At 68.9% G+C, this 57,671-nt stretch carries 52 protein-coding genes (2 of these 52 cut by a window edge); 36 read left to right on the forward strand and 16 right to left on the reverse strand.

Translation table 11 applies throughout. The annotated features are described in order from the left end of the window. Window positions 1-946, forward strand: partial view of a GlxA family transcriptional regulator gene (locus IG65_RS0100535; RefSeq protein WP_231508997.1) — the 3' portion only. 77 nt of this gene lie to the left of the window's left edge; the window shows 946 of its 1,023 coding nt (coding positions 78-1,023); the start codon falls outside the window, past its left edge; the stop codon is at window positions 944-946. Between the two features lie 38 nt (window positions 947-984). On the opposite strand, the gene IG65_RS0100540 is transcribed toward IG65_RS0100535, so the two are convergent. The 3 genes from IG65_RS0100540 to IG65_RS0100550 form a co-directional block, all read right to left on the reverse strand. Further along, complete coding sequence (locus IG65_RS0100540) at window positions 985-2,460, reverse strand: FAD-dependent oxidoreductase (RefSeq protein ID WP_030512787.1); 1,476 nt, start codon at window positions 2,458-2,460, stop codon at window positions 985-987. A 73-nt stretch (window positions 2,461-2,533) separates the two neighbouring features. Next, on the reverse strand, window positions 2,534-3,466 hold the full coding sequence (locus IG65_RS0100545; RefSeq protein ID WP_231508998.1) for a tyrosine-protein phosphatase: 933 nt from the start codon (window positions 3,464-3,466) through the stop codon (window positions 2,534-2,536). Window positions 3,467-3,559: 93 nt separating this feature from the next. Beyond that, the gene (locus tag IG65_RS0100550) at window positions 3,560-5,977 is read right to left on the reverse strand and encodes a PEP-utilizing enzyme (protein WP_156055442.1); all 2,418 of its coding nucleotides are present in this window, start codon (window positions 5,975-5,977) and stop codon (window positions 3,560-3,562) included. A 274-nt stretch (window positions 5,978-6,251) separates the two neighbouring features. Between IG65_RS0100550 and hsaA the strand changes: the two genes are divergently transcribed. After that, window positions 6,252-7,415, forward strand: a complete 1,164-nt coding sequence (gene hsaA / locus IG65_RS0100555) for a 3-hydroxy-9,10-secoandrosta-1,3,5(10)-triene-9,17-dione monooxygenase oxygenase subunit (RefSeq protein WP_030512790.1) — start codon at window positions 6,252-6,254, stop codon at window positions 7,413-7,415. Beyond that, entirely contained in the window at window positions 7,415-8,269 is an 855-nt protein-coding gene (locus tag IG65_RS0100560; protein ID WP_030512791.1) for an alpha/beta fold hydrolase, read from the forward strand. Before hsaA ends, IG65_RS0100560 begins: the two co-directional genes overlap by 1 nt. Before the next feature lie 108 nt (window positions 8,270-8,377). Here IG65_RS0100560 and IG65_RS0100565 read toward each other — a convergent pair whose 3' ends face one another. After that, window positions 8,378-10,660, reverse strand: coding sequence for a LuxR C-terminal-related transcriptional regulator (locus IG65_RS0100565; protein WP_036522671.1), 2,283 nt, complete (start codon window positions 10,658-10,660; stop codon window positions 8,378-8,380). A gap of 170 nt (window positions 10,661-10,830) precedes the next feature. Here IG65_RS0100565 and IG65_RS0100570 point away from each other — a divergent pair, with 170 nt between their 5' ends. After that, the gene (locus IG65_RS0100570) at window positions 10,831-11,742 is read left to right on the forward strand and encodes a TIGR03564 family F420-dependent LLM class oxidoreductase (protein ID WP_030512793.1); all 912 of its coding nucleotides are present in this window, start codon (window positions 10,831-10,833) and stop codon (window positions 11,740-11,742) included. A gap of 54 nt (window positions 11,743-11,796) precedes the next feature. Then, window positions 11,797-12,159 (forward strand): MmcQ/YjbR family DNA-binding protein, encoded by a 363-nt coding sequence (locus IG65_RS0100575; protein WP_051755173.1) that lies wholly within the window; start codon window positions 11,797-11,799, stop codon window positions 12,157-12,159. Window positions 12,160-12,191: 32 nt separating this feature from the next. Here IG65_RS0100575 and IG65_RS0100580 read toward each other — a convergent pair whose 3' ends face one another. Next, window positions 12,192-13,433 (reverse strand): bifunctional 3,4-dihydroxy-2-butanone-4-phosphate synthase/GTP cyclohydrolase II, encoded by a 1,242-nt coding sequence (locus IG65_RS0100580; protein WP_030512795.1) that lies wholly within the window; start codon window positions 13,431-13,433, stop codon window positions 12,192-12,194. Between the two features lie 147 nt (window positions 13,434-13,580). Here IG65_RS0100580 and IG65_RS0100585 point away from each other — a divergent pair, with 147 nt between their 5' ends. Then, on the forward strand, window positions 13,581-14,243 hold the full coding sequence (locus IG65_RS0100585) for a class I SAM-dependent methyltransferase (RefSeq protein ID WP_030512796.1): 663 nt from the start codon (window positions 13,581-13,583) through the stop codon (window positions 14,241-14,243). Window positions 14,244-14,281: 38 nt separating this feature from the next. On the opposite strand, the gene IG65_RS0100590 is transcribed toward IG65_RS0100585, so the two are convergent. Beyond that, the gene (locus IG65_RS0100590) at window positions 14,282-14,908 is read right to left on the reverse strand and encodes a PadR family transcriptional regulator (RefSeq protein WP_063015509.1); all 627 of its coding nucleotides are present in this window, start codon (window positions 14,906-14,908) and stop codon (window positions 14,282-14,284) included. Between the two features lie 38 nt (window positions 14,909-14,946). Further along, entirely contained in the window at window positions 14,947-15,789 is an 843-nt protein-coding gene (locus IG65_RS0100595; RefSeq protein WP_036522673.1) for an IclR family transcriptional regulator, read from the reverse strand. A gap of 233 nt (window positions 15,790-16,022) precedes the next feature. Between IG65_RS0100595 and IG65_RS0100600 the strand changes: the two genes are divergently transcribed. The 5 genes from IG65_RS0100600 to IG65_RS0100620 all read left to right on the forward strand — a co-directional run bounded on the left by IG65_RS0100600 (window position 16,023) and on the right by IG65_RS0100620 (window position 20,257). Then, on the forward strand, window positions 16,023-16,523 hold the full coding sequence (locus tag IG65_RS0100600; protein WP_051755175.1) for a flavin reductase family protein: 501 nt from the start codon (window positions 16,023-16,025) through the stop codon (window positions 16,521-16,523). Window positions 16,524-16,752: 229 nt separating this feature from the next. Beyond that, window positions 16,753-17,895, forward strand: a complete 1,143-nt coding sequence (locus IG65_RS0100605) for a Rieske 2Fe-2S domain-containing protein (RefSeq protein WP_030512800.1) — start codon at window positions 16,753-16,755, stop codon at window positions 17,893-17,895. A 47-nt stretch (window positions 17,896-17,942) separates the two neighbouring features. Then, window positions 17,943-18,152, forward strand: coding sequence for a hypothetical protein (locus IG65_RS0100610; protein WP_051755075.1), 210 nt, complete (start codon window positions 17,943-17,945; stop codon window positions 18,150-18,152). 51 nt (window positions 18,153-18,203) lie between these two features. After that, complete coding sequence (locus IG65_RS0100615) at window positions 18,204-19,355, forward strand: ferredoxin--NADP reductase (RefSeq protein WP_081879175.1); 1,152 nt, start codon at window positions 18,204-18,206, stop codon at window positions 19,353-19,355. A 23-nt stretch (window positions 19,356-19,378) separates the two neighbouring features. After that, on the forward strand, window positions 19,379-20,257 hold the full coding sequence (locus IG65_RS0100620) for a VOC family protein (protein WP_030512803.1): 879 nt from the start codon (window positions 19,379-19,381) through the stop codon (window positions 20,255-20,257). 60 nt (window positions 20,258-20,317) lie between these two features. Here the strand turns inward: IG65_RS0100620 and IG65_RS0100625 are convergent, their stop codons facing one another. Continuing rightward, window positions 20,318-22,024 (reverse strand): nitroreductase family deazaflavin-dependent oxidoreductase, encoded by a 1,707-nt coding sequence (locus tag IG65_RS0100625; RefSeq protein WP_030512804.1) that lies wholly within the window; start codon window positions 22,022-22,024, stop codon window positions 20,318-20,320. 129 nt (window positions 22,025-22,153) lie between these two features. On the opposite strand from IG65_RS0100625, the gene IG65_RS0100630 reads away from it, so the two are divergent. Beyond that, window positions 22,154-22,717 carry a TetR/AcrR family transcriptional regulator gene (locus IG65_RS0100630; protein WP_030512805.1) on the forward strand — a complete coding sequence of 188 codons (564 nt, stop codon included), beginning with the start codon at window positions 22,154-22,156 and terminating at the stop codon, window positions 22,715-22,717. On the opposite strand, the gene IG65_RS0100635 is transcribed toward IG65_RS0100630, so the two are convergent. The 3 genes from IG65_RS0100635 to IG65_RS0100645 all read right to left on the reverse strand — a co-directional run bounded on the left by IG65_RS0100635 (window position 22,692) and on the right by IG65_RS0100645 (window position 25,745). Further along, on the reverse strand, window positions 22,692-23,561 hold the full coding sequence (locus IG65_RS0100635) for a ribokinase (RefSeq protein ID WP_030512806.1): 870 nt from the start codon (window positions 23,559-23,561) through the stop codon (window positions 22,692-22,694). The two genes, IG65_RS0100630 and IG65_RS0100635, sit on opposite strands and share 26 nt — an antisense overlap. 50 nt (window positions 23,562-23,611) lie before the next feature. Next, complete coding sequence (locus IG65_RS0100640) at window positions 23,612-24,070, reverse strand: SRPBCC family protein (RefSeq protein WP_030512807.1); 459 nt, start codon at window positions 24,068-24,070, stop codon at window positions 23,612-23,614. 82 nt (window positions 24,071-24,152) lie between these two features. Next, entirely contained in the window at window positions 24,153-25,745 is a 1,593-nt protein-coding gene (locus IG65_RS0100645; protein ID WP_030512808.1) for an MFS transporter, read from the reverse strand. 92 nt (window positions 25,746-25,837) lie between these two features. On the opposite strand from IG65_RS0100645, the gene IG65_RS0100650 reads away from it, so the two are divergent. The 12 genes from IG65_RS0100650 to holA all read left to right on the forward strand — a co-directional run bounded on the left by IG65_RS0100650 (window position 25,838) and on the right by holA (window position 38,599). Continuing rightward, entirely contained in the window at window positions 25,838-27,106 is a 1,269-nt protein-coding gene (locus IG65_RS0100650; RefSeq protein WP_030512809.1) for a glutamate-5-semialdehyde dehydrogenase, read from the forward strand. A gap of 158 nt (window positions 27,107-27,264) precedes the next feature. Beyond that, the gene (locus tag IG65_RS0100655; RefSeq protein WP_030512810.1) at window positions 27,265-28,158 is read left to right on the forward strand and encodes a MoxR family ATPase; all 894 of its coding nucleotides are present in this window, start codon (window positions 27,265-27,267) and stop codon (window positions 28,156-28,158) included. 48 nt (window positions 28,159-28,206) lie between these two features. Then, window positions 28,207-29,652, forward strand: coding sequence for a VWA domain-containing protein (locus IG65_RS0100660; protein ID WP_030512811.1), 1,446 nt, complete (start codon window positions 28,207-28,209; stop codon window positions 29,650-29,652). Window positions 29,653-29,738: 86 nt separating this feature from the next. Beyond that, window positions 29,739-30,536 carry a hypothetical protein gene (locus IG65_RS0100665; protein WP_030512812.1) on the forward strand — a complete coding sequence of 266 codons (798 nt, stop codon included), beginning with the start codon at window positions 29,739-29,741 and terminating at the stop codon, window positions 30,534-30,536. Between the two features lie 66 nt (window positions 30,537-30,602). Then, entirely contained in the window at window positions 30,603-31,244 is a 642-nt protein-coding gene (nadD, locus tag IG65_RS0100670; RefSeq protein WP_030512813.1) for a nicotinate-nucleotide adenylyltransferase, read from the forward strand. After that, window positions 31,241-31,645: a ribosome silencing factor gene (rsfS, locus tag IG65_RS0100675; RefSeq protein ID WP_030512814.1), complete on the forward strand. Its 405-nt coding sequence runs from the start codon at window positions 31,241-31,243 to the stop codon at window positions 31,643-31,645. Before nadD ends, rsfS begins: the two co-directional genes overlap by 4 nt. Before the next feature lie 131 nt (window positions 31,646-31,776). Beyond that, entirely contained in the window at window positions 31,777-32,418 is a 642-nt protein-coding gene (locus IG65_RS0100680; protein ID WP_030512815.1) for a histidine phosphatase family protein, read from the forward strand. A gap of 493 nt (window positions 32,419-32,911) precedes the next feature. Continuing rightward, a complete protein-coding gene (gene octT, locus IG65_RS39710) occupies window positions 32,912-33,667 on the forward strand; it encodes a diglucosylglycerate octanoyltransferase (RefSeq protein WP_036522829.1) in 756 nt (251 codons plus the stop codon). Between the two features lie 17 nt (window positions 33,668-33,684). Further along, entirely contained in the window at window positions 33,685-34,527 is an 843-nt protein-coding gene (locus tag IG65_RS0100690) for a DegV family protein (protein WP_030512817.1), read from the forward strand. A gap of 135 nt (window positions 34,528-34,662) precedes the next feature. Further along, window positions 34,663-35,964: a ComEA family DNA-binding protein gene (locus tag IG65_RS38330; RefSeq protein WP_197039762.1), complete on the forward strand. Its 1,302-nt coding sequence runs from the start codon at window positions 34,663-34,665 to the stop codon at window positions 35,962-35,964. A 77-nt stretch (window positions 35,965-36,041) separates the two neighbouring features. Beyond that, on the forward strand, window positions 36,042-37,628 hold the full coding sequence (locus IG65_RS0100700) for a ComEC/Rec2 family competence protein (RefSeq protein WP_030512819.1): 1,587 nt from the start codon (window positions 36,042-36,044) through the stop codon (window positions 37,626-37,628). After that, window positions 37,625-38,599: a DNA polymerase III subunit delta gene (gene holA / locus IG65_RS0100705; protein ID WP_030512820.1), complete on the forward strand. Its 975-nt coding sequence runs from the start codon at window positions 37,625-37,627 to the stop codon at window positions 38,597-38,599. Before IG65_RS0100700 ends, holA begins: the two co-directional genes overlap by 4 nt. Window positions 38,600-38,638: 39 nt before the next feature. Here the strand turns inward: holA and IG65_RS0100710 are convergent, their stop codons facing one another. Both IG65_RS0100710 and rpsT read right to left on the reverse strand, forming a co-directional pair. Then, window positions 38,639-39,613 (reverse strand): phosphatidylinositol-specific phospholipase C domain-containing protein, encoded by a 975-nt coding sequence (locus IG65_RS0100710; RefSeq protein ID WP_156055444.1) that lies wholly within the window; start codon window positions 39,611-39,613, stop codon window positions 38,639-38,641. A 235-nt stretch (window positions 39,614-39,848) separates the two neighbouring features. Beyond that, window positions 39,849-40,112 (reverse strand): 30S ribosomal protein S20, encoded by a 264-nt coding sequence (gene rpsT, locus IG65_RS0100715; RefSeq protein ID WP_030512822.1) that lies wholly within the window; start codon window positions 40,110-40,112, stop codon window positions 39,849-39,851. Window positions 40,113-40,446: 334 nt separating this feature from the next. Between rpsT and IG65_RS0100720 the strand changes: the two genes are divergently transcribed. Then, entirely contained in the window at window positions 40,447-41,238 is a 792-nt protein-coding gene (locus IG65_RS0100720) for an aquaporin (protein ID WP_030512823.1), read from the forward strand. Between the two features lie 68 nt (window positions 41,239-41,306). Here the strand turns inward: IG65_RS0100720 and IG65_RS0100725 are convergent, their stop codons facing one another. Next, the gene (locus IG65_RS0100725) at window positions 41,307-41,876 is read right to left on the reverse strand and encodes a type II toxin-antitoxin system PemK/MazF family toxin (protein WP_030512824.1); all 570 of its coding nucleotides are present in this window, start codon (window positions 41,874-41,876) and stop codon (window positions 41,307-41,309) included. A 223-nt stretch (window positions 41,877-42,099) separates the two neighbouring features. Between IG65_RS0100725 and lepA the strand changes: the two genes are divergently transcribed. The 3 genes from lepA (at window position 42,100) to IG65_RS0100745 (ending at window position 48,465) form a co-directional block, all read left to right on the forward strand. Next, window positions 42,100-43,941 (forward strand): translation elongation factor 4, encoded by a 1,842-nt coding sequence (lepA, locus tag IG65_RS0100735; protein WP_081879176.1) that lies wholly within the window; start codon window positions 42,100-42,102, stop codon window positions 43,939-43,941. A 244-nt stretch (window positions 43,942-44,185) separates the two neighbouring features. Continuing rightward, on the forward strand, window positions 44,186-46,684 hold the full coding sequence (locus tag IG65_RS0100740) for a hypothetical protein (RefSeq protein WP_030512826.1): 2,499 nt from the start codon (window positions 44,186-44,188) through the stop codon (window positions 46,682-46,684). Next, window positions 46,681-48,465, forward strand: coding sequence for a hypothetical protein (locus IG65_RS0100745; protein ID WP_231508999.1), 1,785 nt, complete (start codon window positions 46,681-46,683; stop codon window positions 48,463-48,465). The genes IG65_RS0100740 and IG65_RS0100745 overlap by 4 nt, the downstream gene beginning before the upstream one ends. A gap of 62 nt (window positions 48,466-48,527) precedes the next feature. Here the strand turns inward: IG65_RS0100745 and IG65_RS0100750 are convergent, their stop codons facing one another. Further along, window positions 48,528-50,576, reverse strand: coding sequence for a glycoside hydrolase family 15 protein (locus IG65_RS0100750; protein ID WP_036522677.1), 2,049 nt, complete (start codon window positions 50,574-50,576; stop codon window positions 48,528-48,530). Window positions 50,577-50,687: 111 nt separating this feature from the next. On the opposite strand from IG65_RS0100750, the gene IG65_RS35635 reads away from it, so the two are divergent. The 8 genes from IG65_RS35635 (at window position 50,688) to IG65_RS0100790 (ending at window position 57,286) form a co-directional block, all read left to right on the forward strand. Next, complete coding sequence (locus IG65_RS35635) at window positions 50,688-51,002, forward strand: hypothetical protein (protein WP_051755078.1); 315 nt, start codon at window positions 50,688-50,690, stop codon at window positions 51,000-51,002. A 114-nt stretch (window positions 51,003-51,116) separates the two neighbouring features. Next, entirely contained in the window at window positions 51,117-51,374 is a 258-nt protein-coding gene (locus IG65_RS0100760; RefSeq protein WP_051755080.1) for a hypothetical protein, read from the forward strand. A 236-nt stretch (window positions 51,375-51,610) separates the two neighbouring features. Continuing rightward, complete coding sequence (locus IG65_RS39715; protein ID WP_310400397.1) at window positions 51,611-51,703, forward strand: Ms4533A family Cys-rich leader peptide; 93 nt, start codon at window positions 51,611-51,613, stop codon at window positions 51,701-51,703. 188 nt (window positions 51,704-51,891) lie between these two features. Beyond that, on the forward strand, window positions 51,892-52,950 hold the full coding sequence (locus tag IG65_RS0100770; protein WP_051755082.1) for a sulfate ABC transporter substrate-binding protein: 1,059 nt from the start codon (window positions 51,892-51,894) through the stop codon (window positions 52,948-52,950). A 174-nt stretch (window positions 52,951-53,124) separates the two neighbouring features. Then, on the forward strand, window positions 53,125-53,892 hold the full coding sequence (gene cysT, locus IG65_RS0100775; RefSeq protein ID WP_036522837.1) for a sulfate ABC transporter permease subunit CysT: 768 nt from the start codon (window positions 53,125-53,127) through the stop codon (window positions 53,890-53,892). Further along, on the forward strand, window positions 53,889-54,698 hold the full coding sequence (gene cysW, locus IG65_RS0100780; protein WP_030512832.1) for a sulfate ABC transporter permease subunit CysW: 810 nt from the start codon (window positions 53,889-53,891) through the stop codon (window positions 54,696-54,698). The genes cysT and cysW overlap by 4 nt, the downstream gene beginning before the upstream one ends. Continuing rightward, window positions 54,695-55,690 carry a sulfate/molybdate ABC transporter ATP-binding protein gene (locus IG65_RS0100785; protein WP_030512833.1) on the forward strand — a complete coding sequence of 332 codons (996 nt, stop codon included), beginning with the start codon at window positions 54,695-54,697 and terminating at the stop codon, window positions 55,688-55,690. The genes cysW and IG65_RS0100785 overlap by 4 nt, the downstream gene beginning before the upstream one ends. Window positions 55,691-56,065: 375 nt before the next feature. Further along, window positions 56,066-57,286, forward strand: coding sequence for an Hsp70 family protein (locus IG65_RS0100790; RefSeq protein WP_156055445.1), 1,221 nt, complete (start codon window positions 56,066-56,068; stop codon window positions 57,284-57,286). Between the two features lie 52 nt (window positions 57,287-57,338). Here IG65_RS0100790 and IG65_RS0100795 read toward each other — a convergent pair whose 3' ends face one another. Next, window positions 57,339-57,671, reverse strand: partial view of an MFS transporter gene (locus tag IG65_RS0100795; protein WP_051755084.1) — the end only. It continues 933 nt past the right edge of the window; the window shows 333 of its 1,266 coding nt (coding positions 934-1,266); its start codon lies beyond the right edge, outside the window; it ends in the stop codon at window positions 57,339-57,341.

Raw genomic sequence — 57,671 nt, forward strand, 5'->3', positions numbered from 1 at the left:
CGAGGTCGCGATCCCGTACCAGGTGTTCTTCGAACCGCCGCCCGGGGTCGACGCCGAGCAGTGGTATCGACTGCGCATGTGCGGCCCCCGCGGCACCCGGCATGCGACGCTGCGCGATCCGTTCGTCACGCTGACCGATTACGACTACGACGATCTGATCGCGGCCGACACCGTCGTCGTCCCGGCGACCCCGAACGTGCGCGAGGAGCCACCCGCCGAATTGGTGGCGGCCGTGCGCGCGGCCTACGAGGCGGGAGCGCGCATCGCCGCATTGTGTTCGGGCGCTTTCGTTCTCGCGGCGGCCGGTCTGCTCGACGGGCGCCGCATGACCACACATTGGAAGCATGTCCCGGCCCTGCTGGAACGGTATCCGCACCTCGATGTCGACGCGAGCGTGCTCTACATCGACGACGGGCAGATTCTCACCAGCGCGGGAACCATGGCCGGGATGGATCTGTGTATCCACCTGATCCGCAAGGACCTCGGCTCCCGCGTCGCCAATGCCGCCGCACGCGGACTGGTGGTGCCGCCGCACCGCGCGGGCGGGCAGGCGCAGTATCTGCGGAATCCGGTGCCGGTCGACGCGGCCGATCCGGGCGTGGCCGCGACCCTGCAGTGGGCGCTCACCCGGCTCGACACCGTACTGACCGTCGGTGACCTGGCCCGGCACAGCGGACTCAGCGAGCGGACCTTGGCCCGGCGATTTCATGCCGAACTGGGCACGACCCCGCTGCGCTGGCTGCTCACCCAGCGCATCATCCGAGCGCGAGAGTTGCTGGAAACCACCGACCTCGCCGTCGACGTGGTGGCCGAGCGCTGCGGCCTGGGCAGTGCGGCGAATCTGCGCGCCCATTTCGGGCGCGAGGTGGGTGTGTCGCCGAGCGAATACCGGCGGTCGCACCGGAGCAATCGGCACGAGGTGGTCGTGGCGGCGCAACACGCGTAGACCCGGTGCGCCGCAGCGCACCGGTCCGATGATCGTGACTAACCCTGCGCCGCGGCAATTCCCGCGCGGCGGCCGAAGAATGTTCCGTCACCGAGCGACGTCCCGCTGATATATCCCTGCCCGTGCAGATTGACCGCCGCGCGGCCGGCGGCGAACAGTCCGGGCATGACGGCGCCGTCGATATCCAGGACCCGGCCGTGCCTGTCGGTGTGCAAACCGCCGAGCGTGAACACCGAGGCGCCGGTGCCTCGGCGGTCGCCGGCTTCGGCGGGCGGGCGAACGCCGGCGCGCACATCGATGGCCGCCAGCGGGGCGCGCAGCGGACGTAGCCACCGCGCCGCCTTGTGCTGGTCGGGATCCGTTCCGGCAGTGGCGAATTCGTTGTAGCGGCACAGTGTGGCCGCCAATGCGCCCGGCGGCAGATCCATCGCGGCGCCGAGTTCGTCGGCGGTTTCGGCCAGATGGGTCGGCTGCACACCCCAGCGTTGTTCTTCCGGCACGGCCTCGAACGCTTCCTCGTCGACCACCACCCACACCCGCATACCCTGCGTGAACAGCGCCGCCTGGCCGATGCGGCCCGGATAGGTGTCCTCGTTGACGAAGCGCTGTCCCTTGTCGTTCACCACAATTCCGCGCGCGGCCAATGCGGGAATCAGGGAAATCCCCACCTGCCCCGTCGACATGTGCCGCACCGCCGCACCCGCGGCCTGCGCCATGCGGATGCCGCTGCCGTCGTCGGTACCGGCGCTGACCTTGGTGTGGCCGAGCAGCAGCGGGGCGTGCGCGGCGAGCATCTCGTCGTTGTCGACGAATCCGCCGGTGGTGAGGACACATCCGCGCCGGACTCGAATCGTCAGTTCGCGGCCGTACTGCCGGGCGACCACGCCGGTGACCGTGCCGTCGCCTGCGAGAATCAGCGCGGTGGCGGCGGTGTCGAAAAGGGATGTCACACCGGCCGATTCGGTCGCCGCGCTGAGGCATTGCATCAGCAGGCGACCGCCGAAGTCGTTGGCGGTGGGCCGATGCCCGCGCGGGGCGGGACGGGCGATCTCGGTGAAGGGCCAGCTGTTCTCGCCGAGCCACATCAGGCCGTCGTCGGTGGGCGGCACCCACGCCGGGGCATCCCAGAGCGACGGTGCGAACGGCACGCCGCGGTCGACCAGCCAGTGGAAATGCTCGACACTGTGCTCGCAGTAGTCGGCGATCTTCGCGGTGTCGGCGCCGGGGCCGAGGGCGGCGGTCAGGTAGGCGGCCATATCGGCCGGGGTGTCGTCGAAGCCGCAGGCGGTTTGGATCGGGGTGCCCCCGCCGAGATAGATCTCACCGCCCGACATCGCAGACGAGCCGCCCGGACCGCCCGCGCGATCGAGCACCAGGACCCGCGCTCCCGTGCGCGCGGCTTCGAATGCCGCTGCGGCACCGGCGCATCCGTATCCGACGACCAGCACGTCGGTGTCCAGGTCGTAACGGGTGATCTCGGTCGACGATCGTGGCGTCACCGCGTGAACCGGCATGGTCTGCCTCTCCTCGGCGGCACGCCGCGCTCGACGGTGAGCGCGGCGTGCCGATGGTCGGGTGCGAGTGGGCTCAGCGGCCCGGCTTGTCCAGCAACTTGGCCTTCAGGGCGTCGACCGTCGCCGAATCCACGCCCAAGCCGTCGGACAGAAACCGATCGAAGGATCCGTAGGACTGCTGGACCTGGTCGAAGGAGGCGTCCAGATAATCGGCCTGGACACCCAGAATCGGTTCGAACAGCGACGGATCGGTGACCAGACCCCGCTGCACCAGCGCATCCATCTGTGCCTTGTTGCTCGCGGCCAGATAGTCGTTGGACGCCAGGTAGTCCTTGTAGATCTGGCCCTTGGGCACATCCAGCGCCGACATCAGGATCGCGGTCATCCAGCCGGTGCGGTCCTTACCGGAGGTGCAGTGGTAGAGCACCGCATTCGGGGAGTTCGCGATCTCCTTCAGCGCCGAAGCGAACTGCGCCCGCGCCGATCCGTCGGTGACCAGCCAGCGGTAGTAGTCGCGCATGATCTGCGCGGCCTTCCCGTCGCCGAGCTTGTCCTGTTGCACCTGCGGTCCGCCGGCGATGATGCTCGACACCATGAGATAGAAATCGTTGTTCGGATCCCAGATCGACTGCGCGCTGTAGGGGATCGACGACGGCAGCTGATCCGGGGCGGCCTTCATCTCGTTCGGGCTGCGGAAGTCGATGGCCTTGCCGATCTGCAGCGAGGCCAGCTTCTGCTGATCCGCCGGTGTCAGCCGGTTGAGCGCATCGGAGCGGTAGACCAGGCCGAACCGAATCTTCCCGCCTCCGTGCTGCGTCGGATAGCCACCGATATCGCGGGCGTTGGGTGCGGAAATGCCCAGGGACTGTTGCTGATCCGAGGTGGCCGGCGCGGTGTGGACCAGTGGCGGCGCGGCGAACGCCGGGGTGGTCGCGGCGGGGAGGACGGCGATGAGCGCGGCGGCCAAACCGGCCACCGACCCCCGCAGGACATGCGAAATCGGCACGGGTGGTGTTCCTTTCCTCGAGGTCCGCCGGATCGACGACGGACCACGTCCTGAGCCGCGGGATTCGTTCGCGCGGCGTCGTTTCGGCGAGCCTCAGGCGTCGGCGTCGGCCAGTAGCGTCACGGTTCCGGTGGCACCGTCGACCCGAACCCGCTGACCGTCGGACAGACCCGTGCTGGCGGTCTTGGTGTCCACCACGCACGGAATGCCGAACTCGCGGGCCACGATCGCCGCATGCGAGGCCGAGCCGCCGATATCGGTGACCACCGCGGCGGCGTAGGCGAACATCGCGGTATGGCCGGTATCGGTGACCGAGGCGACCAGGATGTCGCCGGGCTCGATATCGTCGTCGGAGCTCAGCACCAGTTTCACCGTGCCCTCCACGACACCGGCGCTCACTCCGGTGCCGGTGAGGCTCTCGCCGACGGCGAGCGCACCCGAGACCGGCTGCGGTTCCCAGCGGCCGACCACCAGATCCGGCATCCGCACCGCCTGCAGCCGCACCCGCTCTTCGCGTCGGCGTGCCACGCGATCCTTCAGATCCGCCGGGGCCCACAGCAATTCGTCGAGCGTGAGGAACCAGGCGTCGTCGACATTGTTGAGTTCGTGCCGGTCGACCAGGCGCGCCGCCAGCTCGCGGGCCGCCATGCGCAGGCAGTTCGTGTACCGCACCACCGCATCGCGGACACGTTCCCGCGAGACCGTGGCGCCGACGGCCATCCGCGCGGTGCGGGCGGTCGGCTCGGCGACCGCGTCGCGCTTCGGCGCCGGGAGTTCCGCGGCCCGGGCCGCGGCGGTGACCAGCAGCTCGGGGCGGTCGCCGAAGGTCGGGTTGAGGAATTCGCATTCTCCCGGTCCGCGATGGCCGACCACCGCCAGTTCGGCGTCCAAGGCATGCGCGAAGCGCGGCGAGCGGCTGCGGGCCAGGGCGACGTCGCCGGCCCGGGCGGCCTCGTGAACGGCGGGTTCCGCGCGGCAGACCGCGGCCAGCCGTTCCACCGCCAGCATCGGTCGCGCCGATTCGAGGCGGTTCACGTCGATCGGAACGTCCGGGTCGTCTTTGCCGCGTGCGTGCATGGCGGTCGCGGCGCCGACCAGCATGACGCCGATGGAGGCCGCCGCCCACGACTGATTGAGCCGGTCCCGCCACAGCAGTGCCCGCGCATGCAGCTGCGCATCGGTCAGCTTCTCGATGTCGTTGCGGGACAGTGCCTCGCGATGTGAGGCGGCGTTGATCGTTTCGGTGGTGGTACCGAAGCGCAGTGCCGTCGCCAGCACCCGGCCGGTGGCCTTGGCCGTCCCCCAGGTGCTGCCCACTCCGGTCGGCATCGGCGGACGGCCCTGGGGCTGCAACGGGACCTCGGGCGGGATGGCGCCGTACACGTCGCGGCGGATGCTGTCCTCGTCCCAGCCCGGCATATTGTCCGCGGCGAGGACGCCGATCGAGGCGTTGATGAAAATGTGGTGGCCGAGCACCGAGGTGACGCGGCTGGTCCAATGCTCGAGGGCGATGCCCTCGAGGGCGATCATGTGGCCCATCGCGGCATTGGCGAGCCGGATCGCCCCCGCCTGCAGGTCGATGGTGAGTGGGCTCATCGGGCCGGGCAGCGCCTCGGAGGTGTTGGTGGCCGTGTGCACGGGAATGCGCGGGTCGACGCGGTCGTCGAATTCGCCCTCCAGCCCCTGCGGCGCGGCCACCTCCAGCGGATGCCCGTCGGAAGTCTTCGCGCGGGCGGGAATCACATAGTCGGTCAGCGGGATCGCGCCGCGGCGGGCGCGGAAGCCGGTGCCGTGCGCGCGGCGGCCGACCAGGCCACGCACCATGTCCTCGACAACTTCGGTGCCGGTCCAGCCGTAACGGAAGTCCCAATCATGCTGTGCGGCAGAAGGATCGAAATCGGGAAGGCGACTGCCGCCGGCGCCCGGGACGCGAGGCGGAATCCGCAGACCGGCTTCCCGCAGCATGGTCCGCGCCTGTGAACCGGAAACAAGCTCGGGCGCAACAAGGTCCACCGCGCCGATGCGATCGGAGATCGCAGCCAGTACCAGGAAGCGTTCCACGTCGTCGGTGTGCACCAGCGGAATCCGCTGAGAGCCGCTCGCGTTCAGCAGTGTCCGGACCACCGCGCGGCTTCCCTCCGTGGTGCGCCGACCGGCCACCAAGGCGGGACGAACCAGCAGCGCCCGCGCGCCGGTGGCCGCAATGGCTTTGCGCGCCAGGCTCTCCCGCTCCGGTGAGGCGAGCACAACCAGCCGGGTGCCCGCCTCCTGCGCCGCGGCGGCAACCGCCGCGACCGGTCCGTCCGAAACGTCCAGCACCACGTCGCAGCCGTCCACGATGCCGCGATAGGCGCCGGCACTGCCGGGATCGGCGATATGCACCTCGATCCGCGGATCCACATACCGGTGCAGAACCCGGTCCGCTCCGGCGACGTCGTGCCCGGCGGCCGCCAGCATGCGCGCCACCGCGCGACCGGTGGGTGTGGTGACTCCGGTGATCAGGACCCGCATCGACTCTTCCTCCTCGCGTGCGCCACCCACGAACGTGACGCCGTTCACACACCATGACGAGTGGATCGCGAGGTGCCCGCGCAAAGTCCCGGTCACCGGGCGCCCCGGCTCGCTGAGTGGGGTTGTGTTGTCGGCCTCCGCTTCGCTCCGGCGGGGTCTCGGTCCCCTGCATTCCGATGATCGGGACTTCTCGGTCCCACCACCCGCACCCGCCCCTACCGTCGAGGCATCGACCCAGTGCGTGGCAGCGCAGAGGCAGGGAGGAACACCGGCAATGACGAACAAGGTGCTCGATCGGGTGCGGGACCTGCTCCCGGCGATCGGGGAACGGGCGGTGACGGCCGAGCAGGAGCGGCGGGTGCCTGCCGAGACGATCCGCGAGCTGACCGAGGCGGGCGTGTTCCGGATGTTGCAGCCGAGCCGCTTCGGCGGTGCGGAGGAGTCGCCGGTCGCCTTCTACGAGGTGATTCGCGCGATCGCGACCGTCTGCCCGTCGACCGCGTGGGTGGCCTCGGTGCTGGGTGCGCATCCGTGGCAGCTGGCGTTGTTCGACCCGCGCGCCCAGCAGGATGTGTGGGGTGAGGATTCCGACACGCTGGTCTCCTCGTCGTATGCGCCCACCGGCAAGCTGACTCCGGTCGACGGCGGCTTCGAGATGAGTGGCCGGTGGAGCTTCTCCTCCGGTTGCGATCACGCCGACTGGGCGTTCCTGGGCGCGGTGGTGCCGAACGGTCAGGGCGGAGCCGATTACCTGACGGTGCTGGTGCCGCGCACCGACTACCGCATCGAGGACGTCTGGCATGTGTCGGGCCTGTCGGGCACCGGGAGTAACGACATCATCGTCGAGAAGGCGTTCATTCCGGCGTATCGCGCGTACAGCGCCGCCGATCAGTCAGCGCTGGTGGGCCCCGGGCAGGAGGCGAACACCGCTGCGCTGTACCGGATTTCGTTCGCCAGCGTGTTCTCCAACACCATCACCGCACCGATCATCGGCGCCGCGCAGGGCGCCTACGAGTCACATCTGCGGCGTCAGCGCGAGCGGGTCCGGCTGTCCTACGGCGGGCAGAAGGTGGCCGAGGATCCGTTCGCTCAGGTGCGGATCGCACGTGCCGCTTCGGAGATCGACGCGGCCATCCTGCAGCAGGAACGCAATATCACCGAGCAGTTGCGCTATGCCGAAGCGGGCGAGGAGATTCCGTACGAGCTGCGGTTGCGCAGCCGCCGCGATCAGGTGCGCGGCACCGAACGCGCGATCTACGCGATCGATCTGCTGTTCGAGAACTCCGGCGGCCACTCGATCCGCAAACCCAATGTGATCGAACGCAACTGGCGCGATGCCCACGCCGGCAACGCGCACGTGATCAACGATGTCGAGCGAGCGCTGGCGATGTACGGTCAGGGTGAGATGGGTGTCGAGGTCACGGAGCGGATGGTCTGATGGGTTTCACTGCCGAGGACACCACCCGCTGGGTCACCGTCGACGGCGTGAGACTGCGGTATCACGAGGCGGGCTCCGGTGCGCCGCTGGTGCTGTTGCACGGTTCCGGCGCCGGTGTGTCGGGCTGGGCCAATTTCGGCGCCAATCTCGAGGCGCTGGCTCCGCACTTCCGCTGCCTGGTGCTGGATCAGCCGGGATTCGGCGCCAGTGAACGGCCCGAAACCTACGACCGCAACTATCTGCGGATCGCCGTCGACGCGGTCCTGGGCCTGCTGGACGAACTCGGCATCGACACCGCGCACCTGCTCGGCAATTCGATGGGCGGGGCGGTGGCGACCTTGCTGGCCGCCGAACATCCCGGTCGCGCCGACCGGTTGGTGCTGATGGCCCCGGGCGGTGTCGGCGTCAACATCCTGGGACCCGAACCGTCGGAGGGGATTCGGCGACTGCTGGACTTCAACGCCGACCCGACCCCGGAGCGGGCGGTCGACTGGCTGAAGACGATGGTCTTCGATCAGGCCGTGCTCACCGAGGAGCTGATCGCGGCCCGCACGGCCGCGGCCTCGGATCCGGGCCAGACCAAGGCGCTCGCCGACGCCTACGCCACCTTCTACAACCCGGCCTTCGCCGATCCGGTCCCGCTGTGGGCACGGCTGCGGGCGATCCAGCACGAAGTGCTGATGCTGTGGGGCCGCGACGACCGGGTCACGCCCGTGGAGGGCGCCCTGCTGCCCGCCCGCCAGCTGCCGCGCGCCGATCTGCGGATCTTCTCGCGCTGTGGGCATTGGGTTCAGGTCGAGCGCAAGGACGCGTTCGAACGCGCCGTGATCGATTTTCTGCGGAACGGATTGTGAACGCGCGCTGATCCTTTCGCGCCGACGCCGCAGTGGCCGCCACACCTCACGAGGGTGCGGCGGCCACCGTCGTCTCCGGGCCGCGCCGGCCGCACGTCGTGCGCCGGGCTACAACCCGTGATCGCGCGCCCACCCCGCGATCTGGGTCCGTGAGGTGAAGCCGAGTTTGGTCAGGATGTGCTCGACATGGGTCTCGGCCGTGCGCACCGAGATCACCAGATCGGCCGCGATGCGTTTGTTGCTGTGCCCGGCGGCGACGAGCCGCGCCACATCCTTCTCCCGGCGGGTGAGCAGCGACAGTGCCGCGGTGTCGACGGGCGTGGGGCGCGCCGGCGCGGCCGGTGGTTCCTCGGCGGCGGGCCCGCGACCCAGGGCGAAATCGATCGCCGCCGGTAGCGTCATCGCCGCCCCCGCGTCATAGGCGGCGCGGAAACCGCTGTCGCCCAGTGAGTTCCGCACTTCGTCGCGCACCTTTTCACCCACCGCGCTGGTGATCGTATGGGCCAGGCGCACCGTGCTGCGCTGCAGCGTCTCGGCCGCGCCCATCAGCCGCGCCGACCGTTCCATATCGCCGCGGGCGGCGGCCGACCATGCCATGCCGTCGAAACCCGAAGCCAGCCAGACGCATCGGTCGAACAGCGCGAATTCCTCGATCGCGCGTCCGAGGTAGTCGTCGGCGGCGTCCTGATCGCCGAGCCGCCACTGATCGATGCCCAGCGTCCACAACGCCAGCCCACCCAACATATGCGGGCCGTAGCGCTGCGTGAGCACCTGGAACTCGCGGGCCATCTCGGTCGATCGGGGCTCCTCCAGCAGGGTCGCACACATGAAACCGAAAGCGAGACTGTCCATTTCGGTGGCGTGATGCTCGGTGGCGCGGGCCAGCCGGACCGCCTCCTCGGAGCGGCGCAGCGCACCGGCGGTATCGGCGTCGGTGAAATCGATCAGTGCCGCGTCCAGTTCCGCCTCGGCGAGGATGTCGGTGGCGCCCAGATCGGTGGCGACGGTGACGCATTCGTTCGCCAGCCGCGCCGCCGACTCCCGATCCGACAGCAGTGCCGCCAACGACGCCGCCGACGACAGCGCGCGCGCTCGTTCCCAGCTCGGTTCCGGATTCCGGGCCAGGGCGTCGGTCAGCCACCGATACCCCTCGGAGAGGAACCGGTAGTGCTCCCAGAACGGGCGCAGCACGGTCGCGGTCTCCATCGCCAGCTGCGGTGCGTCGAGCATCGAGAATTGCAGGGCCGAGCGCAGATTGGCGTGTTCGCGTGCCAATTCGCGGAACCACGCCAGATCGTCGGAACTCCAGTACGCGGTCTGCCCGCGCAGGGCCAGCCCGCGGTAGTGGTCGCGGTGGCGGGCCCGCACCCGGCGCTCGTCACCGTGTGCGACGAGGCGGTCCTGGCCGAACTGCCGGATCGGTTCCAGCATCGAATAGCGCGGCGCGGCAGCGTCGTAGCGCAATCGCAGCACCGACTTGTCGACCAGACCGGTCAGCGCGTCGAGCAGTCCCTGTGGCCCCGGTGGCAGCAGACACACGGCCTCGGCGGCCTCGATGTCGAAACCACCGGCGAAGACCGACAACTGTTGCCACAGCTGCTGTTCCGCGGGTGTGCACAGTTCGTAGCTCCAGCGGATCGCGCCCTCGATGGTCTGCTGACGCTGCGGTGCGGTGCGTGGTCCGGCGCTGAGCAGGTCCATGGTGTCGTCGAGCCGGTCGCGAATCTGCTCGGGTGTGAACACCCGGAACCGCAATGCCGCCAGTTCCAGTGCCAGCGGGATGCCGTCGAGGCGCTGGCAGATCGCGGCGAGGGTGTCGCGGTTGGCTGGGGTGAAGGTGAAATCCGGATTCGCGGCGGTCGCCCGCTCCACCAGCAGCCGCATCGCATCGCTGTCGACGTCGGTGACCGACAGCGGCGGAATCGGCATCACCTGCTCGCCGGGTATGCCCAGCACCTCGCGACTGGTGGCCAGCACCCGCACCTCGGGGGTGGCGGCGACAAGATGGGCGACCAGGGTCGCGCACGCGTCGATGAGATGTTCGCAGTTGTCCAGGACCAGCAGGAGTCGTTTGCTGGCGAGGAATTCGGTGAGCCGGTCCAGCGGCGCCGTGGTGTCGTCGCGCAGATCCAACGCCTCGGCGACGCTGAGGGTGACCAGATCGGGATCGTGCACATCGGCCAGTTCGACCAGCCACACCCCGTCCGGGAAGGCGCGCGCCATCGCCGCGCCGACCTGTCGCGACAGCCGCGTCTTGCCCACGCCGCCCGGGCCGAGCAGAGTCAGCACCCGGGTCGCGGGCAGCAGCCGTTTCGCGGTGGCCAGTTCGTCGCGGCGGCCGACGAAACTGGTGACCTCGGCGGGAAGATTCCCGGTGACACGCCGCGCCATGATCGCCAACCCTATCGTGATCGAAACGCGTGCGGACCACATCGGCGATGTCGGTCCCACGTGCCCGCGGACGGCGGAAACGGGAATAGGCTGAGACGGCGAACCGATATTCGACCCGCGGTCCGTCGGGGCCGCGGACCCACAGACCCCTCGTCCCCAGGAGGCCCGCAGTGCGGATCGGCATCATGCTCAGCGAACAGACCGGACCGGATGCGCTCGTGCGCCTGACCGACGAACTGCAGCAGGTGGCCGACGAGGGTTTCGAATCGGCGTGGCTGTCGCACATCTTCGGTCTCGACGCCCTGACCGCGCTCGCCGTCGCCGGCAGCAAGGTGCCGAATATCGAACTCGGCACGGCCGTGGTGCCGACCTATCCGCGGCACCCGGGCGCCCTGGCCCAGCAGGCCGCCACCACCGCGCTCGCCGTCGGTCGCGGACGGCTCACCCTGGGGATCGGGCTGTCGCATCAGATCGTCATCGAGAACATGTTCGGCTACGACTTCGGCCGCCCGGCCCGGCACATGAAGGAGTACCTGTCGATTCTCGGGCCGCTGCTCGAGGGACAACCGGTGTCGTACAAAGGCGAGACCCTGAGCGCGAACCTCGGCCTCACCGCGGGGGAGACCGGCCGGATCCCGGTGCTCGTGGCCGCGATGGGAACCCAGATGCTGAAATTGGCCGCGCGCCGCACCGACGGCACCGTGCTGTGGATGACCGGCCCCGCGACCATCGCCGACCACATCGCACCGACCATCACCGCGGCTGCCGCCGAGGCCGGCCGGCCCGCGCCGCGGGTGGTCTGCTCGCTGCCGGTGCTGGTCACCGACGATATCGATCGCGGCCGGGAGAAGGCCGCGACCGTCTTCGCCGCCTACGGTTCGCTGCCCTCGTATCGGGCCATGATGGATCGCGAGGGCGCCGAGGGGCCGGCCGATCTGGCGATCATCGGCACCGAGGAGCAGGTTGCCGCCCGTATCGAGAAGGTGTTCGCCGCCGGTGCCACGGAATTCGTGGCCGCGCCCTTCGTCGGCGGCCAGGCCGCCGAACGCACCCGCAAGTTGCTCACCCAGCTGGCGGACTGAGCGACGGTGGCACGCCGGGCGCGGATCGAGGACGTGGAAGCACTCGCCCTGGCGATGCCGCACGTCACCGTGGTGCGGGGGTCCAGCGGCAATCCGGTCTTCCAGGTCGGTGGCAAGTCGTTCATCTTCTTCCGCACCCCGCGCCCGGACGCCGTCGATCAGGACACCGGCGAGCGGTACCCGGACGTGATCGTCTTCTGGGTGCCGTCGGAGTCGGACAAGCGTGCGCTCGTTCAGGATCCGGATTCGCCGTTCTTCACCACCGCTCATTTCGACGGGCATCTGTCGGTGCTGCTGCGCGGGGCCCGCATCGGTGAACTCGACCTCGACGAACTGCGCGAAATCGTCCAGGACGCCTGGCTGTCGCGGGCCTCAGCGGCGCGCGGCCGGCGCTGGCTCGCCGAACATCGGCTCTGATCTCGACGACAACCGTTGCGGCACAAGATATTTCAGTTCGCCGCGGCGGAGGCGATGTCGAGCCCGGCCAGCTGGTGGCGCATGCGCTCGCGTTTGGTGCGCAGGTAGCGGACGTTGTGTTCGGTCGGGTCGGTCTGCAGCGGAATCCGGTGCGTGACCGCGATGCCGTGTGCTTGCAGGCCCTCCTGCTTGTCCGGATTGTTGCTGAGCAACCGCACCGATTCGACACCCAGATCGCTCAGGATCTGCGCGCCCGCGCCGTAGCGGCGGGCATCGATCGGCAGGCCGAGACGCAGGTTCGCGTCCACGGTGTCGGCGCCCGCGTCCTGCAGTTCGTAGGCGCGCAACTTGTTCAGCAGGCCGATGCCGCGGCCCTCCTGGCCCCGCAGATACACCAGGACACCGCGTCCCTCGGCGGCCACCGCGCGCAGGGCGGCGTCGAGCTGTTCACCGCAATCGCAGCGCAGCGAGCCGAACGCGTCGCCGGTCAGGCATTCCGAGTGCAGCCGGACCAGGACGTCGGTTCCGGACGGATCGCCGAAGACCAGGGCGAGATGTTCGACCGGTTGCGCGCCGGAGTCGGCGTCGCGGTAGCCGAAGACCTGGAAATCGCCGTAGCGGGTGGGCAGCCGGGTCTGCGCGAGCCGGGTGACGGTGTGCTCGCGGTGCTTTCGGTACTCGATGAGGTCGGCGATGGAGATGATCGGCAGCTCGTGCTCGCGCGCGAAGGTCAGCAGCTGCGGCAGCCGGGCCATCGATCCGTCGTCGTCGACGACCTCCGCGATCACGCCCGCGGGCCGTAACCCGGCCGCGCGCAACAGGTCGACGGTCGCCTCGGTGTGCCCGGCGCGGCCCAGCACGCCGCGCGGATGCGCCCGCAGCGGGAAGACGTGCCCGGGCCGGGTGAGGTCGGCGGGGGTGGTGCGCGGATCGGCCAGCAGCCGCATGGTGTGGGCGCGGTCGGCCGCCGAGATACCCGTGCTGACGCCCGCGGCCGCATCGACCGATACGGTGTAGGCGGTGCCCTTGGGATCCTCGTTGACCGCCGTCATCGGGGGGAGCGAGAGCCGGTCGAGATCGGCGCCGGGCATCGGCACGCACAGCACGCCGCTGGTGTGGCGGATCAGGAATCCGATGGTCTGCGCGGTCGCGAATTCCGCGGCCAGTACGAGATCACCTTCGTTCTCCCGATCCTCGTCGTCGACCACCACGACGGGCCGGCCGGCGGCCAGGGCGTCGAGTGCGTTCTGGATGGAATCGAGTTCACCGGTCATCGTGCACCTCCTGTATGCCTAATAGAAATATTCCGAAAGGCCTCCCGCTAGGAAGGGTTCCGCTCAGTGAGATTCTGGGGACGTCGATTTTCCGGAACCCGGCGTCGGCGTTGACCTCGAGTGCGGTTGAGGATGCACGCTGGGGTCATGACACAGGCCGCAGAGTTCTGGAACACCGTCTACGACGACGACACCGCTCCCTGGGTGATCGGTGAGCCGCAGCCGGCGATCGTGGAGGTGGAACGCGAGGGGTTGATTCGGGGGCGGGTGCTCGACGTCGGAACGGGTGCGGGGGAGCACACCATCGCCCTCACCGCCCTGGGCTACGACGTGCTGGGTATCGACCTGTCGCCGAGCGCCGTCGAGTACGCGCGGCGCAACGCCGCCGCGAAGGGGGTGCCCGCGGCGCACTTCCGGGTGGCCGACGCCGTCCGGCTCGGTGCCGATCCCGCCGCGGCCGCCGAACTCGGCGTCTTCGACACGATCGTCGACAGCGCCCTGTTCCACATCTTCCGCGAGGATCCCGGTACCCGCGCCGCCTACGTCCGGTCGCTGCACACCCTGTGCGCTCCGGGCGGTCTGGTGCATGTCCTGGCACTGTCCGACGCCGACCCGGGTTTCGGGCCCCGCATCAGCGATCGGATGCTGCGTGAATCCTTCGGTGCCGGTTGGGAATTGGAGGATCTGCGGCCCACGTCCTATCGCGGCCGGGTCACCCCGGTGGTCGCCGATCAGGTCGCCGGGCTGAATGTCGCCGAGAACGGGACCGTGGATACCGCCGCCTGGCTGGCCCGGATCCGGCGAGTGTAGCGACGGACCCGGTATGTACCGGGCGTCCCGCCGTCCGGCTATCGGGGACGAGACTTCGACTTCGGCGGTGCGAGCGGCGCCTCGCGATTGCGGGGCAGCCGCCCGCGCTTGTTCAACGCCTCCAGGTCGTCGAGCAGATCCTCGGCCAGCTGGCGCTCCGCCTCGTAGTGGCGGATGCACCACCGCAACACGGCACTGGGAAAGGCCCAATCCGGGTTGGCGTCGGACCCTTCGGCGTCGGCGGCGGCGCGGCGGCGCATCTTCTCCGCGTAATCGATATGCGCGGTGAGGATTTCGCGCAGCCGCTCCGGCTCGGCCAGATGACCGAGCCAGGCCCGCAGCAGCACACTGTGTTTCAGCACCGGCGCTTCCACCGGTGAATGATTGACCCAGTGCGCCACGGCATCCCGGCCGCTCGTGGTGATCGCGTACATCCGCTTGCCGCGCACACCGTCCTCGGAGGTCACGGTGCGCGAAGTGACGTACCCGTGCTTCTCGAGGCGTTTGAGTTCGGCGTAGATCTGGCTGAACGAGGGGCTCCAGTAGAAGAACTGCAAACTCCAGTCCGCCCACTTCTTCAGGTCGTAGCCGGACAATTCGTCCGCATGCGAAAGCATCCCGAGCACGGCCCATGAAGTGGTCGGCAGATCGGTGCCAGATGTCATCGCCGAACTATACCGTCCAGTCATATGCGGATCCGAAATCAGCGCCAGCGGGTGCGGTGCGGGAACAGCGCTCGCCCGGCCTCGTGCACGACCTCGAGGACCACCCGGGCCAGCCGGTCGTAACTCATCGCCTCGGCTCGTCCCGACAGCGAGAGTGCGGCCGGTGGGGCGCCGCGGCCACGCAGCGGCGCGGCCACACACGCGATGCCGACCATCGCCTCCTCGCGGTCGATCGCCACGCCCTGGCGCAACCGGATCTGCCCGAGTTCGCGATGCAGCGCATCGGGCTCGGCCAGGGTGCGCGGAGTGAGCCGGGGCAGCCGGCCGCGGAAGGCGGCCTCGGCGATGGTGGGTTCCAGCGCCGCCAGCATCGACTTGCCCAAAGCCGTTGCGTGCGCGGGCATCCGGCCTCCGAGCCGGGTCGGCAGCGCAGCGGCGAACCGGCCGCCGGCCTTGTCCAGGTAGACGACCTCGCGACCGTCGAGCACCGCCAGATGGCCCACCATGCCCGTCCGCTGCGACAGTTCGTGCAGCAGCGGACTCACCGCATCGCGAATCTCGTTGTGGTCCGCGGTGAGTCCGCCCAGTTCGAGCGTGCGCATGCCGAGGCGGTAGCCGCCGGCGGAATGCGCCAGCCAGCGCAGCCGGATCATCTGATCCAGGATGCGGTGGACCGTCGAGCGCGGAAGTCCGGTCCGCTCGACCAGTTCCAGCAGTGTCAGAGTCGGGGTGTTCGCGTCGAAGGCGTCCAGGATCAGCGTCATTCGCTCGATCATCGACACCGGAATCGGCGCGCCGGCTCGATGAGCCCTGGCGCCCGTCGTCGCGTGATGCGCGGCCGTGGTGGTGCGTTCCGCGGAGGGCAGCACGGTGACGGTCATATGTACCTCCGTTGGCTCATATGCAATGTAGAAGTATTTCGACTAGGCATGTTCGGTTTCGGCATTTGTGTCACCTATCACAGTGGCTGCCACCACACCGATCGCGAATCGGTGGAACTACGTAAGTGCTACCGAAATCTCTCCCGTTCACCGGACCTGGCCGTTGACGGGCCCCGGAGCCGACCTGGTGTCATGACTTGCAGCTATATGTCTGTCCGAAACAAGGAGTGGCCGTGGAGCCGGTAGTACAGGTGGACGAGATCTCGGAGGCGAGCTTCAAATCCGTGCTGAGCAGGTTCTGCTCCGGGGTCACGGTGATCACCGCCCTGTCCGGCGACCAGCCGATCGGGTTCAGCTGCCAGTCGTTCTCGTCGCTGTCCCTCGATCCGCCCCGGGTCTGCTTCTTCCCCGCGCGGACCTCGACGTCGTGGCCGCGCATCCGCGAGGTAGGACGATTCTGCGTGAACATCCTCGCCCACGATCAGGCCGACACCTGCCGCGCGCTGTCCCGCAGCGGCACCGACAAATTCGCCGGCGTGGACTGGGAGGTGTCCGGGAACGGGTCGCCGCGGCTGAGCGGTGCGCTGGCCAGTATCGACTGCGAACTGGATCGCGAGGTGGACGGCGGCGACCACACCATCGTGATCGCGCGAGTCACCGCACTGGCCGAACATTCCGAACAGGCGCCGCTGCTGTTCTACCGCTCCTCGTTCGAACGTCTGCACGGGCACTGACGCGGGTCCGCGGGCATGCCGGTGGTGACGAGCCCGGTGCATACCCGCCCGCACCGCCGAGGCGTCCCGTCACTGCCGATGGCCGGAGCGGATCTCCCGGCCAGTGGGACTACGCGTGCCGGGCCCCGTCCCGATGGCGAGCATCGAGTCATCACCCGGGGCGGGTTCGGCCGGCGGGTAGTCGAGGCCGATCGCAATCGAGGCCGATCGCATTCGAGACGGAGGAATCATGAACAGCGACAGCGAAGTGCGGGTCATCGACGCCGGCGCACCGCCGACCCGGTTCGCCCGCGGCTGGCACTGCCTGGGTCTGGCGGACTCCTTCCGCGACGGCAAGCCGCACACCGTCGCCGCCTTCGGTACCGAACTGGTCGTGTTCGCCGGCGAGGACGGCACGCTCAATGTCCTCAACGCCTATTGTCCGCATATGGGCGGCAATCTCGCCGACGGCACCGTCAAGGGCGATTCGCTGGCCTGCCCCTTCCACGACTGGCGGTGGAACGGCAAGGGCAAATGCACCGGAATCCCGTACGCGCGCCGGGTGCCTCCGCTGGCGCGCACCAAGGCGTGGCCGACGCTGGAGCAGAACAAGCAACTGTTCGTCTGGAACGATCCGGAGGGCAAGCAGCCGCCCGCGGACATCACCATCCCGCGCATCGACGCCGCCTTCGACGACGAATGGACCGACTGGACCTGGAACTCGATGATCGTCGATGCCAACTGCCGCGAAGTGGTCGACAACGTGGTCGACATGGCGCACTTCTTCTACGTGCACTACGGCTTCCCGACGTTCTTCAAGAATGTTTTCGAGGGCCACATCGCCAGTCAGTACATGACCTCCATCTCGCGCGAGGACATGATGGGCGAGACGGCGAAGGCATTGGGCGGCAAGAACACTCTGCATTCGGAGGCGTCCTACTACGGGCCCTCCTACATGATCGACTACCTGCGCAGCGACAGCGCGGATCTCTCGGTCGAGGGCTATCTGATCAACTGCCATTATCCGATCACCGAGAACCGGTTCGTGCTGCAGTACGGGGCCATCGCGAAGAAGCCGCAGGGCGTCTCGCCGGAGCGGGCCGAGCAGATCGCGGCCTCCTTCGTCGGCGGTCTCGGCAAGGGGTTCGAACAGGACGCGGCGATCTGGAAGCGCAAGTCGCGCATCAACAATCCGCTGCTGTGCGAGGAGGACGGACCGGTCTATCAGCTGCGCCGCTGGTACGAGCAGTTCTACACCGACGTCGCCGACATCTCGGAGGAGATGACCGCGCGCTTCGAATTCGAAGTCGACACCACCCGCGCGGTCACCGCCTGGGAGGCCGAGGTCGCCGAGAATCTCGCGAAGCGGGCCGAGCAGGCCGTGGCGGGCTGAGAGTTATCGCGATGGACGAGGTTTCGTGCCGATCCTGCGGAACGTGCGTGCTGGTGGAGAAATTCAGCCCGCAGCATACGAGTGTGCAGTGGAGCCGGTCGGCGATGCGTGCGTGCACCGAACTGTCGCTGCCGGGCACGCATGCGCACACCTGCACCGCCCTGCGCGAGAGCATCGACGCGGCGGTGCAGTCGGGCCAGTTGAGCGTGAGTACCCGCGATGTCGATGTGCGCACCCGCGGCCGGACGGTGGCATGACAGGGGCAGGAAGCTGGATGAACGGCACAGGAACGGATGTGGTGGTGCTCGATGGATACCGCGATCGAACTCGACGTGCGTGAGCCGCGCACGTCGCGCGAGGACGCCGGCTCGCGTGACTCGGCAAATGGCGGCGAATCCGCGGACGGCGTCGTGGCGGCCGCCGGGTCGCCGGCCGATCCGGTCGTGGTCGAGATCGTCCGTGTGGTGCGCGAAACCGCGGACGCGGTATCGCTCGAATTGGCGCCGCAGCCCGAACACGCCGAGCGGTTCGGCTATCGGCCCGGGCAATTCCTCACTGTGCGCATCCCCAGCGAACTGACCGGTTCGGTGAGCCGGTGCTACTCGCTGTCGAGCGCACCGCACGAGGGTGGGCCGCTGAAGGTCACCGTCAAACGCACGGCGGCCGGATATGCGTCGAACTGGTTGTGCGACAACGCAGTCGCCGGTGACACCCTGCAGGTGCTGCCGCCCGCCGGACTGTTCACCCCGGCCTCGCTGGACGCCGATCTGCTGCTGTTCGCCGGAGGCAGCGGCATCACCCCGGTGTTGTCGATCCTGAAATCGGTGCTCGCGCAGGGCAGCGGCCACTGCACCCTCGTGTACGCCAATCGCGACGAATCGTCGGTCATCTTCGCCGCGGAACTCGCGGAACTCGCGGGGGGCCATCCGGATCGGCTGCAGGTGCTGCACTGGCTGGAATCGGTGCAGGGTCTGCCGAGTGTGGCGCAATTGTCCGCGCTGGTGCGGCATTGGGCCGATCGCGAGACGTTCGTCTGCGGTCCGGGGCCGTTCATGGACGCCGTCGCCGCCGCGATGGCCGCGCACGGCGCCGACCGGCGGCGCGTGCACATGGAGAAGTTCGTTTCCCTGACCGGCAATCCGTTCGAGGCCGCACCCCCCGCGAGCGACGACGCCGACCCCGCCGACTCGGCGAACGTCGAGGTCGAGCTCGACGGCGAGCATCACCGGATGGCATGGCCGCGACGCCAGGTCCTGTTGGATACCTTGCTGGCAGCGGGACTCGAGGCGCCGTATTCGTGCCGCGAAGGCGCGTGCAGCGCGTGTGTGTGCCGGGTGGTGTCCGGCGAGGTGTCCATGCGCCGCAACGAGGTTCTCGAAGAGGAGGATCTCGCCGAGGGCTACGTGCTCGCCTGTCAGGCGGTACCGGTCACCGACGACGTTTCGATCAGCTATTCCTGAACCCCATTCTTCGAGGAGAGAAAATGGCCGCCGTCAGCTCGCTCGGTTATGTCCGAGCGCGGATCGCCGATGTCGCCGCGTGGCGTGAATTCGCCTTCGACATCATCGGATTCGCCGAAGGGTCGGGCCCGAATCCGGAGTCGGTCTATCTGCGCACCGACGAGCACACCTACCGCCTGGAGTTGGTACCGGGCGATCGGGACGAGGTGATCGCCGTCGGCTGGCAGGTCGCCGACCGGCGCTCGCTGACGCTGGTGCGTGAAACGCTCACCGCGGCCGGTGTCGAGGTCACCGAACTCACCCTGGCCGAATCCGCCGCGCGCCACGTCGAGGAGGCGATCAGCTTCACCGATCCGGCCGGCTTCACCGTCGAGGTCTTCCACGGACCTCTGCTCGATCACAGCCCGGTGGTCGGCAGGTACGGAAACCGTTTCGTCTCCGGCGATCTCGGTCTCGGCCACGTCGTCCTGCCGGTGCCCGATATCGAGGCGGCGCGGCAGTTCTACACCGAGGTACTGGACTTCGCCTCGCGCGGTTCGTTCCGGGTGGGTCCCCCCGAACATCCGATCTGGATCCGGTTCATGGGTGTCAATCCCCGCCACCACAGCCTGGCGCTGATTCCGGGCGGCCGTGGCGACGGTCCGGGGATCGTGCACGTGATGGTCGAGGTCGATGCGCTCGACGATGTCGGCCGGGCTCTCGACCGGGTGACCGAGGCGGGCTATCACCTGTCCTCGACACTCGGCCGCCACACCAACGACAAGATGATCTCCTTCTACGTCCGCACCCCGGGCGGCTGGGACCTCGAATTCGGTTGCGAGGGAGTGCTCGTGGGCGAGGACTATGTCGCGGAGGAGATGACGGCCGACAGCTACTGGGGCCACGAATGGGCGCGCGGCTGAGCGGCCGTCACCACCGTGTGGCGGCCGGCACGCGGTGAGGCGAACCGGCGACCACAGTAGTTACAGGACTGGTTCCTGCACGTCGGTGAACGTGACCCGCACCGAGATCGGATCGGTCTGCAACGCGGCGAATCCGGCGGTGGTCAGCGGTGCGAGCGCTGGGTGCGGGGCGAAGGCGCGGGCCCGGGCGACCACGTCGTCGTCCGGGCGCAACTCCGCCGTGGCCGTACGCCAGGTTCCGTTGTGCCGCAGGCGTACCGAAGGATCGGCGCGCACATTGTTGCCCCAGCCCGACCGCATGCCGTGCTGGCAGATGATCCACGCGCCGTCGTCGTCGAACAGCACCGATACCGGGACCCGGCGCGGCTGACCGGATTTGCGGCCGATGGTCTCCAGTTCGGTCGCGAAGGTGGACCGCACACCCACCCGGTCCAGTGCGGCGAAACCGGGGTTGACCAGATAGCGGCCGACGGCGCGTTCGATCCGGAACTTCGTCGACTTGCGGTCGGTGCCGGCTGTCGTGCGCCGGGATCGGAAAGCGTCGAGTCCGTTGCGGCGCAGCATGGTTATCGCGGTCGACCGCGGTGACCGGGCCGGATCCGGATCCAGCCCGGCGCCGAGGCGATGCAGCTGATCGGTGTGCCATTGCAGATCCAAGGCGCCGTCGACCGCGCGCAACGTACCGATGCGAGCGATCCGGCCACGCAGACCGAGCGAAATCGACGGCGGACGGAGGACTTCGGCCCCGCCGGTGAGCAGGTCGGCGGCGGCAGCCGGGTACACCGTGGTGGGGCGGCCGAGTCCGACCACATCGCAGGCGCCGGAGTCGACCGCCCCGCCCATCGCCGTCCGGCTGCGGAACCCGCCGGTGACCGCCAGCGGCACCGCGGCGGCGACCTGCCGCACGGTCTCCGCGTACTCCAGGAAGTAGGCCTCCCGCGCTCGGGTACTCGCCGCCGCGCTGCGGGACCGGCCCATCATCGCCGGGGATTCGTAGCTGCCGCCGCTGATTTCGATCAGATCCAGCGGCTGCCGGGCCAACTGCCGGACCACCTCCCGCGATTCCTCCTCGGTGAATCCGCCGCGCTGGAAATCCGCCGAGTTCAGCTTGACGGCCACCGCGAAGCCCGGCTGGACCGCCGCGCGAATCGCACCGACCACCTCGAGCAGAAAGCGCGCGCGGCGCAGCCCGTCACCGCCCCAGTCGTCGGTGCGCTGATTGGCCAGCGGGGACAGGAACTGCGACACCAGGTAGCCGTGGGCGCCGTGAATCTGCACCCCGTCGAAGCCGGCCGATTCCGCGATCCGCGCCGCGTCGGCGAAGCGCCGGATCAGGTCGTGGATCTCGGTTTCGGTGAGCGCCCGCGGCGTGGGCAGGCCCGGCACTCCCGACGCGATCGCCGAGGGCGCCACCGGCCGCTGCCGGGTGGCCAGCGGATTGGCTTGGCGGCCGGGATGATTCAGCTGCATCCAGATCGGGGTGCCGCCGTCCTTGGCGGCCTTCGCCCAGCGCGTCAGCGCGGCGAGATCGCGATCGTCGTCGATAACCACATTGCCCGGCTCGCCGAGCTGGGTGCGGTCGATCATCACATTGCCGGTGACGATCAGGCCGTAGCCGCCCGCTCCCCAGCGGCGATACAGCCGGACCAGCCGGTCGTCGGGAGCATGTGCCGCGGTGCCGAGCCCCTCGCTGAGCGCCGATTTCATGATCCGGTTGGGCAGTACCTGGCCACAGGGCAGGGGGAGTGGGTCGTGCAGTCCGGTCATGCCTATCCTCCAGGGCGCGGATCGGAAATGAGGTATACCGATCGGTATAGTCGGCACAGTAGTACACCGATCGGTCTAGGGCAACGGTAGGCTGGACCGTGCAGGGTGCACGAGGAAAGGGGTCGCATCATGGGAGCCCGCGACCGGCTCATCGACAGCGCCGTGGATCTGATGCGCAGCAACGGTGTGGCCGGCACCGGCATCGCGCAGCTGCTCGACCACAGCGGCATCTCGCGCCGCTCGGTGTACCTCAACTTCCCCGGCGGTAAATCGGAACTGATCGCGGAGGCGACCCGCGCGGCCGGTGCCACCTACAGCGCGCTGCTGCGCACGATCACCGCGGGGGCGGACGTGGCATCGTGTGTCGGCGCCTTCCCGGCGCTGTGGCGCGAGAAGCTCGCGGCGAGCGACTTCACCGCCGGCTGCCCGATAGTCGCGGCCGCGCTGGGCCGGTCGGAGGCGCCCGAAGCGGCCGACGCCGCCGGTGCGACCTTCACCGAATGGGAGACCATCCTCGCCGAACGCCTCGAAACCGAGGACGTCGAGCCCGATCTGGCGATATCGCTGGCCACCACGGTGGTCGCGGCGCTCGAGGGGGCGGTGATCCTGTCCCTGGCGACACGTTCGATGGCACCGCTGGAACGGGTGGGTGCCCAGATGTCGGAACTCATCGCTCGCCACACCGCGAAGTGAGTGCACGCTCTATCGCCGCCGCGGTGGGGATCGCCGCCGTGGCGCCGACGACGGTGGTGGCCAGAGCGCCGGCGGTGCAGGCCCACGCCAGAGCGGTCGCGGGGCCCTCGTGCCAGTGTGCGGCCAGCGCGCCGGTGAACGTGTCCCCGGCGCCGGTGGTGTCGACCACCTCGACCCGCACGCCCGGATGAGAGAGCTCGCCCTCGGGTCCGCGATAGCGCGCGCCCTCGCCGCCGCGGGTGGTCAGCACATGCGGGACCGCCCGGAGTTCCGAATCCAATTGCGCCGCTTCGCCCTCGTTGACCACCACGATGTCGACCGCCTCCCACAGCTGCGGTGGCAGTGACCGCGCGGGGGACGGATTGAGCAGAACGAGAGTGCCGTGCTCACGGGCGCAGCGGGCGGCGCCGAGCACGGTCTCCACCGGAATTTCCAGCTGGCACAGCAGAATATCCGCCTCGGCGACGAGGGCGCGATCACCGTCGGTGAGCCCGGACAGCTCCGCATTGGCTCCGCCGACCACGATGATCGTATTCTCGCCGGCGTCGTCGACCACGATGGTGGCGGTCCCGCTGGCCCCCTCGACGGTGCGCAGTCCGGCGGTCCCGATCTCGTTGTCCTCGAGCACTTTTCGCAACTCGACGCCGAAGACGTCGGTTCCGACCGCGCCGACGAAATCGACCGCCGCGCCCGCACGCCGAGCGGCGATCGCCTGGTTCGCGCCCTTCCCGCCGGGCACCGTATCGAAGGCGGTGCCGAGGACGGTCTCACCGGGCCGCGGCCGCCGCGGCGTGCGGGTCACCAGATCCATGTTGATACTGCCGACCACTGCGATCCGTGCCATGCACGCACCGTAACCCGCCGCGGCGTCTGCGGGCTCGAACGTCGCCGCCGTCAGGCGTGGTCGGCCGCCGTCGCCACCGCGGCCAGCCGGTCGAGCGACCCGAGTAGTTTGTCCGAGGTCGTCGCCCGGGCCCTGGGCAGCCGGACCTCGTCGGTCAGCCGCGTCCAGTCGTAGGTGTGCCGCACCAGGGTCCGGCTCTCGCCGACGGGTTCGAGCTCCCAGCGCCACAGATGTCCCGGCGGCCGCTGCCCGGATTCCGCGGGCAGCCAGGCGATTCGGCGGCCCTCCTCGAATTCCACCACGTGGTTCTCGCGCACACTCCCGTTGGTGAGTGTCATCGCGAAGACATCACCCACGCTCCGCACGCGCTGCCCGATCTCCGCCCGGTCGAGATTGTCGTTCCCGTCCCATCGCGGCTGCTGCGCCGGATCGGCGATCAATTCGAAGATGTGCCCGGCCGGCGCGGCGACCTCACGCTCCGCCGACACCACCCTGTCGATATCTGCCATGACACCATCGAATCATCCACGGGAATCGCCGACAACGCGGCCGCGAAGAGTGTTCGGACACAGGCTGTTCCGTGCGTGCGGCTCACTCCTGGTTCTCGACCGGGCCGGACGTGAATTCGGCATGCCGGGGCTCCAGGGGCGGCCCCGCGACCGGGCAGTTGACCTTGCATTGCGGCGCGGCCTCGGGACCAGCGCTCTCGAGCGCGTCGTCGCGGACGGTGACCACGGTCAGTGCCGCGGCCGCGGCCATCACGATCGCGCAGATGAGCATGGCCTGGTGGAACCCGCGCTCGAAGGCGGCGGGGTCGGTGTAGGCGGCACCGGTGAGTCCGGTGAGCGGCGGGACAGCCGCTACCGCAAGCAATCCGGCCGCCCGGGCGACCGCATTGTTGACGCCGCTGGCCACCCCCGCGTGCTGTTCGTCGGCCGTCGCCAGCACGGTCGCGGTCAGCGGTGCGACGGCCAGGGTGAGTCCGAGGCCGAACACCAGGGCGGCGGGCAGCACATCGGTGACGTAGGAGGCGTCGGTGCCGATCCGCATCATCAGCAACATCCCGGCGGCGGCCAGCAGCACACCCGCGGTGATCGGGATGCGCGGTCCGATGCGCTGAGCCAGATCGCCCGAGCGGGCCGAGAACAACAGCATCAGCACGGTGGCGGGCAGCATCGCGGTCCCGGCCGCCATCGGACTGAAACCGGCCACCACCTGCAGGGTCAGCACCAGCAGGAAGAACACCACGCCCATCGCGCCGTACATCACGAAGGTGACCGCGTTGATCGCGCTGAATTGCCGCGAGGCGAAGATCTCGACCGGCAGCATCGGCGGCGGCCCGTGGTGTCCGGGCGCGTCGTGCCCCGCCGAGCGCCGCCGCTCGACGACGACGAAGGCCACCCCGGCGAGCACACCGATCACCGCCGTCGCCACCACGGCCGCCCGGCTGCTCCCGTGTTCGGGCGCCATGGTCAGTGCGTAGGTGATGCCTGCCAGGCACAATGCCGCGAGGAACGCCCCCAGCACATCGAAGCCCTCGTGTGCCCGGCCGCCGGATTCGGGAGCCGGGCGGGTGGCCGCCGAGCCGTCGGACGCGCCGGAACCGTAGGTCTCCGGCACATGCCGCACCGCGACCAGCACCACCACCGCGGCCAGCGGAATGTTCAGCAGGAACACCCAGCGCCACCCGACCGCGCCGACCAGCCATCCGCCCAGGAAGGGGCCGATCGCGCCGGCGACTCCGCCGAGCCCGGACCACGCGCCCACCGCGCGGGCGCGATCCGATTTCGCGAAAGAGGCCTGGATGATCGCCAGTGAGCCGGGCGTGAGCAGCGCGCCACCCACGCCCTGCAGTGCGCGGGCGGCGATGAGCATCGGAATACCCTGTGCCGCACCGCAGATCGCCGAGGCCAGCGCGAACCACACCACGCCGACGACGAAGATCCGCCGCCGTCCGAATCGGTCGCCCAGTGAGCCGCCGAGCAGAATCAGCCCGGCCAGCGTGAGCGTGTAGGCGTTGACCGTCCACTGCAGCCCCGCCATCGAGGCGCCGAATTCCTCGCCGATGCGGGGGAGGGCCACATTGACCACGGTCGCGTCCAGCATCGCCATTCCCGAGCCCAGCACCGTGGCCAGCAGAACCCAGCGACCCGAACCCGACGACAACCGGATGGTGGCGACCATGAGGCCACGGTAGCGGCGGGCACCGACGCACAGCGGACGTTCGGTGGTTATCCGGCGGCGGCGTCCGCGTCCCGGTCAGTAGGCTGTTCACCATGACTGCTGGAACTGTCGGCGAAGTGGATACCGTGCGCGAGGCGGTGCACGAGGCGGCGCGGCGGGCTCGGGTGGCGTCGCGGACGCTGGCACAGCTGACGACCGCGCAGAAGGATGCGGCCCTGCACGCCGCGGCGGATGCGCTGCTCGCGGCGAAGGATGCCGTCCTGGCCGCCAATGCCGAAGACATCGCGACCGCGGAGGCGGGCGGCACCGCGGCCTCGCTGCTCGATCGCCTGCGGCTGACCGAGCCGCGCATCGACGGCATCGCCTCCGGGTTGCGTCAGGTCGCCGGCCTGCCGGATCCGGTCGGCGAGGTGCTGCGCGGTTCGACGCTGGCCAACGGCCTGGAGATCCGGCAGGTGCGCGTGCCGCTGGGCGTGGTCGGCATGGTCTACGAGGCCCGCCCGAACGTCACCGTCGACGCCTTCGGCCTGGCGTTGAAATCCGGTAACGCGGCCCTGCTGCGCGGCTCGTCCTCGGCGGCCCGATCGAATGCCGCCCTGGTCGAGGTCATGCGCGAAGCCCTTGTCGCCCAGGGGCTTCCGGCCGACGCGGTCCAACTGCTGCCGAGTGAGGATCGCTCCAGCGTCACCCATCTGATCCAGGCCCGCGGCCTGGTGGACGTGGTCATCCCGCGCGGTGGCGCCGGGCTGATCAACGCGGTGGTGCGCGACGCCCGGGTCCCGACCATCGAAACCGGCACCGGCAACTGCCACGTCTACGTGCACGCCGCCGCTGATCTCGAAATGGCGGAATCGATTCTGCTGAACTCCAAGACCCGCCGGCCCAGCGTCTGCAATACCGCCGAGACGGTGCTCATCGATCGCGCGATCGCCGAGACCGCGGTCCCGCGCCTGATCGACGCGCTGGAACGGGCACAGGTCACCATCCACGGCGATCTGCCCGGCCTGGTTCCCGCGACGGAGGAGGATTGGGCCGACGAATATCTGTCGCTGGATATCGCGCTCAAGGTCGTCGACGGTCTCGACGCCGCGGTCGACCACATCAACGAGTGGGGCACCGGCCACACCGAGGCCATCGTGACCGCCGATCTGAAGGCGGCCCGCGAGTTCACCTCCCGAGTGGACGCGGCCGCGGTGATGGTCAACGCCTCGACCGCCTTCACCGACGGTGAGCAGTTCGGATTCGGCGCGGAGATCGGTATCTCCACTCAGAAGCTGCACGCCCGCGGTCCGATGGCGCTGCCGGAGCTGACCTCCACCAAGTGGATCGTGTGGGGCGACGGCCAGATTCGGCCGAGCTGAACCCGTCCCCGGCCGTGACCGTCGGTGCCGGTCGGGCCCGTGGTCTCGCCGGCACCGCAGTATCGAACCCGGCCCGCGGGTGTGTACCGTCGTGAGCAGCTGGACTTTACGGTGCATACCTGCAGTGGGCTGCGCTGTTCCCGAAGGAGGGCCCAACTGTGCAGACGACCGTGCACGAGCCGATTTTCGCCTCGGTCGACGATGTGATCGACCGCCTGGCCACCACCGGCTACCTGGCCGACAAGGCCACCGCCACCTCGGTGTTCCTGGCCGACCGGCTCGCCAAGCCGCTGCTGATCGAGGGACCCGCCGGCGTCGGTAAGACCGAACTGTCGCGCGCGGTGGCCCAGGTCGCCGATGCCGAACTGGTCCGCCTGCAGTGCTACGAGGGGATCGACGAGGCGCGGGCCCTCTACGAGTGGAACCACGCCAAGCAGATTCTGCGCATCCAGTCCGCGACCTCCGGTGGGTCGGATTCGGGTAACGCCTGGGCCGACACCAAAGCCGATGTGTTCAGCGAGGAATTCCTGCTGCAGCGCCCGCTGTTGACCGCTATCCGGCGCACCGACCCCACCGTGTTGTTGATCGACGAGGCGGACAAGGCCGATGTCGAGATCGAGGGCCTGATGCTGGAGGTGCTGAGCGACTTCGCCGTCACCGTCCCGGAACTCGGCACGATCACCGCGACCCGCCGCCCGTTCGTGGTGCTCACCTCCAACGCGACCCGCGAACTGTCGGAGGCGCTGAAGCGCCGCTGCCTCTACCTGCACATCGACTTCCCGGACGAGGAACTCGAGCGCCGCATCCTCGCCAGCCGGGTGCCGGAGCTGAAACCGGCGGTGGCCGCACAGCTGGTCCGGGTGGTGCACGTGCTGCGCGGGATGCAGTTGAAGAAGTTGCCGTCGGTCGCCGAATCCATCGACTGGGCCCGCACGCTGCTCGCGCTGGGACTGAAGGATCTCGACGACAAGACCGTGCGCGCGACGCTCGGCGTGGTGCTCAAACACCAGAGCGACCATCAGCGCGCCCTGGCCGAGCTGAAATTGGCCTGAGCCGTGTCCGGTAAGCGCACCACCCCCCGCGCGCTGGTGTCCGCGGCGCTGCGGGGTGGGTCCGCGTCCGCGGCGCAGGGTGCCCCGCAACCCGGCGAGACCGCGCCGCACGGACTGTCCGGGCATGTGGTCGGCTTCGTGGAAGCCTTGCGCGCCAGGGGAATTCCGGTCGGCCCGTCGGAAACGGTAGACGCCGGCCGAGTGCTCACCGTGGTCGATCTGATGGATCGCGAGATGCTGCGCGAGGGCCTGGCCTGTGCGCTGCTGCGCCGGCCCACCCAGCGCGCCACCTTCGACGGCTTGTTCGAGCTGTGGTTCCCCGCCGCACTGGGGGAGCGCGCGGGCGCCGAGGACATCGAGCTCCCGCGGCGCGACGACGGTGAAATCGACCTGTTCGAATTGCGGCGCATGCTGGCCGAGATGCTGGCCGCCGAGCCGACCGGGGACCAGACCCGGCAGCTGCAGAATCTGGCCGCGCAGATGGTCGAGCAGATGGGGCAGTACCAGTCGGCGAACGGGCCGTCGTTCTCGGCGTATCAAACGCTGAAGGATGTGCAGCCCGAGGTGCTGATCAGCAAGATCCTCGCGGGATTGGCCGCCGGGCAGAACAATTCGGAGTTCGACACCGAGGTCGCCCGCCGTGCCGCCCGGGAACGGGTCAAGGCGTTTCGCGGCACGGTCGAGGCCGAGACCCGGCGGCGCGTAGCCGAGCGGCTGGGCCGCGAGCGGGTGGCGACCTACGGTGTTCAGCGCCAGGCCGAGGATGCCGACTTCCTGCGGATCTCGGAGAACGAACTGGCCGAACTGCGGCGCGGTTCGCAGCGGTTGGCCCGGGTGCTGGCCTCCCGGCTCGCCGCCCGGCGCAGACGGTCCCGGCGCGGCGAGATCGACCTGCGCAAGACGCTGCGCAAATCCATGTCCACCGGTGGGGTGCCGATCACGCTGCAGACCCGTAAGCCGCGGCCCGGTCGCCCGGATCTGGTGCTGCTGTGCGATATCTCGGGATCGGTCGCCGGATTCTCCAGTTTCACCATGCTGCTGGTGGATTCGCTGCGTGAGCAGTTCTCGCGGGTGCGGATCTTCGCCTTCGTCGACCAGGTGGACGAGGTGACCCACATCTTCGATCAGGTCACACCGCTGGATCAGGTGACCCGGCGCATCTTCACCGAGACGAAGGTGGTCGGATTCGAGGGGCATTCGGATTACGGTGCGGCGCTGCGCGGTTTCGCGGAGGACTGGCCCGATGTGGTGACCAGCCGCACCTCCCTGCTGATCCTCGGCGACGCCCGCACCAACTATCGCGATCCGGCGCTGAATACGCTGCGGGAACTCGTCCAGGTGGCCAAGCACGCGCACTGGCTGAATCCGGAGGCCGAAAAGATGTGGGGCACCGGCGATTCGGCGGCCAACCGCTACGCCGAGGTCGTCGAGATGCACGAATGCCGGTCGGCGCGCCAGCTGACCGGTGTGGTGAGCAGGCTGCTTCCGGTCTAGGCCGCGAGGAGGGGTAGCGCGCCGTTTGCCCGGGACCATCAGCGGCTGTTAAGCGCTTTCCAAGGCGGGCCGTCGATCATTCGCGCGTGCCGTGCCCATCGGGGGAGTTCGCCGACGAAATCCCCGTCGACCAGCCGAGCGCCCCTGCGGCGCAACGACATCCCCACGACCGGGATGCCGAGCCCCCCGAGTCCGAGTTTCCCGATGCCGGGCGCCCCGATCCTGAGCGATCCGGCTCCGAACCGGCTGCGTCCGAGTGCCCGGCACCCGCATCGGACGAGCCGGCGCCGGGAGATCTCCGGCTGCGGGCACGGGAACTGACCGAGGCCGCGACCGCCCTGCTCGGCACCAGCCCTGCCGTCGCCGAACGAATGTTGTTGCAGGCGCTGAACTGTGGCACGGGCGTTCTCTCCGGGGAACAACGCGCGCGGCTGTACTCGCTGGTGGTGACCGCGGTCGCCAACCAGCCGGGCCGTGAGCACGACCTGGCGGACGCGGCGGCCGCCGCGGCCGCGAGCTGGACCGGTATCTCCGCTGCCGACGTGGCCCATCACACGCTGCTCGCCGCCCGCGTCCACTACCGCAGCGGTCACTACCGCCGCGCGGCCACCCTGTACGCCGAGGCCCTCGGCTGCGATGCGCTGCCCTATCCGCCGGAAGAAATCGCGGTGCTGTACGAGCAGCTCGGACGCTGCTTGGGACAGTGCCACCGCCACCGTGCCGCGGCACTGGCCTACACAGCGGGTGCGGACGCCGTCGCCGGCCGGCCCCAGTGGGACGAACTGCACCGCGACCTGATCGAGGCCGCGACCCGGTCCCGGCGCGCGGCGCGCAACCCGGCCGCGATGGTGCGGGCGTATCTGTCGGCGCGGTGGGCGCGGTGAGCTCATAGCACCCGATCACCGACGAGACCCACCCCCGCCCGGGCCCGCCCAGTAAGCTCGGCATTCGTGCAAAACACAGGCCGGCGCAAACTGGGCGTGATGGGCGGTACGTTCGATCCGATCCATCACGGGCATCTGGTTGCCGCCAGTGAGGTCGCCAACCGGTTCGACCTCGATGAAGTGATCTTCGTACCCACCGGGCAGCCGTGGCAGAAGTCCTCACGCCAGGTCTCCCCGGCGGAGGACCGCTATCTGATGACGGTCATCGCCACCGCATCCAATCCGCGGTTCACGGTCAGCCGGGCCGACATCGACCGGGAGAAGGCCACCTACACCGTCGACACCCTTCGTGACCTGCAGAATCAGCATCCGGACGCCGATCTGTACTTCATCACGGGTGCGGACGCGCTGGCCAGCATCCTGACATGGCAGGATTGGGCGGAACTGTTCGAGCTGGCGAAGTTCGTCGGGGTGAGCCGTCCGGGGTACGAATTGAATGTCGACCACCTCGAGGAACATCTGCGAAATCAGCCGGCCGATGCGGTCACCGTCATCGAGATCCCGGCCCTGGCGATCTCGTCGAGCGAATGCCGTCGCCGCGCCGCCGAGGGGCGTCCGGTGTGGTACCTCGTTCCCGACGGCGTCGTGCAGTACATATCGAAACGGCACCTGTACGTGCCGGGAGGGAACGGGAAGGTGAGCCAATGACGGCATCGGCACAGGCGGTGGAGATGGCGCAGGTCGCCGCGCGGGCCGCCGACGAGAAGCTGGCGACCGACGTCGTCGTACTCGATGTCTCCGATCAGCTGGTGATCACCGACTGCTTCGTCATCGCCTCCGCGCCGAACGAGCGTCAGGTCAACGCGATCGTCGACAACGTCGAGGAGAAGTTGCGTCTCGCCGGGCACAAGCCGGTCCGCCGCGAGGGCACTCGTGAAGGTCGCTGGGTGCTGCTGGACTACGTCGACGTCGTGGTGCACATCCAGCACAGCGACGAGCGCAACTTCTATGCGCTGGAACGGTTGTGGAAGGACTGCCCGCAGGTCGAGGTGCCGGGTCTGGCGGCTCCCGCGCAGGCGCCGGCGAGTGGTAGCGGGGACCCCGCGTGAACCGCAGGCCCGAAGGCGACACCGCGCGTGAACCCGAAGAGGCCGGGGAGCGCGGCATCGAGTCCGGTGGGAGCGACGCGGCCGAAAGTGTTGCGGCGGCGGCCGGCTCGCGGGCGACGAAGTATCCGGGGGTGCGCCGGCTGATCCTGCTGCGACACGGACAGACGGAATGGAACGCCGCCGACCGGATGCAGGGCCAGATCGACACCGAGCTCAGCGAATTGGGCCGGCGCCAGGCGAAAGACGCTGCGCGCGAGCTCGTTTCCCAGGACGCCGTCGCGATCGTCTCCTCGGATCTGCGCCGCGCCTACGACACCGCACTCGCCCTGGCCGAACACAGCGGACTCGAGGTCGTGCGGGATGCGCGGCTGCGGGAGACCAGCCTCGGCGACTGGGAAGGTCTCGACCATCTCGAGGTGGATGCGCGGTATCCGGGTGCGCGCAAGGCGTGGCGGCTGGATCCCACCGTGACCCCGCCGGGCGGGGAGAGCAAACTCGAGGTCGGCGCGCGGGCGCTGCCGGTGGTTCGCGAGCTGTTCGCCGAGCGTGCGGACTGGCCCGGCCGTACCATCATCCTGGTCGCGCACGGCGGGCTGATCGCGGCCCTGACCGCCGCGCTGCTGGAGCTGCCCGAGCACAAATGGCCGATCCTGGGCGGATTGGCCAACACCAGCTGGGTGCAGCTGAGCAGCCACGGTCCGGGCATCGAGCAGCCGGGTTGGCGGCTGGATGTGTGGAATGCGGCGGCGAAGGTAGCTCCTGATGTCCTCTGAACGCTCCTCCGACGACCGGGACGATCCGGTCCGGCAGGTATCCGACGAACTGTTGCGCAAGGCATCCGAAGGGCCCGTCCGGCGGCTGCCGGACGCGCTGTTCGGCGGTCCGGTCGCGCCGGTGGAACCGGCCGGGGAATCCGATGCGGCTTCCGAATCGGACGCGGACGACGACGGCGGATCGACCGGTCCGCCGGCCGTTCTCGCGGATGTGCCCACCGAGGCAGAGGAGAATGCGGAACCGGCCGCGGACGCGCGGGAAGACAGCGTGCCCGGCGGTTCCGAGGCGACGCCGTCCACCGAGGCGGCAACTACGCACGCCGTATCCGGCGACGCGGCGGTAGCCGATGACGCCGACGCGGCGCTCGATGCGCACGGGAAGTCCGACACCGGTTCCGGCGCGGCAACTCCCGGCGAGCGGACCGTGTCGAGCGCGGCCGTCGACGCCGTATCGGGAATCGACGACGCGGTCTCCGCGGATGCGCAGCCGAGCATCGGCGACGCGGCCGGCGCACCCGAGGCTTCGGCGCGACCGGTTCTGGTCGTGATCGCGGATTCGCTGTCGTACTTCGGGCCCAAGGGCGGCCTGCCCGCCGACCATCCGCGCATCTGGCCGAATCTGGTTGCCGCGGAACTCGATTGGGACGTCGAATTGGTGGCGCGGATCGGCTGGACCTGTCGCGACGCCTATTGGGCACTCATCGGCGATCCGCGCGTGTGGGCCGCGGTGCCGCGCGCGGGAGCGGTCGTCCTGGCCACGGGCGGGATGGACACGCTGCCGTCGCCGCTACCGACGGCGCTGCGCGAATTGATCCGGTATCTGCGCCCGCCGGTGCTGCGCCGGCAGGTGCGTACCGGCTACCAGTGGCTGCAACCGCGGCTGTCGAAACTCGGTCGCCCCGTGGCACTTCCGCCGCATGTGAGCATCGACTACCTGGAACAGTCACGGCATGCGCTGGCTCAGTTGCGGCCGGATCTGCCGGTGGTCTCGGTACTGCCCTCGGTGCACGATTGCGAGGCCTACGGCCGCGTGCACACCGGGCGTGCGCCCGCGGTGCGTGCGCTGCGGGAGTGGTCGGCGAAATCCGGTGTGCCGCTGGTGGATCTGGGCGAAGCCGTGCGCGACGACATCTTCTCGGGCGAGGCGAATCCGGACGGGATCCACTGGGGCTGGGAGGGACATGCCGCGGTGGCACAGGCAATGGTGAAGGTGCTGTCGGAGGTGCGTTCGGTCGAGGCCGGTGCATGAATCGGTGCGGATAGCCGATGACCGTCGTGGTGGTCACGGATTCGGCGGCGAGCGTTCCCGCCGAACTGGTAGCGGAGTTGGGCATCGTGGTGGTGCCGCTGCATGTGCTGGTCGACGATCGTGCGATCGCCGAGGGCGTCGACGAATGCGAGATCGACTACGGCGCGTCCACGGTGACGACCTCGTCCGCCTCCCCGGGTGAATTGCGCGCTGCCTATGAGCGTGCCCTGGAGCTCAGCGAGGGTGACGGTGTTGTGGCCGTGCATATTTCGCGGCAGCTCTCGGCGACCTGGGAAGCCGGGCGCCAGGCCGTGCAGGATATGGATGCCGCAGCCCGGGTGCGACTGGTGGATTCGCTGAGCGCGGGCCTGGGCACAGGGCTGCCCGTACTCGCCGCGGCCCGTCGCGCGAAGTCGGGTGCGGCGCTGGATGTCGTCTACGACACCGCGGTCGCCGCCGCCGGGCGATCTCGCACGTTCATCGTCGTCAATCGGACCGAGCAGCTGCGTCGCGGCGGGCGGCTCAGCACCGCGGCCATGTTCTTCGGCACCGAACTGGTGACCAAGCCGATACTGCAGATCGTCGACGGCAAACTGGAGCTGCGGGAGAAGGCACGGACGCGATCCAAGGCCTTCGCGAAACTCGTTGCCGCAGCGGTCGATGCGGCCGGTGACGACGGGGCGGCGGTGGCGGTTCAGCATCTCGGTGCCGCTGCGGCGGCGGCCACGATCGCCGGACAGCTCGGCGAACTCATTCCCGGTATGCGGGAGCTCGTGACCGCCGAATTCGGCCCGACACTCGGAGTGCACGTGGGCACCGGTGCGGTCGGCGTCCTGGTGGTTCCCGGCGGCTGCGGCTGAGCGCCTACCACCGCCGGCCGACGAGTTCCGCCCCCGCACCGGAGGTTGTCCACAGCTCGGACGCTGTCCCCAGACATTCCGAAACCCCAGTTCGCGCACCGAGTCACGGCCCGCCGCGCACATACGGTCACCGTCATGGCGCGACACGAGGATCGGACCCTACTGCGGCAGCGACTGCACGACGTATCACCCAGGCCGGCAACGCTCGGCACCCTGGCCCCCGGCCCGGGTGACCCGACCCACGACGGGCTGTGGGACCTCGCCCGATCACCCGCGGACTCGCCCGAACAGCGCCGTGACCCCTCGGGCGGCGGTCCCTCTGGGAGCCGGGATTTCGGCTCGCGCGGTAGCGAACCGGGTCCGCCCGCCGAACCGGTGATCGGCTCCGACGGCGGCCGAACCATGGTCGCAACGCGACCGGGTGCGGGCGCCGGCCTGGACGAGGACGCCGCCGGTGGGCTGGTCGGCGTACACGGCGGGACTTGGCCGAGGCGGCCGTATTCGCCGAGCCGTATCCGGCAGAGGCGCGACGATGCCGCGGCGCGTCCTGGTAGTGCGGGAGCCCTCGACCGACGCGACGGCGACGGCCGGGACGGGGACGAAGATCCCGCGACGACCGGCGCGGCGGTGACCTTTTCCGAGGCGCCGGAGAGTCCGCGAATTCCGCAGTGGCTCAGCGAACCGGTCGGATCGGTGACGATCTGGCAGCGGCTGGTTCCGGAGCGATTCCGGGGCGTTCGCGTGGATCCCGGGCGCAAAGGAGTGTGGGTGCTGGCCGGTGCCGGCGCGGCGGCGGTAATCGTGGCGGCGGCCGCCGCGCATCGTGACGATCCGGTGGCAGCGCCGGTGGCGCCGCTACCGGCAGTGCGCACGGACGCCGCCGAAACCTCGATGGCCCCCGCGCCGGTGGACGGCCCCGGACTGGCCGTGCGGTCCGATCCGCCCGGCCGGGCGACGCCGTCGCCGGCTCCCGGCGGCGATCTGGTGGTCAGCGTCATCGGTCTGGTCGAACATCCGGGACTGTTGCATCTCGCACCGGGAACGCGGGTCGCCGACGCCGTCGCGGTGGCCGTCGCGCGAGACGGTGCGGACCTCGCGGGGCTGAATCTCGCCCAGCGGCTCGCCGACGGAGACCAGATCGTCGTCGGCGCGCCCGCTCCCGCGAGTGGGCCGCGCCTCGGCAGCATGGTTGTTCCGGGTGGACCGCATCCGGCCTCGACATCGGGCGCCGTCGCGCCACCGGGACACAAGGTCAACCTCAACACGGCGACGGAACAGGATCTCGACTCTCTCACCGGGGTGGGCCCCACCACCGCCGCGGCCATCCTCGGCTGGCGCACTCAGCACGGCCGCTTCACCAGCATCGATCAGCTCGCCGAAGTCACCGGCATCGGTCCCGCCAAGCTCAACCGTCTCCGCGATCAGGTCACCCTGTGAACCGCGGCGGATCGAACGGCGGTCGAATCCGGCCCGAGCGGGCCTCGGACTCCGCCCTCGGCGGTGCCGAACGGGGGATGGCCGGTCCCGGTGGCACTGCAGTGGACGCGCGGCTGCTTCCCGCGGCGCTGGGGTGCTGGGGCGTGACCATTGCGGGCATATCGCTGGGGTGGCGAGCCGGTGTGTGGGTGTGCGCCGGGCTCGCAATCTCGGCGGCCGGAGCCGGAATACTGTTGGCACGTAGTTGTTTTCGGGCACCGCATCGAGCGGTGTGGTGGGTGGTGCTGGCCGCGTTGCTGGCGTCCGCCGGGTTCGGGGTGGCGGCGTCGTGGGACGCGTATCGGGTGAGTGCGCATCCCCTCGGGCGGCTGGCGGCGGGCAGTGTGGTGACGGCCGAGACGGTGGCGGGGGATCCGAAACCCCTCCCGGCCCGTTCCTTCGGTGGACGGCAATGGACGATGCGCGCGACGGTGCGCGAATTCCGTTACGGCGCAACATCGGTGCACGGCGATGCGGCGGTGACGGTGATCATGCCGGAGCGGGTCTGGTCGGATCTGGTGCCGGGGCAGCATGTCACCTTCCGGGCGCGGCTCGATCGCCCGTGGCGGCGGGATCTGACGGTCGCCGTACTGCGGGCCCAGGGTCCGCCGATCCGCGTCGGCCCGTGCCCGTGGTGGCAGTCGGCGGCCGCGACGGTGCGGGAGAATCTGTCCGAGGCGGCCCGGCGTGCACTGCCACCGGATGCGGCCGGAGTGCTGCCGGGGCTGATCGACGGCGATATCTCCCGGCTGCCGGATCACGTGCGAGAGGACTTCCGGGCGGTCGATCTCACCCATCTGGTCGCCGTGTCCGGAACCAATGTGTCGATCGTCTTGGCCGGCGTGCTGCTCGCGACCCGCGCTCTGACACTCGACCCGCGCTGGGGCGCGGTTCTCGCCGGGATGGCGCTCATCGGATTCGTCATTCTGGCGCGCCCGTCGCCGTCGGTATTGCGGGCGGCGGTGATGGGTGCGATCGCGGTGCTGGCAATGGTGACGGGACGCCGGAAACAGGCGCTCCCCGCCCTGTGCGCCGCGGTGATCGTGTTGATCGCGTTCTCGCCGCACCTGGCGGTCGATCTCGGCTTCGCCCTGTCGGTGCTGGCAACCGCGGGTCTGATCCTGCTGGCGCCGGTCTGGTCGGAGTGGCTCGAACAGCGCGGCTGGCCCCCGCTGGTGGCCGAGGCGTTCGGTGTCGCGGCGGCGGCCTTCGCGGTCACCACGCCGATCATCACCGCGCTCACCGGCCATGTCAGCGGTGTGGCGATCGTGGCGAATGTGCTGGTCGAACCCGTCGTCGCGCCGATCACGCTGCTCGGCGTCGGCGCGGCCGCCCTGTCCTGCTGCTGGCAACCGGCGGCGATCGTGGTGCTGAACCTGGCCGAGCCGCCGCTGTGGTGGTTGCTCTTCGTCGCCGAACGCGGGGCGGCGCTGGGGATTTCGCTGCCGATGCCCGCGGGCGCGACGGGCGCGGCACTGGCCGGAGCGCTCATCGGCTGTGGTGTCGCCGTGCTCGCCCGGCTCGGCTCGCGCCGCACTCGCACACATGCGGGCCCGGCGCCGCCACCCGCACCCGGCGACGGGTCGGTGAACCTGTCACCGGCCACCCGTAGGATCGTGCCGTGACCGATCACCTGGCTGCCTTACATCTGGTACTCGGTGAGGAGGAACTGCTCATCGAACGGGCGGTCGCCTCGATCGTGGCGCAGGCGCGGGCCGCGACCAACGAGCCCGACGCGATGCCGGTGGATCGGCTGCGGGCGGGGGATGCGAATGCCGCCGAACTGGCCGAACTGCTGAGCCCCTCGCTGTTCGCCGAGGATCGGGTGATCGTGCTCGAGGCCGCCGCGGAGGCCGGTAAGGACGCGGTGGCGCTGGTCACCGCGGCCGCCGGTGATCTGCCCGAGGGAGTTGTGCTCGTGGTTCTGCATTCCGGCGGCGGCCGGGCCAAGGCGCTGGCGCCGGCTTTGCAGAAACAGGGCGCCGAGGTACACAACTGCGCCAAGATCGGTAAGGCGAACGAGCGAAACGAATTCGTGCGCAACGAGTTTCGCACCGCCGGCGTGCGAGTTTCGGGTGACGTGGTGCAGGCCGTGGTCGAGGCGATCGGATCGGATCTGCGAGAGCTGGCCGCGGCCTGTTCCCAGCTGGCCGCCGATACCGGTGGCAAGGTGGATGTCGACGCGGTGCGCCGGTACTACTCCGGTCGTGCCGAGGTCACCGGGTTCGAGGTCGCCGATCTGGCCGTCGCCGGTGACCGCCCCGCGGCGATGGAGGCATTGCGCTGGGCGACCGACCGAGGCGTTCCCGCCGTTCTGCTCGCCGACGCGCTCGCCGATTCCGTGCACACCATCGCGAGGGTCGGATCCGCCGGACGTGGCGATCCGTTCGCGCTGGCCTCGCAACTCGGCATGCCGCCCTGGAAGGTGAAGAAGGCGCAGACCCAGGCGCGCGGCTGGACCGCCGCCACCATCGGCAGCGCCCTGCACGTGGTGGCCGCCCTCAACGCCGACGTCAAAGGCGGTGCGGCCGATACGGATTACGCGCTCGAACACGCCTTGGCCGCGATCCTGGATCTGCACGCCGCCTCGCACTGAGCCGCGGCCGCTGCGCTCGTGCCGTGCGCTGTCCGGATTCTAGCGGTGGTTGTGCGCGATGATCTCGCCGACCAGTGCGGGCCCCGGGAAGTCGGTCATCACGACGCCGGTCGCCGTGCCGGGACGGGAGCGGAGATAGTCGAGTGCGCGCTGATTCTCGTATTCGGCGTAGCGGTGGGGAAATTTCGCCGGGTCGGGCACTCCGGAGGCCGACAGGAAGTCCATCGACAGGGCGTGGGCGCCGATGGCCGGGGCCTGCGCGAGGTGGGCGGCGACGGCCGCCCATTTGTCCTCCCGCGTGGGTTTGTCCCACAGATCCTGCGCGTCGATCGGCAGACCACGGGCGTCGATTCCGTCGGCCCGGATCACGACGATGGCGCCGCGCACCTCACCCAGCCGGGGAAGCGCGACCGGTCCGGTCGCCGCCGGTCGCCACACCCGCGGCTGCGCGTTCAGGTACCGATCCAGCAGCGGTGGGTCGGGCGGTAGCCCACCCGCGTCCTCGCACTGGAACGTCTTGTCCTCGTTCGTGCATTCGGCCTTCACCCGCATGAGGATCGTCTCGCGCGGATGCCGGTCCAGGAATTGCTCGCCGGCCCGCAGCACGTCGTCGAGACCGGCCTGCTGATAGAAGCTGCCGTGCTGTACGCCGAGATTGCCGGCCTCGTCCCGCCGGACACGGATATCGAGCGCCCGGATGCCGGCCTCGAGCTGGGTGCTCAGGGTTCGTTGCGAGGCGCAGGTCGGCTCGGTGCAACCGATATCGAATTTCTCCTGGGTGACCACGGCCGGTCCGGCCTTACCGCCATGGATCGAGAGCGTGTCGTGGGTGCCGGGAACGGACATCTCGCCGAGCGAGGTGCTGTCGGGCAATGCGCCCATCCAGTCCGGATTGCTCGCCGAGTCGAGGTGATCGATTGCGCCGGCGGTGGCTGCCCGGGGCATCCCGGCGGCCTCGGCGCCCGGCGCGGCCGATGCCGACCGCGTCGCGGCGGCGGATCGTGCGGTCGGCACCGATTGATCACACCCGGTCAGCAGCGCGCTCGACGCCGCCGCCACCGCGAGGAAAAGGCCCGTGCTTCTGCGAATCTCCCCACCCCACACCCGCACCACGCTAGCGGACGCGAATCAACGACAAAAGCCGCCGTGGTCATCTGCGATGCAGATCCTCTGCCACGGCGGCGTTGCGAATGCTGTTGTGCGGCAAGATCAGCCGCGTCGGTTCCGGCCGCGGCCGGAACCCGGGAAATCAGCCCAGCTTGTTGAGGGCCAGCGAGAGGGCCGACTTCTTGTTGGCGGCCTGGTTGGCGTGGATGACGCCCTTCGAGGCGGCCTTGTCCAGGCTGCGGCTCGCCGAACGCATCAGCTCGAGCGCCTTGTCCTTCTCGCCCGCCGCGGCGGCCTCGCGGAACTTGCGGATCGAGGTGCGCAGCGCGGACTTCACCGACTGGTTGCGCACCCGCGCCGCCTCGTTGGTGCGGATCCGCTTCATCTGGGACTTGATGTTGGCCACGCCTGTTCCTCTGATTCCTTCTCGTCAGTTGATGTGCTCTTGATGTTCGTGAAAAGTCTCTGGGCGCACTACACCGAAACGGGTAGCGCCGCGCCGACGATCGAGGTTACCAGTTGAGGCGGTGCGAAGCGAAATCGCCGTGCCTGCGCCCGGTCATCGCACAATCCGGTCCGAGTATCCGCGGTCTGCTCCCGATATGCGAATCGCCGTCATTGTGCACCGTTATCCGGTCCCGTAGCGTCCGACTTGGACGGCCGTACGGGTCGTTCAGCGAGTTTCCTGAATCTCCACGTGGTACCGACTCGAAGCACACGCTCGAAAAGGGAGGTGGCAGATGTCTCCGACTGCTCAGGAAGTGCTCGAAAATGTAGTCGAGCAGCGTGAAGTGCCGTTGGCTCGAAAATTGGTGGCCGAGGTGATCGGCACATTCGTACTGGTCTTCGGCGGCGTGGGTACGGCCGTCTTCGCCGGAAGCCGGGTGGGGGTGCTCGGAATTGCGCTCGCCTTCGGTTTCAGCCTCTCGTTGCTGGTCTACGCGATCGGCCCGATCTCAGGAGCGCACGTCAATCCGGCGGTGACCATCGGTCAGCTGGCGATGGGCAGGATCAGCTGGCTCACCGCCGTCTACTACTGGGTCGCGCAACTGGTCGGCGGGTTCATCGCCGGTGCGGTGATCTTCGGCATCGCCAGGAATCTGCCGTCCTACAACCGCGCCTCCGACGGTCTGGCCGCAAACGGCTGGGGTGCGCACAGCCCATCGGCTGTGCATGTGCGTGGCCCCATGGCAACGCTCACGCAGGACGGTTACGGCTTGGCCGCGGCCGTCACCGTCGAGGTAATCCTGACCGCGCTGCTGGTTTTCGTGGTCTTGGCGTCGACCGACCGGATCTCGCATGTCGGGATGGCCGGGCTCGGTATCGGTATCACTCTCGCGGTGATCAACCTGATCGCTATACCGATCGACAACGCCTCGGCGAATCCGGCACGCAGTCTCGCGGTCGCTCCGTATCAGAACGGGGCACTGCCACAGGTCTGGGTCTTCGTAGTCTTCCCGCTGCTCGGCGGCTTGTTGGGCGCGCTGGTCTACAGCGCCCTGTTCGGCCGCACCCGGCATCTGGCCGACTGATCCGGCGACGCCGATGGTGAATCCGGTCGCGCCACGTGCGGCCGGATTCACTGGTTCGGTCGGCCTGCTCAACCCCAGTTGTATTCCGCACACAGCCGGTGCGCGACGTGATCGAAGGTTTTCCGCGGGAGAATCGCCCCCTCACGCCGGATGCCCGCTTCGGGCACGTCGAGCACCCGGTCCAGCCGGACCCAGCTGTCGCGCCCCTCGTAATCCCAAGGGCCCGAACCGATTCCGATCCAATTGTGCTCGGCGCCGCGGGCCGGATTCGAGGAGAGCATCAGCCCCAGCAGAGTCTTGCGCTCCCGGCCCACGACCAGCACGGGGCGGTCCTTGCCGTTGGCCGGATCCTCCTCGTACGGCACCCAGGTCCACACGATCTCGCCCGGATCGGCGCGGCCGTCGAGCTGGGGGCAGTAGACGATCTGGCGGGCACGTTCCCGGGTGGGCACCGGAGTCGAGGCGGCCGGCCGCACCGCGACCGTGTCCTTGCGGCGGCCGCCGAGAGCGCGGTCCCACATCGAGGAGCGCTGCATCCGGTCGACGAGTTTCGGCGCCTGCTTCTTGACGATCCGGGGGCCCTGCTCCTTGGCAATGGTCCCCAACTGCTTGCCCAGAGAGCTCCATGTGCTGGCCATATCGGCAGAGCTTAACGGCGAACCGCGCTCGGCTCATCCCTGCCGGATCGGCCTGTGCCGGGCGGGGAATCGAGTGTGCCGCCGCTCACATCCGGGTCGCCGGCCCCGGGAACTGCGCCGTTGCCGCCGACGCCGGCCCGCCGGTGCGTGCACGACCACGCGGTATGCGCACGTAGACTGCCGCATGGCGACTTATCGACTTGTTCACGGGTAGGAGTGTCCCATCAGCACGTTTGCCGACACGACGTTCACCGATCCCTCGCGGATCCGGAACTTCTGCATCATCGCGCATATCGACCACGGCAAGTCCACGCTGGCCGACCGCATGCTGCAGTTGACCGGGGTGGTCGAGGAACGGCAGATGCGTGCGCAGTATCTGGACCGGATGGATATCGAGCGCGAGCGCGGGATCACCATCAAGGCCCAGAATGTGCGGCTGCCCTGGAACGTCGATGGCACCGACTACGTCCTGCACCTGATCGACACCCCCGGCCACGTCGACTTCACCTACGAGGTCTCGCGGGCGCTCGAGGCGTGTGAGGGCGCGATTCTGCTGGTCGACGCCGCCCAGGGCATCGAGGCGCAGACGCTGGCCAACCTGTATCTGGCACTGGACAAGGATCTCGAGGTCATCCCGGTGCTGAACAAGATCGACCTGCCCGCGGCCGATCCGGACCGCTACGCCGCCGAGCTGGCCCATATCGTCGGCTGCGAACCGGAGGACGTGCTGCGCGTATCCGGCAAGACCGGCGTCGGCGTGCCCGAACTGCTCAACAAGGTGATCGAGACGGTCCCGCCGCCGGTCGGCGAGGCCGATGCCCCGGCCCGCGCGCTGATCTTCGACTCGGTCTACGACACCTACCGCGGTGTCGTCACCTACGTGCGTGTGGTGGACGGCAAGCTCACCCCGCGCCAGAAGATCAAGATGATGTCCACCGGCGCCACCCACGAACTGCTGGAGATCGGCATCGTCTCGCCCGAGCCCAAGCCCACCCAGGGCCTCGGCGTCGGTGAGGTGGGCTATCTCATCACCGGTGTGAAGGACGTCCGGCAGTCGAAGGTCGGTGACACCGTCACCACCGCGCGCGACGGCGCCACCGAGGCGCTGACCGGCTATCGCGAGCCGCGTCCGATGGTCTACTCCGGTCTCTATCCGGTCGACGGTTCGGACTATCCGGACCTGCGTGACGCGCTGGACAAACTGCAGCTCAACGATGCCGCGCTCACCTACGTGCCGGAGACCTCGGTCGCGCTGGGCTTCGGTTTCCGCTGCGGCTTCCTCGGGCTGCTGCATATGGAGATCACCCGGGAGCGGTTGCAGCGCGAATTCAACCTGGATCTCATCTCCACCGCGCCCAACGTGATCTATCGCGTGGTCATGGAGGACGGCACCGAACAGGTCGTCACCAACCCGTCGTTCTGGCCCGAGGGCAAGGTGCGCCAGATCTTCGAACCGGTGACCAAGTGCACGATCATCGCGCCGAGTGAGTTCGTCGGCACCATCATGGAGCTGTGCCAGTCGCGCCGCGGTGAACTGCTCGGCATGGACTATCTGTCCGAGACGCGCGTGGAGATGCGGTACACCCTGCCGATGGCGGAGATCATCTTCGACTTCTTCGATTCGCTGAAGTCGCGCACGCGCGGTTACGCCTCGCTGGACTACGAGGAGGCGGGCGAGCAGGAGGCCGCGCTGGTCAAGGTCGACATCCTGTTGCAGGGCGAGGCCGTGGACGCCTTCTCGGCCATCGTGCACAAGGACGCCGCCCAGGCCTACGGCCATAAGATGACCACCAAACTGCGCGAGCTCATTCCGCGGCAGCAGTTCGAGGTGCCGATCCAGGCGGCCATCGGCTCGAAGGTCATCGCCCGCGAGAACATTCGCGCGATCCGCAAGGACGTGCTGGCCAAGTGCTACGGCGGCGACATTTCGCGTAAGCGCAAGCTGCTCGAGAAGCAGAAGGAGGGCAAGAAGCGGATGAAGACCATCGGCCGGGTCGACGTTCCACAGGAGGCCTTCGTCGCCGCGCTCTCGACCGATTCGTCATCGGACAAGCCGAAGAGGTAGTCTCCAAGGTTCCGTGAGATCAGTTGGACCGTTGACCGAGTCGACTGCCGGTTGATCTTGGGGCTTTCCGGTCACGACCGCCGGTGGCAAGCTCAGAAAGTACCGCTGTGGCCTGTCATCTGTCCGCCTGAAAGAAACCTGAAGGATGTGACAGGCAAGTTTTCCGGAAATAAGGTGTAAAAAGACCCAAATTCGGTAACACCCCGTTCGGTTTAGCCAGCCGAACGCTGAGAGCGGAGTTTGTATGACGCGTGAGCTGCCCTTCGACGATGATGCGGACGCGGGCGATCATGCGAACGATGCCGCATATCGCGTCGCGACCGGTGTCGCGCGGGTGGCTCGGGCCGGTGCCTACGTCACCGGCGGCGCGCTGATCGCCTCCAACGGGTCGCCCGCACCGGAGAACGAATCGCACAACAGCCACATCACCGGCTGGTCCACCGCCGATCCGCATCCCGATGTGCCGAGTCCGGTGGTGACCTATCCGGATCCGTCACCGGACTCCGTCCCGCCGAACCTCGGGAACTCCGCGCCGCACGCCCCGGCCGCACCCGCGCCGGGACTGGCGCTGCCGGAACAGCACGGCACGGATGCCTATCCGGGGCTGCAAATGCCCTTCGCCGACGGTGGCCAGCCCGCGCCCGGTATCGGCGGTCTGCCCGGCTCGCCCGACGGCGGGTCGACCGCACCGCCCTTCTCGATTCCCGGTTCTCCCTCGCACCCGGGCAACCCGCATTCGGGCCACGGTGGTTTCAGTAATCCGGGATTCGGTGGGGGACAAGGCTTTGCGATTCCCGGGACGCACCATGCCAGTGCCCCGGCCGGTTTCGGCCTACGCGGTGCGCCGGAATCGGAGACCTCGGGAGGCTTCGGATTACCGGGTCAGTCCCACGCGTCGGGGGCCTTCGGGCTGCCCGGTGCCGAGGACGCGGTGGATCAGCGGCAGGCCGATGTCGACACGGCCGGCGCCGATCCCTACCCCACCGCACCGCTGCCCGGGCACGGACTGGGCCTGCCCGGCACCAACGGACTCCATCTGCCCGGGATGAACGGGTTCGGCCCCGGCGGGTTCGGCGGTCTGTCGGATCCGCACGACGGTCTGCCGGATCCGCATCCCGGTGCCTTCGACGGCATCGGTGACGGCGGTAATCCCGGCATCTTCCTCGGCACCGAGATGAAGATCGACGCGCACATCGGATTCGACGGAATCTGGGTGACGACCGAGACCAAGGTCGATTTCGCCGTCGGCGGCGTCGGGCACCAGCTCGACGACTACGGGCAGTGGCTCGGCAGCGGCACCCACCAGATTCCTGCTGGCGCAAGCGAATCGGACGCCTCCGGCTGGGCCGGCCAATTCGGCGGCCCGACCTCGAGCCCGCACGCATCCGGTAGTGCGGCCGACGGTGTGGCCCCGGGTGCGGCGGTGGCGTCCCCCGGTGCGGCCACGGCCGCGGCGACGCATGCCGGAGCCGCGAACGGTCCCGCGGGCGCGGCGGTGAACGGACCCGCCGGCGCCGCCGCGAACGGACCCGGCGCCGCGGTGCCGGGCTCGTCGGCGCTCGCGCCGCAATCCGGGCCGATCGCCACCTCGGCCGCCCCCGGCTCGACGCCGTTCGCTACCGCTCAAGCGTCCGCGCCGGTGACGAATGTCGCGGCGCCGCAACCGGTTTCGACCGCACCGGTCGTGGCCGCGCCGGCGCCGGTCGCACCCGCTCCGGCGCCCGCGCTCGTCCAACCCGTCTCGGCGACGCCGCTGCAGACCACGATTCAGCCCGAGGCCGCTACCCACCCGATCGCGAACGTGATCACCACGCATGCGGGACCGTCCCCGCTGACCGCGCCCGCGGTGGCCGTTCCGGCGCTGTTCGACGATCGGCCCCGCCATGCCGGTACGGACACCGGACTGCCGGGCGGTGCCGATGATCCGTCGGAATCGGGCGCCGGGCGTACCACCACCCACGCACCGACCACCACATCGCACGGCACCACCACGACCCACGACGCCGATGCGACGAAGACGCCGACCGCGCCGAGTACCTCGCATGCGCCGGGGACCACGCCCGGCGGCGAGCACACCACCACCCGTCCGGGTACCTCGACCGATCACGATTCCGTCGACCGGCCCACGCCGACCGTGACGGTGCCTCGCGACACCGATTCCGGCCATCCCACCCGCACTCCCGGTACGACGCCGTCGGATACCGACAGCGACTCCGGGCCGTCGACCTCCGCCGGCGCGGACGCGTCGACGCCGGGCCATACCGCGACGCATACACCGGGCACCTCCTCGGGAGCGGACACCTCCGCCACCGGCAACGCCGACGATCCGACCGCGCCGTCACGAGGTTCCCAGGTGCCGGCCCACGATCCGGATTCCGTACCGACGCAGCAGGTTCCTACCCAGCAGGTACCGACTCAGCATGCGACGCCGCCGAGCCACGACCAGACAGTCCCGACACACGAACCGACCGTGCCGACCGCGCAGCACACCGCACCCGTGGAGCCGCCGACCGTGATCAAACCGCCGACCACCATCGATCCCGCGCCGAATGCGCACGTTCCGGTGAAACCTGTTGCGGCCGTGACCGATTCGTACGACACCTCGCTGTGGACCGACCCCGGCCACGGCCTGACGAGTGTGTCCGCCGCCGGACTGTCCGGCGGTCTGCACGAAACCACCTTTGCCGAGATGCACCATCCGGTGGACCACCCTGTCGTCGATTTCCACGTGCTTCCGCTGTGACGGCGGTGGAGTCGCCGGGTGCCAAACACCCCGACGAGATGGCCCCGCTGCTCGCGCAGCTCGACGAATTGCTCGACCTGACCCGCGCCGCGGGCCGGGCCGATCTCACCGCACGACTGGGGATGTCGCGGGCTCGGGTGGCCGATCCGCGCGTGCGGCTGGTGGTCGTCGGCGAACCCAAGAACGGGATGAGCACGCTGGTCAACGGTCTGGTCGGCAGCGCGGTGAGCGCGACCGGCAGTCCGGTCAGCGTTCCGGTGATCGCCGAATACGGTCCGGAGGCGACCGCCACGCTGGTGCGCTCGCTGCCCGGCGGCCGCACCGAACGCCAGCCCGTCGACCCGCTGAACCCCGGTCCGGCGCTGAGCGCGGCCGGCGTGATCCGAGCCGAATTCACCGACCCGAGCCCGTTGCTGGCCGAGGGATTCGTAGTGATGGACGCGCCCGGCGCATCCGCCGACGCGCCGACCACCTGGTCGCTGATCGCCGCCGCCGACGCCGTGCTCTACGTCAGCGACGCGGCCGCGGAATACACCCCCGAGCAGATCGCCCTGCTGCAGCGCATCCGGCAGGTGTGCCCGACGGTCGTCTGTGTGCTGAACAAGATCGATCGCTACAGCCACTGGAGCCGGGTGCAGCAGCGCAATCGCGAGCTGCTCGACGCCGCTGGCCTGGGTTTCGCGGTGGCCCCGATCTCCGCCGATCTGCATCTGCGTGCCGGTGACGATCACCGCCGCGATATCGAATCCGGTGTGCCGCAACTGATCGACCATCTGCGCGGATACGTCCTCGCCCGCGCCGACGCCGTCGCCCGGGAAGCGGCGCTGCGCGACATCCGCACCATCACCGATCATCTGGGGCTGGCCCTGCGCAGTGAGGCCGAAACCCTGCGCGATCCGCAGCGCTACACCGCGATCACCGATCAACTGCGCATCGCGCGGGCCGAGGCCGACGATCTGCGCCACCGCAGCGCCAACTGGCAGGTCACCCTCGCCGACGGCTGTTCGGAACTGATGGCCGATATCGAACACGATCTGCGGCACCGGCTGCGCGTACTGGTCCGCCACGCCGAATCGGAGATCACCAAGCGCGATCCGGCTCGCAGCTGGGACGAATTCGGCGCCGATCTGGATTCCCGGATCTGCGAGGCGGTCGAGGAGAACTTCGTCGTCGCCCACTATCGGGCGGTGGAACTGGCCGAGCAGGTGACCGCGAAGTTCCCCGCCGACTCGCGCGATGTGCCGCTGCCCGATCTGCGGCTCGAGGATCCGGGCGACGTCCTCGAACCGGTGGCGTCGTTGGAGCCGCTGGATACCGCGAAGGTGAGCTTCACCTCGTCGCTGCTGAACGTGATGCGCGGCTCCTACGGTGGCCTGCTGATGGTCGGGTTGCTCACCAGTTTGCTGAAAATGCCGCTGGTGAACTGGTATTCGGGTGCGGCGGCCGCCCTGCTGGGTATCAACGCCCTGTGGGAGGACCGCAAGCTGCGCCGTGAGCGCCGCCAGTCCGAGGCCAAGGTGGCGGTGGCTCGCCTGATGGACGATGTGATCTTCCAGGTCGGCAAGGAGTCACGGCATCGGCTGCGGGCCATGCAGCGCATGTTGCGCGACCACTTCACCGATCTGGCCGATCAGACGTTGCGATCGGTGGACGAATCGCTGCGCGCGGCCGAGGAGGCGGCGGCGATCAACTCGCCGGAGAGCCGCGAACGGCGTCTCACCGAAATCGAGCGATCGATGGTGCGGTTGCGGGAGATCCGCGAAAACGCCGACGTGCCTTAGCGTTCGTGCTGTGCGCATTCGTGGCGGGTGGTCCGGGACATACCGGACCACCCGCTTCTTCGTCAGCCCGCGGGATGAGCCGGATGGAATTCACCGGCCCCGGTGGAGTGTTCGGCCCGGATCACGTGCATCACCGCGTTGATCAATGCCAGGTGGGTGAACGCCTGCGGGAAGTTGCCGAGATGCCGTCCGGTGTAGGGGTCGATCTCCTCGGCGTAGAGCTTGAGCGGGCTGGCGTATCCGAGCAGCCGTTCCAGCAGATGCCGCGCCCGGCGCACCTCGCCGATCTCCACCAGCGCCGATACCAGCCAGAACGAGCAGATGGTGAATGTGCCCTCCGCGCCGGACAATCCGTCGTCGGTGGTGTCGGTGCGGTAGCGCAGCACCAGACCGTGCTGGGTCAGGTCGGAGGCGATGGCCAGGACCGTGGCGCGCACGCGCGGATCGGTCGGCGGCAGGAAGCGCAGGAGTACGACCAGCAGCAATGAGGCGTCGAGGCTGTCGCCACCGTAGGTCTGGGTGAAGACGCCCTTGTCGTTCACCCCATGGGCGAGTACATCGGCGCGGATCTCTTCGGCCAGCGCGGCCCACTTCTCGGCGTAGTCGGTCTCGCCGTGTAATTCGGCGAGTTTCGCGCCGCGGTCCAGCGCGACCCAGCACATCACCTTGGACGAGGTGAAATGCTGCGGTTCGCCGCGCACCTCCCAGATGCCGCGGTCAGGTTTGCGCCAGTTCTCGATCGCCGCCTCGACCTGCCGCTTCAACATCGGCCACAACGTTTCCGGGACTTGCTGACGTGATTTCACGTGCAGATAGACCGAATCCAGAATGGTGCCCCAGATGTCGTGCTGCTGTTGTTGAAACGCGCCGTTGCCGATGCGGACCGGCTTGGCGCCGTCGTAACCGTGCAGGTGCGGGATCTCGGACTCGTCCAGATCACGTTCCCCGCCGATGCCGTACATCACCTGAAGCGGTTGTGCCTCACCGTCTTTCGCGGTCGCGACATCGTGCAGGAAGGCGAAGAAGTCGTCGGCCTCCCGATTGAGGCCCAGCGTGTAGAGGCCCCACAGGGCGAAGGTCGAGTCGCGCACCCAGCTGTAGCGGTAGTCCCAGTTGCGTTCGCCGCCCGGCGTTTCCGGCAGCGAGGTGGTGGCTGCCGCCATCAGGGCGCCGGTCGGGGAGTAGATCAGGCCCTTGAGCGTGAGCGCGCTGCGCTGCAGATAGCCGCGCCACGGATGATCCGGGAACTTGCCCAGAGTGATCCACTGCCGCCAGCATTCGGTGGTCTGCCACATCTTCTGCGCCGCTTCGGCGAAGGTGCGCGGGGCCGGCAGCGGCGACCAGGACAGGGCCACGAACAATTCGTCGCCCTCGCGCATGCGGGTGCGGGCGCGTGCCTCGCGCCCCTCCAGCCCCAGGCGCATATCCGTGGTGAGAACCAGTTCGCCGCAGGGTAATTCGTCGTGGGCGCAGGTCGCGGTGGCGGTGGCGCGTTCGTAGACCTCGCCGGTGTATTCCCAATTCACGGGCGCCCGGTGATAGTCGAAGGCCGGTTCGCAGCTCATCTCCAGTTCGACCACGCCGCTGACACATTTCACCGTGCGCAGCAGGATGTGCTCGGCGTCCCAGTCCTCCGGGGTGCGGCGGTAGGTCCGGCTGCGCCGGTCGGTGTTGTGCCAGGGGCCCAGGACCAGCGCATCGCGGACGATGATCCAGCCGGTGTCGGTCTGCCAGGTCGTCTCCACGATCATGCCGCCGGGCAGATAGCGCCGCGCCGCGGGCACGTTCACGCCGTAGGGGCCGAGCCGGAAGTGCCCGGCGCTGCGGTCCAGCATGGCGCCGAACACACTGGGCGAATCCGGCCGCGGCAGGCACATCCACTCGACCGCACCGTTGCGCGCGATGAGGCAGCAGGTCTCGCAATCGGAGAGGAAGGCGTAGTCGTCGATCGGCGGATACGACGACTTGTGCACGACGCCCGCCGAAATGGGCAGGTAGTTCGCCGAGATCTCGGCATCGGAGATATCGGCCAGGGCATCGCGCGGCGGGGACATGTCGTCGAGCGTCTCGATGAGGGGTTGTTCGGTGATCGGTTCGTCGTAGGACGCCATACAGCCATCATGGTGGATTCCGGTCCCGTTCGCCGGGACTGTCGACACCTCGCGACAGCCGGTCGGCATGCCCTGCGGCCGGCGCACCCGTGACCTACTAGGCTGGTGGTTGTGCATCATGTCGCGGGCTGGTGGGACGGCTTCGAGTTGTGGGTGGCCGGATTACCGTTCCTCCCGCAGTTCGTCGTGGTTCTGGTCGGGGCGGTGCCGGTCAGTTTCCTGATCGCCTACCTGCTCGATCGTGGATTGCGGATCGTGCTGCGGCTGCTCGGCCGCGACCGCTCGGCCGTCGCCGAGACCGACATCGTCGCCGGCGACGCGGCCTCCGAGATCGCGCCCGATGCGGCGACCATCGCACCGCCCGAACCGGTGCTGGCCGGCGCCTCGATGCATGTTCCGGGTCCGATGCCGAAGGAAGCGATCTGATGCCACGCTCACGGGTCCAGTTGGCGCTGATCGCACTGCTTGTGCTGATCGTCGTCGCCTGGTTGCTGACGCGATAATCCCCCGCTGTCGGAGGTTGCAGGTACTGTGCAGCCCATGCCAACCGATGAGGAATTCGTCGACCTCGAGCAGCTTCTGGAGATCGAGGACGGCCCCCGACTGATCGCGACCCACTACACCACCGCCGACGAGGCGATCGAAATGGTGCGCGCCGCGCAAATGCTCGGCCTGGGCGTGCGGCTGCAGAACCGGCTGCGCGCCGACGAGCCCGACGAGGACGGTGAGGACACCGCCGTCGAGGAGTGGGTGCTCGACCTCTACGAAAGCCCGCCCGAGTCCGCCGACGAGGAGTAGACCGGCCACCGATCGGCTGATGCCGGAACGCACACACCGGGGTCCGGGCGACTGTGGTCTTCACCACGGTTCGCCCGGGCCCCGGCGGTCGTTCCGGTGTCGGCGCGGTGGCGGTCGGGAATCCGAAATATGAATGCTTCCCGCCGGTCATGGGCGGTTTTCTCGAATATCGGATCGTCGGCGGATTCCGCTTCGACCGATTCGCGCGGTTCCGGGTGCTCTGTTAGAGTCTGCCCGTGTCATCGAGCGTTGTTCCGCAGGTCCGCCATGAGTTGGCGTTGATCGCGGTCGGCTGCCTCGTCGTCGCGGACATTCACTGTCGTCGATAGCTGATCGGACACGCTGCGCCCTTTCCATGGGACCGGCGCACATCTCTTCCGCAGCGTCTCCGCCTCTCGCGGCTCGGCCGCACGCGCCTGTCTCCGGTATTCACCGGACAGATCTACCGCTCAATCACAGTTACTTCCGACCCGGCAGCAGTGTGCGCCGGGGGCGGGCGGCAGGAAAGGCCACTTCCATGTCTCGCAGATCGTCCAGCAGATCCTGGTTCTCGGTGCGCCGAGGACGCATCGCCGTCGCGCTCACCGCGCTGGCGGCCGTGGGACTGACCGCCGCCTGCAGTGGTGGCTCGAGCGACACCGTCGGCGGCGACGCCCACAGTGGTGGCGGGCAGTTGACACTGTTCGCCTACTCGGTCGCCAAGCCGGGCTACGACAAGGTGATCGGCGAATTCAACAAGACCGAGGCCGGCAAGGGCGCGCAGATCCAGCAGTCCTACGGCGCCTCCGGTGACCAGTCCCGCAAGGTCAAGGACGGAGCCCAGGCCGACGTCGTCAGCTTCTCGGTCGAACCCGACATCACCCGGCTGGTGGATGCCGGGCTGGTCGACTCGACCTGGAATGCCGACGCCAACAAGGGGGTGCCGTTCGGTTCGGTCGTCGTGATCGCCGTCCGCAAGGGCAACCCGAAGGGCATCCACGACTGGAACGATCTGCTGAAGCCCGGCGTCGAGGTGGTGACGCCGAATCCGTTCAGCTCCGGCTCGGCCAAGTGGAACCTGCTGGCGCCCTACGCCGCGGAGAGCGACGGCGGCAAGAATCCGCAGGCGGGCCTGGACTACCTGGGCAAGCTGATCTCCAAGGACCACATCAAGGTGCAGCCGAAGTCGGGCCGGGAGGCGACCGAGACCTTCCTGCAGGGCACCGGGGACGTACTGCTCAGCTACGAGAACGAGGCGATCTTCTCCGAGCGCAGCGGGGACCCGATCGAGCACGTCATCCCGCCGACCACCTTCAAGATCGAGAATCCGGTGGCGGTGACGAAGAACGCCAAGAATCCCACCACCGCCGTGGCGTTCAAGGACTTCCTGTACTCGCAGGCCGGCCAGAAGGCATGGGCGGAGGCCGGTTTCCGTCCGGTCGATCCGCAGGTCGCCGCGCAGTACACCAAGGATTTCCCGGCGCCGCAGAAGCTGTGGACGATCGCCGATCTGGGTGGGTGGAAGCAGGTCGACAAGGATCTGTTCACCCCCGACACCGGCAGCGTCGCGGTGCTCTACGACAAAGCCACCAAGTAAGCCGGTGGCTCGGAGCGCACGGAATACTGGGCAACTGTGACTGACACCCGTACGAAGGCCGACACCGGCGGGAGTACCGACGCCGGGACCACCACCGGTCCCGGCGTCGTCCGGCAGCGGTCCGCCGGACCGGCTTGGCGGTCGCGCCTCACCGGATCGGCCGGCTCGCTCGGTCTGGCGATCACGGTGCTGTGGCTGAGCATCATCGTCTTGCTGCCGCTGGCCGCATTGACGGTCCATTCCTTCGACGACGGGTGGTCCGGCTTCTGGGATGCGGTCACCGCGCCCGCGGCACTGGACGCGTTGCGGGTGACGGTTCTCGTATCGGTGGTCGTCGCCGTGATCAATGTCGTCATGGGCACCGTGGTGGCGTGGGTGCTGGTGCGCGACGATTTCCCGGGCAAGAGCTTCGTCAACGCCCTGATCGATCTGCCGTTCGCGCTTCCGACGATCGTGGCGAGCATCGTGCTGCTGTCGCTGTACGGGCCGCAGAGCCCGGTCGGTATCCACCTCAACGCCACCCAGCCGGGACTCGTGGTGGCGCTGGCATTCGTGACGCTGCCGTTCGTCGTGCGCTCGGTGCAGCCGGTGCTGATCGAAGCGGATAAAGAGGTCGAGCAGGCCGCGGCCTCACTGGGCGCGAACAACCTGACCATCTTCCGGCGCGTGGTGCTGCCGTCGCTCGCGCCGGCCATCATCTCCGGCGGTGGCCTCGCCTTCGCGCGCGCCATCGGCGAATACGGGTCGGTGGTCCTGATCGGCGGCAACATTCCGCGCCGCACTCAGGTCGCGTCGCAGTACATCCAGCAGCAGATCGAGGTGGACCGTCCGGTGAACGCGGCGGCGGTGTCGGTGGCGCTGCTGGCGATTTCCTTCGCCACCCTGCTGATCCTGCGCATCTTCTCCGAACGCACCGCCCGCAAGGAACAGGCGAGCCGATGAAACTGTCCGCCCCGTCCCGGATTTCGCTGCGCGTGATCGCGCTCGCGTATCTGATCGTGTTGCTGGTGGCTCCGCTGGTGATCATTCTCTGGCGCAGCTTCGAGCACGGGATCGGCGCGTTCCTCGATTCCATCACCACACCCGCCGCGATCTCGGCGTTCAATCTGTCGCTGTTGATCGTCGTGATCGTGGTGCCGCTCAATGTGGTCTTCGGAGTCATCACCGCCATCGCCCTGGTGCGCGGAAACTTCCGGGGGCGCACGCTGATTCAGGGTGTGGTGGACCTGCCGTTCGCGGTCTCGCCGGTGGTGGTCGGCGTATCGCTGATCATGCTGTGGGGTGTCGAGGGCTGGTTCGGTGGCCTCGACAGCTTCGGCCTCCGGGTGATCTTCGGCCTGCCGGGCATGGTGATCGCCACGCTCTTCGTCACGCTGCCCTTCGTGGTCAGCGAGGTCGTCCCGGTCCTGCACGAGATCGGCGACGATCAGGAGCAGGCCGCGGCGACCCTGGGCGCCAGCCGGTGGCAGACCTTCTGGCGCATCACCCTGCCGGCCATCCGATGGGGCCTGACCTACGGCATCGTGCTCACCGTCGCCCGCGCCCTCGGCGAATTCGGCGCCGTGATCATGGTGTCGTCCGGACTGCCCGGCATTTCTCAGACCCTGACGCTGCTGGTGCACGGTCGTTATATCAACGACCACAACACCTTCGGCGCCTACTGCGCGGCGACTCTGCTCATGGCCATGGCGCTCGTCACCCTCGTCCTGATGACCCTTCTCGAACGCAAGCGGGGCACTGCCAAATGATTACCGTCACCGACGCGAACAAGCGTTATGGTTCGTTCGCCGCCCTCGACAACGTCAGCCTGGACATCCCCTCCGGTGAGCTGACCGCGCTGCTGGGGCCCTCCGGTTCCGGGAAATCGACGCTGCTGCGTTCGATCGCCGGCTTGGAATCGTTGGATTCGGGCATCGTGACCATCGCCGACCGCGACGTCACCCGGGTCTCGCCGCAGAAGCGCGATATCGGATTCGTCTTCCAGCACTACGCGGCGTTCAAACATATGACCGTGCGCGACAACGTGGCGTTCGGGCTGAAGATCCGCAAGCGCCCGAAGAACGAAATCCGCAAGCGCGTCGACGAACTGCTCGGCATCGTGGGCTTGGACGGTTTCCAGCATCGCTATCCGGCGCAACTGTCGGGTGGTCAGCGGCAGCGCATGGCCCTGGCCAGGGCGCTGGCCGTCGACCCGCAGGTGCTGTTGCTCGACGAACCCTTCGGCGCCCTCGACGCCAAGGTGCGTCACGACCTGCGCACGTGGTTGCGTCGCCTGCACGAGGAAGTGCACGTGACCACCGTGCTGGTCACCCACGATCAGGAGGAGGCGCTCGACGTCGCCGACCGGATCGCGGTGATGAATGCCGGTCGCATCGAACAGGTCGGAACGCCCGAAGACGTATACGACCGTCCCGCCAACGAATTCGTCATGTCCTTCCTCGGTGCGGTGGCCAAGTTGAACGGACATCTGGTGCGCCCGCACGATATTCGCATCGGTCGCGATCCGGGTATGGCCCTGGCCGAACACGAGGGCACCGCGGAGTCGGCGGGTGTCACCCGCGCGACCGTCGAGCGCGTCGTCCGACTGGGTTTCGAGGTTCGCCTCGAATTGCGCAATGCGGCCACCGGCGATCTGTTCACCGCGCAGGTCACTCGCGGTGATGCGGAGGCTTTGCGGTTGGCGGAGGGTGAGACCGTCTTCGCCCGCGCCACCCGCATCCCGGAACTGCCGGCGGCCTGATCTTCCCTGCCGGCAGGCTGATCTCCCTGCCGGCGGCGCCGGGCGCTCGTGTGGTGTTGGGGGAGTGGGTGTTTCGCCGGATGCGCCACCGTTGCCGGATCGCCGGTATACGGTGTCCGAGGATATTCGGACGATTGCCGGCAAATCCGTACCGGTCGGTCAGTGTCGCGAAATGTCCACTGCGCGTATGAATTGCCTGATTTGTTACCGCAGGTGAAGAGGTATATCTGCGGTATCGGGGGCCTCGTCGCGGAGTGCGGCGGTTGAGCGGACAACCGGTTGTCCGGTGCTTGGCAAGTTCTCAGCACAGTGGTTGCCTGATGCCGGATCGAGACATGTCAGCGAACGTACGCTCGTCGATCGAGGGGAATTGTGATGACGGTTGGGCTCGGAGTGAGTATCGGCACGGTCAACACGGTGTGCGCCATCGATACTGCTGAGAGCGGGAAGAACGCGCGTGGCCGCGGGCGCAGCGTGGCCGGCGAATCCGGTGGGCGCGCGGCGACCGGCCGGCGCAAGCGGGCCTCGGGCCCGAAATCCGCGCTGTCGCAGCAGCGCACCGCGCCGGGAACCTGGCGCACGACACTCACTTTCGACAGCAGCGGCACCGCGCGGGTCGGCCGGATCCCGCGCCACGGCCGCGCCGTGACCGACTTCGCCGATCTGACCGAGCGTGGCCGGACCGCGCGCGTACGTCATCGGTCGCTGTCCGCGGCCGATCTGGTGGCGACCGTCGCGCGCACCGTGGTCGCGGACGTGTCCGCCCACGTGGTGGCCACCGCCGAGGGCCGCAGTCCGGAAACCGCTGTCGCGGTGACACATCCGGTGTGTTACGGCGAGGAGCGGGTGCTCGAACTGCGCGAGGCCCTCGATTCGATCGGACTGTCCCATGCCGCCCTGGTGGCCGAACCGGTGGCGGCCGCGGCGTGGCTGTCGGTGGCGCACGGTCCGCTGCTGCCGGGCTTGGCGCTGGTCTACGACCTCGGCGGATCGGGGCTGACCGTCACCCTGGTGCGCATCGGCCCCGGTACTCCGGACCGGCCGGTGTTCGGGGAACCGTTGCGCTCCACCGCCTTCGGTGGCCGCGCCTTCGGTGCGAAGATGGCCGCGCAGGACAACTGGCGCGCCGGTGCTTCGTCGGCCGCCGACTCCGACGCCGCGATCACGGCTTTGCGGACCGCGCATATCCGCGAGTCGCTCGATGTGGTGTACGAATGCCTCGGACGAGCCCGCGTCACCATGGCCGATGTCGACTGTGTGCTCGTCGTCGGCGGCGCCGCCCGTCCGCCCGAAGTCGCCGCGGTCCTGGCCGCGGCGCTGGCGCGGCCGGTGATCGTCGCCGCGGATCCGGAGCGCACGATCGCCGAGGGTGCGGCCGTCTTCGCGCGCCGCGCCGCCGAATCGGTCCGGGAGAGCGAGGTCGCCGAGGCGCCCGAGCCACCCGAGCCGCCGCGCGTGCTGCGCCGCCGGCTGACCCGGGTCGCGGTCACCGTCGCGGTCGCGGCCGGTGGCGCGCTGTTCGCGGCGACTGCCGTGGTGGGGGACGAAGCGGGAGCGCAATCCATGGGCGCGGGACTCGTGCACGTTCAGCACTGACGGCGTGCCGCCACAGGTGCCGCCGGGCCGACAACGCCCTTCCCGACTCGGCTTATCGGCTGATTCGTCGCTCGACGGCGCTCGGGCTCTCCGGATCGCGATAGTTGTTGAGTACCACCGCGAGACATCCGAGGGCGATGACCGCGCCGGCCGCGAACATCACCGGATAGCCGATGCGCAAGGCGTTGTGCAGCAGCGACAGCAGTGCCGGTGAACCGAATCCGAGGTAGCTCACCGAATAGAACACCGCGGTCAGCCCGGCCAGATCGTCCGGCCGGGCGATCCGCTCGATCTCCTGCAGTCCCGCCACCATCCCGATGCCGAATCCGAAGCCGAGCACGGCCGCGGTCGCGACGACGGCCCACAGCTGTAGCGATGCGGCCGC

This window comes from Nocardia sp. NRRL WC-3656, from assembly GCF_000720265.1.
Classification (GTDB): Bacteria; Actinomycetota; Actinomycetes; order Mycobacteriales; family Mycobacteriaceae; genus Nocardia; species Nocardia nova.

What these genes read in the sequence shown, in the direction of transcription:
- IG65_RS0100740 (WP_030512826.1), top strand. Translation starts at nt 44,186, where the DNA reads ATGACGCGTGAGCTGCCCTTCGACGATGATGCGGACGCGGGCGATCAT.
- IG65_RS0100620 (WP_030512803.1), top strand. Translation starts at nt 19,379, where the DNA reads ATGGCCGCCGTCAGCTCGCTCGGTTATGTCCGAGCGCGGATCGCCGAT.
- IG65_RS0100565 (WP_036522671.1), bottom strand. Translation starts at nt 10,660, where the DNA reads ATGGCGCGGCGTGTCACCGGGAATCTTCCCGCCGAGGTCACCAGTTTC.
- IG65_RS0100790 (WP_156055445.1), top strand. Translation starts at nt 56,066, where the DNA reads ATGACGGTTGGGCTCGGAGTGAGTATCGGCACGGTCAACACGGTGTGC.
- IG65_RS0100770 (WP_051755082.1), top strand. Translation starts at nt 51,892, where the DNA reads ATGTCTCGCAGATCGTCCAGCAGATCCTGGTTCTCGGTGCGCCGAGGA.
- IG65_RS0100725 (WP_030512824.1), bottom strand. Translation starts at nt 41,876, where the DNA reads ATGGCCAGCACATGGAGCTCTCTGGGCAAGCAGTTGGGGACCATTGCC.
- IG65_RS0100590 (WP_063015509.1), bottom strand. Translation starts at nt 14,908, where the DNA reads ATGACATCTGGCACCGATCTGCCGACCACTTCATGGGCCGTGCTCGGG.
- IG65_RS38330 (WP_197039762.1), top strand. Translation starts at nt 34,663, where the DNA reads ATGGCGCGACACGAGGATCGGACCCTACTGCGGCAGCGACTGCACGAC.
- IG65_RS0100615 (WP_081879175.1), top strand. Translation starts at nt 18,204, where the DNA reads ATGGATACCGCGATCGAACTCGACGTGCGTGAGCCGCGCACGTCGCGC.
- IG65_RS0100585 (WP_030512796.1), top strand. Translation starts at nt 13,581, where the DNA reads ATGACACAGGCCGCAGAGTTCTGGAACACCGTCTACGACGACGACACC.
- IG65_RS0100540 (WP_030512787.1), bottom strand. Translation starts at nt 2,460, where the DNA reads ATGCCGGTTCACGCGGTGACGCCACGATCGTCGACCGAGATCACCCGT.
- IG65_RS0100640 (WP_030512807.1), bottom strand. Translation starts at nt 24,070, where the DNA reads ATGGCAGATATCGACAGGGTGGTGTCGGCGGAGCGTGAGGTCGCCGCG.
- IG65_RS0100750 (WP_036522677.1), bottom strand. Translation starts at nt 50,576, where the DNA reads ATGGCGTCCTACGACGAACCGATCACCGAACAACCCCTCATCGAGACG.
- IG65_RS0100630 (WP_030512805.1), top strand. Translation starts at nt 22,154, where the DNA reads ATGGGAGCCCGCGACCGGCTCATCGACAGCGCCGTGGATCTGATGCGC.
- IG65_RS0100645 (WP_030512808.1), bottom strand. Translation starts at nt 25,745, where the DNA reads ATGGTCGCCACCATCCGGTTGTCGTCGGGTTCGGGTCGCTGGGTTCTG.
- IG65_RS0100785 (WP_030512833.1), top strand. Translation starts at nt 54,695, where the DNA reads ATGATTACCGTCACCGACGCGAACAAGCGTTATGGTTCGTTCGCCGCC.
- IG65_RS0100560 (WP_030512791.1), top strand. Translation starts at nt 7,415, where the DNA reads ATGGGTTTCACTGCCGAGGACACCACCCGCTGGGTCACCGTCGACGGC.
- IG65_RS0100595 (WP_036522673.1), bottom strand. Translation starts at nt 15,789, where the DNA reads ATGACCGTCACCGTGCTGCCCTCCGCGGAACGCACCACCACGGCCGCG.
- IG65_RS0100635 (WP_030512806.1), bottom strand. Translation starts at nt 23,561, where the DNA reads ATGGCACGGATCGCAGTGGTCGGCAGTATCAACATGGATCTGGTGACC.
- IG65_RS0100690 (WP_030512817.1), top strand. Translation starts at nt 33,685, where the DNA reads ATGACCGTCGTGGTGGTCACGGATTCGGCGGCGAGCGTTCCCGCCGAA.
- hsaA (WP_030512790.1), top strand. Translation starts at nt 6,252, where the DNA reads ATGACGAACAAGGTGCTCGATCGGGTGCGGGACCTGCTCCCGGCGATC.
- IG65_RS0100760 (WP_051755080.1), top strand. Translation starts at nt 51,117, where the DNA reads ATGCCAACCGATGAGGAATTCGTCGACCTCGAGCAGCTTCTGGAGATC.
- cysW (WP_030512832.1), top strand. Translation starts at nt 53,889, where the DNA reads ATGAAACTGTCCGCCCCGTCCCGGATTTCGCTGCGCGTGATCGCGCTC.
- IG65_RS0100575 (WP_051755173.1), top strand. Translation starts at nt 11,797, where the DNA reads ATGCCGCACGTCACCGTGGTGCGGGGGTCCAGCGGCAATCCGGTCTTC.
- IG65_RS0100650 (WP_030512809.1), top strand. Translation starts at nt 25,838, where the DNA reads ATGACTGCTGGAACTGTCGGCGAAGTGGATACCGTGCGCGAGGCGGTG.
- rsfS (WP_030512814.1), top strand. Translation starts at nt 31,241, where the DNA reads ATGACGGCATCGGCACAGGCGGTGGAGATGGCGCAGGTCGCCGCGCGG.
- IG65_RS0100625 (WP_030512804.1), bottom strand. Translation starts at nt 22,024, where the DNA reads ATGACCGGACTGCACGACCCACTCCCCCTGCCCTGTGGCCAGGTACTG.
- IG65_RS0100550 (WP_156055442.1), bottom strand. Translation starts at nt 5,977, where the DNA reads ATGCGGGTCCTGATCACCGGAGTCACCACACCCACCGGTCGCGCGGTG.
- IG65_RS0100580 (WP_030512795.1), bottom strand. Translation starts at nt 13,433, where the DNA reads ATGACCGGTGAACTCGATTCCATCCAGAACGCACTCGACGCCCTGGCC.
- IG65_RS0100700 (WP_030512819.1), top strand. Translation starts at nt 36,042, where the DNA reads ATGGCCGGTCCCGGTGGCACTGCAGTGGACGCGCGGCTGCTTCCCGCG.
- IG65_RS0100720 (WP_030512823.1), top strand. Translation starts at nt 40,447, where the DNA reads ATGTCTCCGACTGCTCAGGAAGTGCTCGAAAATGTAGTCGAGCAGCGT.
- IG65_RS0100605 (WP_030512800.1), top strand. Translation starts at nt 16,753, where the DNA reads ATGAACAGCGACAGCGAAGTGCGGGTCATCGACGCCGGCGCACCGCCG.